Origin of the sequence: Streptomyces sp. NPDC047886, from assembly GCF_043204435.1 — a bacterium.
Classification (GTDB): domain Bacteria; phylum Actinomycetota; class Actinomycetes; order Streptomycetales; family Streptomycetaceae; genus Streptomyces.
The window spans coordinates 56,543-111,577 of record NZ_JBIDCF010000011.1; the positions used below are offsets into that span (position 1 = coordinate 56,543).

Below are 55,035 nucleotides of genomic sequence, written 5' to 3' on the forward strand. Positions count from 1 at the left end.
GGGAACCGTTGAGGACGGCGGGCTGCCGGGCGTGCTGGGCGACCCAGTCGAGACCGGCGATGATGCCCGCGTTGCTGCCCTTGCCCTCGCAGTTCAGGACACGGACGCTGACGAGGGCGGCGGCCCGGGCGACGCCGTAGTTCGCACCGCCGACCGTTCCCGCGACATGGGTGCCGTGACCGTTGCAGTCCTGGCCGTTGCGGCCGTCTCCGATGGCGTCGAAGCCGAACACGGCACGGCCGCCGAATTCCGGATGGCGGTAGTCGATGCCCGAGTCGAGGATGAACGCGGCCACCCCGGCACCGTTGCCGTTGACGTGGAACTGTACGTTGAGGGGGAGGTAGGGCTGGTCGATCCGGTCCAGTCCCCAGCTCAACGCCTGGGCACGGGTGGAGCGCGTGTCGACCGGGGTCGCGGTGACGGCGGCGTCCTGTTCGACGGCCTCCACGTCCGGGAGTGAGCGGACGGTTGCGAGCTGGGCCGCCGTCAGCTTGGCCGCGAAACCGTGCAGCGCGCTGCTGTAGGAGTGGAGCGGCGTGATGCCGAGTTCGCGGCTGACCTGCGCGGCGGCCGTCCGGGGCGCGAGCGTGACGATGTACTGGCCGGGGATGGGTTCCGCCGTGGTGCGCAGCGGCGCCGGGGTGGACCGGCGGGGCTCGGGCCCGGGTTCGGGGCCGGGTACGGCCGCCGCGGCGGGGGCGGCGAGGGGAAGCAGCAGGAACAGCGCGGCGGTCAGGCAGCGCGCGGGCAGCCTCATGGGGCACTCCGTTCACGAGAGGGTGGAGGTGTGGGGTGGGCCGGTTCGGGGGCAGGTCGTGGGGGCGCGGGCACGTCGGACGCGTGGCCCTGAGGGTGTCTTCGGGACGCATGGACCGGCTCGTGGACCTGGAGACGACGCGGAACCGCGACGGGTTGGCGAAGCTCGCGTCCAACCGCCGGTGGAACGCCTGGGACATGGAGCAGGCGTACTGCGCGACGTGGGTCGCGATGCCGTCGTAGGGGCTGCCCGCCGTGACGCGCTTGCCGGGGACGGTGTTCCGGATGAGGCAGCCTTCGCGGCGGGGCACCCGTCGGACACGTCACCCGTCCGACACCGCTCGGATTCATGTCATGTACATGACCTACCGAGGTTCCACGCATGCGCCCGATGGGATGAACTCACACAAGTAGGTGAATACTCATATGAATTACTGCCGTCGAGGTCGACGACGCCGATGGTGGCACCACGACCGGCACCACCACGTCGCGGACACCCTCCCCCTGAATTGCCGCCCACCACCGGCCGGAACCGCCGTCCACCGGCCTTGGCGACCAGTCGCCACTCCGTCGGCGCCTCCACGGCGGGAGGTCCCCGCGCCAGCACCGGGTGGCACCGGTCCGTTCGCATGAAAGGCGGCTCTCCGGGAGTGTCACAGGGCCGTCCCGGGATGCCCCCGGCCAAGGTGGGCCGGGCCGTATGTCCGGCGTCCGGACCACTGTACGAGGGAGTTCCACCATGGAGACTGGCAGACGAGAGCTGTTGCGCACCGGAGCAGGGGTGGCGGCCGCGGGGGTGGCGGCCGCGGGGGTCGCCGTCGCCCTGGGCGGCGGAGGCGGCTCGGCCGTGGCCGCCGGCCGCCGCGCCTACGCGGGCGACGGCATCGAGAGCGCCGCCTGGCGCGAACTCGCCCGCGGCCTGAGCACGGGTGCGCGGCTGTACCGTCCCGGCCACAGCGCCTACGCGACCCACGCGACGGCCGACAACCAGCGGTACGCCTCCGTACGCCCGGCCGGTGTCCTGGCCTGCGCGACCGAGAACGACGTGCGCGCGGCGGTCCGGTGGTGTGCGAAGCACGGGGTGCCGCTGGCCCCACGCTCCGGCGGGCACAGCTACGCCGGCTACTCCACCACCCCCGGCCTGGTGATCAGTGTCCGCGCGCTGAAGGAGGTCGCACCCTCGGGGAACCGGCTGCGTGTGGGCGGCGGGGCCACCAACTCGGACGTCTACACGGCCCGTGACGCGGGCCTGTACTTCCCCGGCGGGCGCTGCCCGGGCGTGGGGGTGGCGGGCCTGACCCTCGGCGGAGGACTCGGCTTCAACGACCGCAAGTGGGGCCTCACCTGCGACCGGCTGGTGGAGACCCGGGTCGTCCTGGCCGACGGCACCCTCGTCCGCGCGGCCGACGACGAGAACGCCGACCTGTTCTGGGCGTGCCGGGGCGGTGCCGGCGGCAACTTCGGCATCAACACCGGATTCGTCTTCGACTCCGTTCCGGTGAGCCGGCTCCGGGCCACCGTGTTCGACCTCACCTTCGCCCTGGAGGCGGGGGTCCGGGTGATGGACGAGCTGCGGCAGATCCTCGACGGCGACCACGCCGGGGACTTCGACGTACGGATCGGGTTCAAGCACACGGGCGATGGCACCACCGCCCTCACGGTGCTCGGGCAGCGGCTCGGCGACGAGGACGCGCTGCGCCGCCGGATCGCGGCCCTCCTGGGGCTGCGCCCCGTCAAGTCCTTCGTCGAGGAACGCGGGTTCTGGGCCGCGCAGGACTACCTGATGGATACGCCGGGGCCGAAGGACGCCTACGCCTCCAAGTCCCTCGTCCCCGACCGGTGGCCGAGCCCGGACACCGTGGCCGCCGTCGCCGACTGGGCACGCGGCTGGCGCCCGGGACCGGGCGCGGGAACGGGCTATGTGACCCTGTTCGCCATGGGCGGCGAGAGCGGCGGGCCCCGGCCGGACGAGACCGCCTACCCGCACCGCCGGGCCACGTTCGTCATCGACGTCGGTACGCACTGGAAGCCCGGCGCCCCGGCCGCCGAGGTCCGGGGCCTGCTGGAGCAGACCCGTACGGTCCACCACACGCTGCGCCGCCACCTGGGCACCGAAGCGGCCTACGTGAACTTCCCCGACCCGGATCTACGCGACTGGCGGCGCGCGTACTACGGCGCCAACTACGACCGGCTGACCGATGTCAAGCGCCGGTACGACCCCACCGGACTGTTCCGTTACGAGCAGGCGGTGGGCGGCCCGGCGGACTGAGCCACGCCACGCCACGCCCGCGCGTGCGGCGGCGGCCCTGCCCGGACATCGGCCGGGCGGCGTTGTCAGTGGTGGCGGGCACGATGGCAGGCATGACGACGACGAATCCCGATGTGCTGCTGGACGCCCCCTCCTATGCCCGAGCCGTGGACGAGGTGCGGCGTGCGGCCGCCGCCTACTACGGGGACGGCACGTCGCCGCTGGACGACGACGCCTACGACCGGCTCGTACGGGCCGTCGGCGCGTACGAGGACGAGCATCCCGACGAGGTGCTGCCCCACTCCCCGAGCGGAAAGGTGGCGGCCGGTGCCGTCGAGGGCGACGTCCCGCACAGCCGGCCCATGCTGAGCCTGGACAACGTCTTCTCGGCCGAGGAGTTCACAGCCTGGACGGCCTCCGTCGCCCGCCGTACGGGCCACGAGGTGACGCGGTGGAACGTCCAGCCGAAGCTGGACGGGCTGGCGGTCGCGGCCCGTTACTCCGACGGCCGCCTGGTCCGGCTCATCACGCGCGGAGACGGTACGGCCGGGGAGGACGTGACGCACGCCGCCGCCACGATAGAAGGGCTGCCGCGCGAGCTGGCGGAGCCGGTCACCTTGGAGGTACGCGGCGAAGTCCTGATGACGACGGCCCAGTTCCAGCGCGCCAACGAGGTGCGCACCGCGCACGGCGGGGCGCCGTTCGCCAATCCGCGGAACGCCGCGGCGGGCACGCTGCGCGCGAAGGACCGGGCCTACTCGCTGCCCATGACCTTCTTCGCGTACGGGTTGCTGCCGCTGCCGGCCGGTGGCGACGACCTGAGCGAACGGCTCACGGAAGCCGCGCACGGCCGGCTGATCGAGTACGCGGCCGAGCTGGGCGTCAACACGCCCGCGTCCACCCGGGTGCCCGGCCTGACCGTCGGCACGGTGGACGAGGTGCTGGAGCGGGTGCGGGCGATCGCGGCGCTGCGGGCGGAGTTGCCGTTCGGGATCGACGGGATCGTGGTCAAGGCGGATCTGGCCGCCGACCAGCGCGCCGCGGGCACGGGATCGCGGGCGCCGCGCTGGGCGGTCGCGTTCAAGCTGCCGGCCGTGGAGAAGATCACGAGGCTGCTGGAGGTGGAGTGGAACGTCGGCCGTACGGGCGTCATCGCGCCGCGCGCCGTCCTCGAACCCGTCGACATCGACGGCTCCACCGTCACCTACGCCACCCTGCACAACCCCGCCGACATCACTCGGCGGGACCTGCGCCTGGGCGATCACGTGATGGTCCACAAGGCCGGGGACATCATCCCCCGTGTCGAGGCCCCCGTGGTCCATCTGCGCACCGGGCGGGAGCAGGTGATCGCGTTCCCCGATGCCTGCCCCCAGTGCGGTTCCGGGATCGACACCGGCGATCAGCGGTGGCGTTGTGAGCGCGGCCGGGACTGCCATCTGGTCGCCGCCCTCGCCTACGCGGTGGGGCGTGATCAGCTCGATGTCGAGGGGCTCGGTCACAGCCGGATCGTCCAGCTGGTGGAAGCGGGCCTCGTCCAGGACCTGGCGGACCTGTTCCTCCTGACCCGCGAACAGGTACTGGCCCTGGACCGGATGGGTCCGGCGAGCACCGACGGCCTGCTGTCCGCGATCGCCGGCGCCAAGGGGCGGCCGCTGTCACGGGTCCTGTGCGCGCTCGGCGTGCGCGGCACGGGACGGTCCATGTCCCGCCGTATCGCGCGGCACTTCGCCACGATGGAGGCGATCCGCGCGGCGGACGCGGAGGCGATGCGGCAGGTGGAGGGCATCGGCACCGAGAAGGCGCCCGTCATCGTCGCCGAACTCACCGCGCTGGGCCCGCTCATCGACAAACTGGTGGAGGTGGGGGTGAACATGACCGAACCCGGCGTCAGTGCGCGGAGCGACACCGACGGGGCCGACGGAGCTGATGGGAACGACGGGGCGGACGGGACATACGCGGCCGACGCGGCCGTGGCGGGGGCGGAGGCGGCAGGCCCCCTTCAGGGTCTGACGGTCGTCGTCACGGGCGCGATGACGGGCCCGCTGGAGAGCCTCAGCCGCAACCAGATGAACGAGCTCATCGAACGGGCGGGCGGCACGTCGTCCGGCAGCGTCTCGCGGCGCACCAGCCTCGTGGTCGCGGGTGCGGGCGCGGGCTCCAAGCGCGCCAAGGCCGAGGGGCTCGGCATACGGCTGGTCGCTCCGGACGAGTTCGCCCTCCTGGTCGCCGACCTGCTGCCCTGAACCGTTGAGCGGTACGCCGTGGTCGGGGGCGCCGGCCGGCGCCCCGGGCGGGCGGGGGGTCAGCGGGAGCAGATCACGCTGACGAGGGTGAAGGAGGCGAAGAACTGGCCCTCGCGGAGGGACGCGAACCAGCGACGGCCGCGTCCTTCCTCCACGCGCCCGTCCTTGATGGCCTTACGCATGTTGCGGCCGAGTCCCAGCGTGTGGTCGGCGTCCTCGAAGTCACGGAACACCGGAGTCGTGGCCAGCACGGTCTCGACGACGAAACCCGCCTGTTCGGCACGGCGGGCCAGGCTGCGGCCGATGGTCGCGTGACGGACCACCTCCGATGTGGTGTAGCGCGTGAACGCGCGGCTGGTGTCGAGGTCCTCCGCGTCGACGACCAGCGTGTCCCAGTCGGGTTCGACCAGGCCGATCAGGGCGCCGGGCCGGGTGGCCAGGTGCAGTTGGGCGAGTACGTCATCGGGTTCCTCGACGTGCATGAGCACACGGTCGATCTTGGCCCGGTCCGCCGTTCCCGGCTGGACGGGGAGGGCATGGGCGTCGCCTTCGCGGAGCTCCACGCCGGCCAGCCCGTCCGTACGGTGGCGGGCCTCGGCGAGCATGGCCGGATCACGGTCGACACCGATCACCGTGCCGCGTTCGCCGACGCGTTCCGCCAGAGCGGGCAAGTCGGCGCCCGGGCCGCACCCCACGTCCAGCACCGTGTGACCCCGCTGGACGTCCAGCAGGTCGATCAACCGCTGCTTGTACGCGCGGCCGGCGCCTCCGGCGGCGGCTCGCAGCAGGTAGGCAGCCTGGTCGGGTCGGGGCGCACCAAGGGTCTGTGACATGCCGGGCAGTCAAACACCCGGGACGGCGACGGCGCCAGCGGCCCGGTGCCCGCTGTGAGGTACGACCACCGGGCCGGCCCGCCTCAGGAGAGGGAGGTGAGATACATCTGCGAGGAGTCGGTGCCAGGGGTGTTCCGGCAGCTGTAGTCGCCCGTCGGCCTGGCGTGGACGAGCGCGAGGCAGCGGCCCTGGCCGAGCTGGCCGTAGTGGTTCGGGTGCATGGACTCCTGTACGGGTCCCTGGGTGGAGTCGCTGTCGATCCAGCGGGCCCACTCGCTGGTCGTCGGCGACGGCGGCTGTGTGGGGCTCACCAGGCGGCTCGCCTTGGCGCAGACCTCCCGGCCCTGCAGCATGTCGCGCAGATCGAGGAACTGGACGCCCTTCGCGGCCGCCACGCCCTTGAGCCGGTTCGCGATCTGCGGGACGAGGGAGTCGCGGGCCCAGTCGGAGTCCTTGTTCCAGAAGGGGCAGCCGCCGGTGCTGACGCGCGACCAGCCGCTCTCGGAGTACCGGTTCTCGGTGCTGCGCGGGATCGGGGACGGGTAGGACTGCAGGACGATGCGGTAGGCGGACGCCGTGTAGCCGGCGCCGGACATGACCGCGCGGATCTCGTCGATGGACTTGGCGACATCGGCCATGGCCTTGTCGATCTTCGAGTCGACGGCCACCTGCTGGTCGTCGTGGCAGTACGAGTACCAGACGATGTAGTCGGTCGCGCACTTGGTGATGATGTCGGCGAAGCCGAGGTCGTTGCCGCCGATCGACAGGGCGATCAGTCTGACGTTGTGGGTGGCGGCGATGGTGGCGAGCTGATCGGCCTGCGGGGCCTCGCCCTTGTAGCTCAGGCCGCCTCTGGAGGCACGGAAGACGTTCGCCGTGGTGGCGCCCGAGCAGGCGATGTTGATCCGTGCCTCGGTGAGCCCGGTCGTACCGTGCACCTCGGCTGAGTCGGAGCGGTGGCAGCCGTTCGCGGAGGTGGGGCCGTACACGAGAGACGGGTGGTAACCGCTGCCGGTCCACGCGCGGTCCGTGCCGTCGCGACTGCCGCTGTTGGTGAGGCTGTTGCCCTTCCATCGTCCGGCCTCGCCGGAGATGTAGCTGTCGCCCATGGAGACGATCGCGGTGGGCCCAGACGTCGGGCTCGCGGCCGCCGGGCCGGCACCGGTGCCCAGCAGGCCGGTGAGGGCCAGGGGCAGCGCGAGGGCCGAGGTGGCGAGCCGTCGGAACGGGGACGACGGTCTCGCGGGACGGGGGGAGGTCGTGCTGAACGTACGGAATTCGGTCACGGCGGGGAACTCCTGCGGTCAGCCACGCCTGGGGGCAGCACACAGTCCAGGCGGTGTGGCATGAGGGTGAGGGGGATCGCGCCGCCGGCCGGTGGCACGCGGAATCTCGCACGCCTCAGCCTGTTACCGCCAGGTAGCCGGAGGTTTCGGTTTCATCACGCCGTCGCGAGGCGACGCCGCCGGTGCGTGCCGGGGCGGCGTCGGGATCCGGCCACAGGGGCATGATCAGGCAGCCGGAGCCGTCCGGGACGACCGAGTCGTCCCGGTTCGGATGGGGGCATGACCGTCACGCGGGTTCGGATGGGGGCATGACCGTCACGCGGGTTCGGATGGGGGCATGACCGTCACGCGGGTTCGGATGGGGGCATGACCGTCACGCCTCCGGACGTGGTCATGCCTCCGGTGCGTCCGTGTCGGCCGTCGCGACGAAGTCGCCGATGCACGCCTCGACCGCGTGGTGATCCGAGAGCGCCGGAGCGGCGGCGTCCAGAGCGCCCACCGCGCCGGTGGCGGTCAGGGCCCGGTTGGTGGCCCACATGCGCACCTCGAGCGCCGTCAGCGGGTCGAGTCGGTGGTGCCGCCGCCACCGCAGCCTCGCGGGGTCGGCCGCCTCGGTGCGGGCGCCCGTGCCGTTGTCGTGGCCGGTGCCGTTGTCGTGGCCCGTGCCGTTGTCGTGGCCCGTGCCGTCGTCGTGGCCCGTGCCGTCGTCGTGGCCGGGGCCGTTCTCGTGGCCGGGGCCGTGGTCTGCGCCTGTGACCGTGTCGCGGAGCCGTTCGGCTTCGGCGGCCGCCGCGAAGTAGTCGTCGATGATCCGCCGTGTCCGCTCCCGATCGTCCATGGGGAGCCTCCTCCTGCCTCCCCACCAGCGTGGAACCCCGGCCCCGGGAGCCCCAAGGACCGACCGGCCCTCATCCCCGTCCGATCGGCCACCCGCCTCGGCACCCGGGCCACGTACGGAGTACACCGGTGTCCCCCGTACGGGTGCGGTCCCCGCTCCTGGGGCCGGGTGGCGTGGCGCGGGGCCCGCACCGGGGTGGAGCGTGGGCCCGTCATCGGGGTTCCAGTCCCGGGAGCCGCCGGACCGGGCAGGTCCGGCGGGGAGCACCAGCAGAGAAGGGCAGGGAGAGAGCCATGCCGGATACCTCCGCCTCGCGGTTGTCGGCGAACCGGTCGAGGCTGGGGCACAAGGTGCGGTACGCGCTGCGCCACCCGGAGCGGGTGGCGCCCTATGTGCGGCGCGCGGCGCGCGACGCCTGGCTGCGCGTCAAGCACCGGGACAGCCACGTGGCGTACTACCGGGCGGTGATGGCCCGCGACACCGCGCGGAGCCCGGAGGCGGCCGTGGGCGGCGGTCCGTCGCGGGAGCGATGGCTGACCATCGGCCGTATGCAGTACGACTACCTCATCGGGCACGGGCTGAAGCCGCAGGACCGGATGCTGGAGATCGGCTGCGGGAACCTGCGCGCGGGATGGCGGTTCATCCAGCATCTCGAACCCGGTCACTACTACGGGGTCGACATCTCGCCCGACATCCTCGTCGAGGCCAAGAAGACGCTCGTCCGCTACGGCCTCCAGGACAAGGTGCCGTATCTGACCCCGGTGGACGACCTGACCCTGGACTTCCTGCCCGACGGCTGGTTCTCGGTGGTGCACGCCCACAGCGTGTTCTCGCACTCGCCGCTGGAGGTCATCGACGAGTGCCTGGCCCACGTGGGCCGGGTGCTGGCCCCCGACGGCTTCTTCGACTTCACCTTCGACCGTACCGAGGGGCGGGAGCACCAGGTCCTGCGCGAGGACTTCTACTACCGCACCGAGACCCTGGTCGCGCTGGCGCGGAAGCACGGTCTCGCCGCCCGTTTCATGGACGACTGGGAGCGTCTGCCGCACGGTCAGTCGAAGCTGCGTGTCGGCCACGCCGGGGCACCGCACCTCGCGCCGTAACGCGCCGAACCCGTGCGACAGGGGGCGTTCAGCGGCCGTACGTGCGGTGGCACAGCGCCGTGATCGAGGGGTCGGTGACGCCCTGCGACGCACGGCACAGGCCGCGCATGCCGTCGTACGTCCGCCCGGGGCGCGGGGCGCGTACGGCGGGCGCCGTGGCGCGGGGAGGGCGGGCCTTCGCCGGCGCGCTGTGGGGAGGCCGCTCGGGCACGGACGTCCGCCGGTCGCGCGGGGGCCGGGTGCCGTGGGGGGCGGAGCGCGCGTTCCGCTCGTTCCGGGTGTCCTGCCGCGCGGGCTCCACGGGCCGCGTCACCGGCGGCGGTGCGGGCGGGATGGTCGCGAGTTCCTCGCGCGGCGACGGCGGGGCGGGCTCCGGCCGGTCGACCGGGACGGGAGCGCGGTCCCCCGCCGGCGTCGGCCCCGGATGCGGACCGGGCATCGCGGGCACGGACACGCAGGCCGCGGCTCCCAGGAGGACGACGAGGGCGAGGGGCACGATCCGGCGCATCCGCATGCGGCCACTCTGGCGTACCGGGGGCGGGAACCGGACCTTCGTACGGCGCAACTCCCCGACACGAGTGACGGCCCCCGGCACGGCGACGGGCGCCCACGGCGACGGGCACGCGCGGCGGCCCGCACCCACGCGGAACGTGGACCCCGCGCCCACGCGGAGCCGTGTACGCCCGTGGACCCCGCGGCCAGGCGAACCCGACCGATTCGAGCCGCCCGCGCCCCGGATGCGGGCGGAAGATCCCCGTCCGGCCTGCGTCATCGTCTACGTTCACCGGCGTCCGCACGGTCCACGGCACCGCACGAAGGGAGCGTCACCCATGCGCAAGCGCACTCTCGGGATCATCGCCGCAGCCGGTTCCCTGATCTTCGCGACCGCGACCCCCGCCTCGGCCGAGGCGAACCCGCCCGGCTGTCCCAAGGGCTACTTCTGCGCGTACTCCGGCTGGAACCAGACCGGCACGCTCAAACTCAAGACCGCTGGGAACTGGTCCGGCAGCGTCTCGGGCATCGGGTCCATCTTCAACAACGGCCACGTCTATCCCGGGTACGACCATGTGCAGGTCTCGTTCGGTTCGTGGAGCGAGTGCTACCACTACAACCCCGGACCCGGGGACTACAAGGCGAACTTCCTTGCGCCCTACCCCACCATCACCAAGGTCGTCTGGCGCGGTGAGTGCTGACCGGACCGGTCCGCCTAGCATGGCCCCATGACCTGTGCGGTGGTGACTCCATGGTGGCGTCGGCGTTCCGGCGCGCCCTCGGGGCGAGAAGAGTACGGCTCCGTCGCGGCGACACCGATCCTCGACCGGGGCCACCCCCGGGTCGCCGCGCTGGTCGCCGACGCACGGAACGCGGCGGGGCCGGAAGCCGGTGCCCGTGACCTGGTGGCGGCCGCTCACGGGCTGATCCAGGAGCGGGTGCGGCCCGTGTACGCCATGGACGACACCCAGCCCGTGTCGCGCACGCTGGCCCGGGGCCGCGGCTCCTGCAGTCAGCGGCTGGCCGTGCTGGAGGCGGTGGCTCGCGCCTTCGGTGTGCGTACGCGGGTGCGCGGCCTGGTCGTGGACGGCTCCTTCTGGTATCCGAGGTTCCCGCGCACCCGGTACCTCGTTCCGTCGGAAGTCGTTCTGGCCTGGCCCGAGTTCCGGTTCGAGGACGAGGGCGAGGACGACGGCGGGTACGCGGCCGGGGGCAGGAGCGGGAACGGGAACGGGAACGCGGCCGGGGGCAGGAGCGGGAACGGCGACGGGAACGAGTGCGCGGCGGCGTGGGTGCCGGTGTCCGAACTGTTCGGCAGCCTCGGCGCGCTCGCCGCGGGCAACCCGCGCGGCTTCACGAACACGGGGACGCAGACGCTGTTCGAGGCGCTGGCCAGGACCGCCGTCGACTGGGACGGTTCCACCTGCGGCGGCGGCAGCTGCTCCGCGTACGACCTGTCGGCGTCGGTGCTGCGCGACCTGGGGCGTTTCCCGTCGCGTGACGCGCTGTTCGCCGCGCACGGCCAGACGCTCTGTCCGCTGGCCAGGGTCGTCGGCGACGCCGTTCTGGGGCGCCGCGCGGCGGCGTGAGGCGGTACGCGACCGGCCCCGGCCCCCTCCGCGTCGGCGGAAGGAGCCGGGGCCGGTCCGCTGCCGGACGGGAACGCGCTGACGGTCAGCTGACCGCCGGCTGACGGTCGGCTCTCGGTCGGCTGTCGGTCGTCCGGGATGTCGGGGCGGGGGCCTGCCGGAGGGCCATGAGGGACGCGACCAGGCGGTCCACGTCCTCGGTCGTGTTGTAGAGGGCGAGCGAGGCTCGCGCAGCGGTTTCCAGGCCGTAGTGGGCGAGTGCGGGTTGCGCGCAGTGGTGGCCCGCCCGGACGGCGATGCCGTCCTGGTCGAGCCAGGCGGCGATCTCCGCCGGGTCGTGCCCGGCGAGGGTGAAGGTGAGGACGGCGACCCGTTCGGGTGCCGCGCCGACGACGTCGAGCCCGGGGATCGTGGCCAGGGCCTGCTGGGCGTAGGCGAGCAGGGAGTTCTCGTAGGCGGCGACGGCGTTCCGGTCGAAGGACGTCAGCCAGTTGAGCGCGGCCAGCAGTCCGACGACGCCCGAGATGTGGCCCGTACCGGCTTCGAGGCGGTGCGGCACGGAGGCGTAGGTGGTGCGGGTGAAGTCGACGGACTCGATCATGTTTCCGCCGCCCTGCCACGGTGCCATGCCGGCGAGGATCTCCGGTTTGGCGTAGAGGGCGCCGATGCCCGTGGGGCCGAACAGCTTGTGGCCGGAGAAGGCGTAGAAGTCGGCGTCGAGGGCCTGGACGTCGACCGGGAAGTGGGCCACCGCCTGGGCGCCGTCGACCAGTACCTTGGCGCCGTAGCGGTGGGCGAGGGCGGTCATCTCGGCGACCGGCGGGATGGTGCCCAGCACGTTCGACGCCTGGCTGACGACGACGAGGCGGGTGCGCATGGAGAGCAGGTCGGCGTAGGCGTCCTGGTCGATCCGCCCGTCCGGTGTGAGGGGTACGGGGACCACCCGGGCGCGGGTCTCCTTCGCGATGAGCTGCCAGGGCACGATGTTCGAGTGGTGTTCCAGCACGGGTACGAGGATGTCGTCGCCCGGACCGAGGTTGCCCCGGCCCCAGCTGTGGGCGACGAGGTTGACGGCCTCCGTGGTGCCGCGTACGAAGACGATGCCGTCGGCGGACGGGGCGTTCAGGAACCGGGCGACGGCCTCACGGCCGCCTTCGTACGTTTCGGTGGCCTCCCGCGCCATGGTGTGGGCGCCGCGGTGGATGTTGGAGTTGGCCGAGCCGTAGAAGGCCGCGAGCGCTTCGATGACCTGCCGGGGTTTCTGGGTGGTGGCGCCGTTGTCGAGCCAGACCAGCGGCCTGCCGTTCACGGTGCGGTGCAGGACGGGGACGTCCGCGCGCGCCGCCTCCGGTGAGAAGGCGCCCTGCCGCACGGTGGACCCGGACGGTGGGGCGACGGCTGCCGGGGCGTGGGACGGAGCCGTCGCCGTGGCCGGGGGCGTGGCCCGGGTGAGGTCAGGAATAGTCATGGTAGTTGTGCACCCCGACGTTCTGGAGCACGGCCGTGGCGTCCTCCACCAGCACCGCGGCATTGAAGTAGGCGGTCATCAGGTAGGAGGTGATGCCCTTCTGGTCGACTCCCATGTTCCGCATCGACAGGCCCGGTTCGATCTCGTCGGCGACGGCCGCCGGGCGCAGGCCCACGACGCCCTGTTCGGCCTCGCCCATCCGCATGAGCAGGATCTCGGTCGTTCCGGCGCCGCCGCCGGAGAAGCGGACCTTGTCGGAGGGCAGGAGGGGGACACCGCGCCAGGTGAGCAGGGGGCTGCCGAACCGGCTGTCGGTCACCGGCGGCACGCCCCTGCGGGTGCACTCACGGGCGAACGCGGCGATGGCCTTGGGGTGCGCGAGGAAGTAGCTCGGCTGCTTCCACACCCGCGACAGCAGTTCGTCCAGGTCGTCGGGGGTCGGCGCGCCGGTGCGCGACTGGACGCGCTGGCCGGGTGCGACATTGTGGAACAGCCCGAAGCGGGGGTGGTTGAGGAGGGACGCCTCCTGCCGCTCGCGCAGGGCGTGGGCGGTGAGGTTGGCCTGGGCGCGGGTCTGGTCGATGGGCCCGTTGTAGAGGTCGGCGACCCTGGTGTGGACGCGCAGCACGGTCTGGGCGAGCGTCATGTGGTACTCGCGGGGCGTGTCCTCGTAGTCGACGAACGTGCCCGGCAGGTCCGGTTCACCGGCGTGCCCGGCGCTGAGGTCGACGGGTACTTCGGCGCCCGCCATGGCGGTGCCGTCGGTGAGGTAGGTGTCGACGGCAGCCGCCAGGGGTGCGTGGCGGTCGCTGAGCGCGGCGAGCGCGGTGCGGTCGAGGCAGACGGCCACGCCGGCGGTGAGGGCCTGGACGCGGTAGGGCATGGGTTCGGCGCGGGTCCATGCCTCGAGGTCGAAGAACTGGCCGTCGCCGATGACCTCCAGCAGGGCGTCCTCGCCGTAGAGGCCGGTCGCGCGCTTCTCGGCGCGGCCGCGTACGAGCACCCAGAGCCGGTCGGCGGTGTCGCCGTCCTGGGCGAGTAACTCGCCCGGTTCGAAGGTGACTTCGGTGAAGGCGCCGGCGAGTTCGGTGAGGAGCGCGTCGTCGGCGTCCCGGAGGTAGGGCAGTTCCCGCAGGTCCCCGGGGATGACGCGGGCCGGACCGCCCGCGCCCTCGTCGGAGTGGGTGCTGATGCGGTCGTCGCCCAGGACGTAGGTCCGGCGGCGGTTGACGCGGTAGACGCCGGATTCGACGTCGACCCACGGGAGGGCGCGCAGGAGGTAGCGCGGGGTGATGCCGCGCATCTGGGGGCTGGTCTTGGTGGTGTTCGCGAGTTGCCGTGCCGCTTCGGGGCTGAGACTGAGCCGATCGTTCACAGGGTCCTCCTCGCAGAAGGGCGCACCGGCGGACGGGCGTCGGGCCCGGCCGGGACGGATGACATGCGGGAACGAGGAGCGATCCTCCGTGGGACGACCAGTGATCACAAGAGCATATTTAATAGATCTTATGACGATATGGCTTGATGCTGGATGCGAACGGCTGCGGACGCATGAGCGACCGCGGCGCACCTCATATGGTCACGGCATGTGCGTTTATCGAACACTTCCTTCCCCGCCGTACTCCCGCACAGCCTCGCCGGACCGAATACGGCCCGATTTGACGCCTTACAAGCACTTTGGGGTTCTTCAAGCAGGGCTTATGGGTGGCCACTTCGGCCTGGGGAATGGCCGCCTCAGCCCTTGAGCTCCGCCTCCACGAGCGCCTTGTACGCGTCGGGGGTGATGGAGTCGATGCCCTTCCCCGACAGCACGTCGAGCTCCTTGCCGTCCAGCTTGACGACCGGTGTGCCGGTCACGCCGCTCTCGTAGAAGGCGGCGGACACCTTGTCCACCCACGGCATGTACGTGAGTTCCTTGACGGCCTTGTTGAAGGCGGGCGAGCGCAGCCCGGGCACCTGGTCGGCGAGCTTCAGCAGGGTGGAGGTCGAGCCGAACTTGTCGTCCGACTCCTTCTCGGGGTGGTTCGAGTAGAGCACTCCGAGATAGGCGTGGAACTTCTCGGGGCTTTCGTTCACCGCGGCGCCGAGCGCGTTCACCGTACGCTTCGAGCCCTTTCCACCGAGCGTTCCGTCGAGGAAGGTGGCGAAGTGGTACTCGATCTTGTACAGACCTTGGTCGGCCTGCTCCTTCATGACCTTTCCGAGGCCCATTTCGAGACCGGCGCAGTAGGGGCAGCGCGGGTCCAGCCAGACGGAGAGCGTGTGCTTGGCGTCGGCCTTGCCGTAGGTGACGACGGTGCCGTCCTGACCTGTGGTGTTGGCGGGCTTGACGAACGGCTTGGCAACGTCGGCGCCGGCGTTCTCGCTTGCGGCCACACTCGTCGGGTCGTCCGTGGAACGCGCGGCGTACCAGCCCACCCCTCCCCCGACGGCGAGGGCGAGCGCCGCCGTGGTGAGCACCGCCGTGCGCAGGGTTCTCCTGGCCGTCGCACCGGGGTCGCCACCCGCTTTGCCGCCTGAATTTCCGCCGGTATTCCGGTCGGCGTTCGCCTGGGCTCTGCCGTTGTTCGGCGCCATTTCCCACTTCCCTTTCTGCGGGCCCTCCCATGGGGCCACATTCAGACTAGAAAGCGGAAAGCGCCCGCCGATCCGTCGTTGGACCTCGGCTCAGGGTCGTTGGTCCCGCCGACATCGCCGACATCGCGGCATCGGCGGCGTCGGTGGCATCGACAGGCGGGCGGCACGGGTCAACCTGAGCGGCCCGTATACCAGTACGAGCCCGCCACAAGCAGTCCTCCACCGACCACGTTGCCCGGGACGGTGACGAGCAGGTTCCGCAACAGGTCTCCGAAGTCCGCCGTGCCGTCCAGGATCGCGAGGCCGAACAGCGACATGTTGGCCACGCAGTGCTCGAAGCCGACCGCCACGAAGACCAGTACGGGAAGCCACAGCACGAAGACCTTCGCCGCGTCGCCCCGCACCCGGTAGAACATCCAGACCGCCAGGCAGACCAGCATGTTGCAGAGCACGGCACGCCAGAACAGCTGACTTGACGTCAGCTCCTGCTTGGCGACGACGAGTTCGGCGAGCATCGCGCGGGCCGACGGTGTGTCGAGCACCCCTCCGGCGTGCGCCATCGCCCCGAAGGCGAAGGCGCCCACGAAGTTGCCGATCAGCGACAGCAGCCAGCTCCCGACGAGCGCGCGCAGCCCGGTGCGCCCGGACAGGGCGCCGATCAGCATCACCATGACGTTGCTCGTGAACAACTGCCCACCGGCGAACATCACCAGGGTCAGCGCCACGGGGAAGACCGCCCCCTCCAGCAGCCGGACTCCCGCCGAGTGCTGGGCGACGAAGGGCGAGACGGCCACGAGCATCAGCACCTCGCCGACGCCTATGTAGGCCCCCGCGAGCACGGCGGAGACCGTGTACCGGCCGGGTTTCGCGAGGTCATGTGCCTTGTGGGCAGCCTGGCCCACCGTCTCTTCGAGGTTCTCCGCGACACTGATCACACATCGACGCTACGCCCGCCGCATCGCCTGATTCGTCCGCATGAGTCCTCCCGGGCATGGGCCCTGTGGCCCTTGTTGCCGTGACGGGCGAGGGCCGGTCCGCTTGTTCGGGCGGTTCGCTCCAGGCGGCGCGCCGGACCGTCTCCGCGAGCTGTTCCCGGTCCGGCGCGGCCTCCCCGGGGGTCTCGGGCCACTCCTCGACCAGCGCGGCGGCCCACTCGGCCCACTCGGCGGTCATCCGGTAGAAGTCGGTGAGGAAGCGGCCGACCAGCATGGTCTGCGCGGTGCGTTCGGGGAACGGCCCGTCCCCGGAGAGGTAGCCGCGCGCGGTGGCGAGGTTGTCGCGGTTGCGCTCGGCCGCCCAGGCCCGGACGGCGCGGAGCGTGGCCAGGGCGTCCTCGGTGGTGCCGAACTCGGCGAAGAACACCTTGAGCAGCTGCTCGCTCTCCAGGACCGGGCCCTCGCCCGGTTCGCCGAGCCACTCGGCGAGCGCCCGGCGTCCCGCCGGGGTGATGGCGTAGACAGTACGGGGACGTCTGCCCACGGACTCGCGGGTGGCCACCGCCAGGCCGTGGCGGGCGAGCTTCTTGGGCTCCTCGTAGATCTTGCTGCGGGCCCTCGGCCAGACACGGTCCATGCTGCGGGTCATCTGGCGGGCCAGCTCGTACGTACTCCACGGCCGCACCGCCAGCAGGCCGAGCACCGCGTAGGAGGTGGTGCTGAGCTCAGGATGTCTTGACATGGGGACCCCCGAGGCGTAGACCGGAATGGATAGTCCCTTTGGGAGTATAGGCAGGTGGTCGGCATGACCGGCAAGACTCTCCAGGTCGATCCGTCGAACGCCGAGCAGGCCAGGGCCTGGGACGGCGACGAGGGGGCCTACTGGGCGGCACACGCGGATCAGTTCGACCGTGCGCTCCGCGCCTATCAGGGACGTTTCCTCCACGCGGCCGCGATCCGTCCCGGCGAGCGGGTGCTCGACATCGGCTGCGGTACGGGAGAGACGGCGCGCGCCGCAGGACGGGAGGCGGCCGGAGGGGCGACCGCGGGCGGGCGGGGCGTGGACGGGGAGGCGGCCGGAGGGTCGGTGCTCGGCGTCGATCTGTCGGGCGAGATGCTGCGCGTGGCGCGGGAGCGGGCCGCGCGGCAGGGACTGGCGCACGTCGTCTTCGAACAGGGCGACGCCCAGGCGTATCCGTTCGGCGACGGGGTGTTCGACGTGGCGCTCAGCCGCACCGGAACCATGTTCTTCGCCGAACCGGTGACCGCGTTCCGCAACATCGCGCGGGCTCTGCGCCCGGGCGGCCGGCTCGTCCAGCTTGTCTGGCGGGAACCGCGCCGCAACCCGTGGTTCCTCGCCTTCGGCGAGGCCATGACGGCGGGCCGTGACCTGCCGGGGCCGCCCCCGCCGGGGGCGCCCGGCCCGTTCGCCATGGCCGACCCGGACGTGGTCCGCACCCGGCTGCGGGCGGCCGGTTTCGCGGAGCCGGTCTTCGAGGGCCTGTCCGCTCCGATGTACTTCGGCCCCGACGCGGAGCAGGCGTACGCCTTCGTCTCGGGCATGCTCGCGTGGATGCTCGAAGGGCTGGACGAAGCGGGCAGGCGGCGTGCGCTGGAGGGCCTGCGTGCCACGATCGACGCCCACCGGACGCAGGGCGGCGTGCTGTACGAGTCGGCGATGTGGCTGATCACCGCCGACCGCCCGTGACCGCTCGCGGGCGACCGGGAGAGCGGCGAACGAGTGAACGGCACCTCGCCGGTCCGACGGGCCGTTACACGTCCCGGGGTCCTCCGTTGGGCAGGAGGGCCCGGGCGCCCGGGCCCGTCGACGAGAGGGTTGGACCATGATCAAGAAGGTTCTCGCCACCGTGGGTGTGGCCGCGGCCGTTCTCGGTGCCGCCGCTCCGGTGGCCAACGCCGTGGGTGACGACAAGGTGGAGACGCGGAACGGCAACCACTCCCACCAGTCGTACGGCAACACCGGCCCCGGCTCCCCGCAGGCCGCCGGCTCGGGCTCCGGCTCCGGCTCCGGCTCCCGCCAGGCGACCGGCCCCGCCGAGGACACCGCCTCGGGCGAGAAGGCCTCCCCCGGGCTGGGACTGGGCGGCCTGCTCTAGCACACGCGGAGGGGCGACGGCCGGGGCGTGCGTGCGGCGCGGGCCGCCCCGTGGCCGGGCGGAAGCGCGGTCAGCGAGCGGCGAACACGATCCACACCTGTCCCGGCGCGAAGTTCAGGGGCGCGCCCGCCGGAGTCGTGAAGGACGTCCCGCCCTCGGCCGCGGGGCGCGACCACCTGGCGTCGTGGACCCGGCCGTCACGCAGCACCGACGCCGTACCGGAGCCCACCGTCCGCGTGTACGGGGTGACGTTGCCCCCTCGGTCCTTGAACGCCGACGGCGTGACGTCCACGTTCTGCACGACCACGGTCCGCGCGCCCAGCCGCTGGCCGTCCGACGTCCGCGCCGCCGTGCCGTCCATGCCCACCAGCCACCGCTTCTCGGTGTCCGACCAGGTGAAGCTGAACCGCGCCGCCGGGTAGCGCACCGTACGCTCGTTGACCTCCCTGCCGCCGGGCGGTGCGGCACCGAACCGGAACCCGATGTCGGCGGCCTTGTCCGCCTTCGGGGCGGCGGCCAGGGCCCGTTCGGGGCGCAGGTAGAGGTTGTGCGGGGCCGGGCGGTCACGGTCGCGTACGTACGCCCCGGGCGCCTTCCCGGGCGGCACCGGGTACAGGGGGGCGGCGTCGATCAGGGGCCGCAGCGCCGACTGCACGCCCGAGTAGGCGAGCGCCGGCCGGCCGAACTGCCGCAGCAGCTCCAGGTCCGACTCGCGTGCGCTGCGGACCGGTCCCACGGTGGGAGGCTGCCGGGACGAGTAGATCGCGAGGATGCGGCTCAGACCCGCCTCGACCTGTTCGACATAGACGATGTCGGCCGCTTCGAGGCCCGTGGGCGGACGGGCCGGGCGGACGTTGTCGATCTTGACGGCGAGTACCGGGGCCGTACGGGCCGGCAGTCCGGTGAAGGGGGAAATCCCCTGCCGTGAAGGGGTGGTGGGGGTGGCGGGGCTGGGCGGCGCGGTGGCCGAGGGGCTCTGCGGGGTGGGTTCGGGCTCCGACGCCGAGCAACCGTAGAAGCCGGCGGCCACCGCTGCGCCGGTCACGACAGCGGCTGCTGCGCCGGCCAGCGCGGGCGTCCGTCTGATAGCCACTGGCCTGCTCCTGCAACAAGTGAACCACGCGGGTTCCGGGTCGGCATCGCGGCGGACGAGCAAGGATCCCGGTCCCTGTCAAGGATCTCCAGGACGGCTTCCGGCACGGCCCTCTCGTCCCGGGGGTGGAGCGCGCGTCATCCCGTACGCGTCCCCGCGTCTACCTCTGCGGGCGGATCTTTCGTCCGCCACGCAACGCGTGCGGCCCTGGCGCCATCAGTCATCGAGGAGCACCTGATGCTGCGCAACCACCGAGAAGGGCCTCATGATGCGCGTGAAATCCCCCGGGCTGACCACCGTCGCCATCGCCGTGGCGGCGGCGAGCCTGGCGGCCCCCATGACCCCCGCGTTCGCCGCACCCGCGACCGCACCCGTCACGGCGGACCTGCGGGCCGACGTGAACCGGGACGGCAGGGTGGACGTCACCGGTTCCACCGACCAGAGCGGTGAGGACACCTGGACGACCAAGCGGGGAGCGGTCTTCCTGCCCAACATCGATGACGACGCCAAGCGGTGCCGCACCACGGGTCCGGGCGGCAAGCCGCTCACGGACGCCGCCCTCGCCCGCTGCAACGACGGCGCCGACACCACCGTGAACGGCGCCGCCGACGTCGCCGACCTGGCCCGGCTGCGCACCGTGCCGGTGGCGAAGCTCGCCGGTTCCGCGTCCGGCACCGTGCGGATCGTCGGCAAGGGCGCCGCGTACACGCGGCTGTTCGTCAAACGACCCGCCGGCTGGACCCTGTTGACGCCCACCACCAAGCTGACGGCAGCCGAGCTGCGCACCGGTGTCGAGCTGGGCATGGAGGGCACCGACGTCGTCCGCGACCCGGCCGTCTGGGACGGCCGCGCGGTGGTCGAGCTGCGGATCAGCCCCGGTGGTGGCGCGCCGGTGAGCACCGACCGGGTCACGCTGCGTGTCGCGCCGCTGCTCACGCACCACCACCTCCAGCAGACCCAGCGGTTGCTGGTGACGCAGGTGCGGGGCGACGACGCGTACGCCAGGACGCAGAGGACGTTCGTCCGGGCGCTGGACTCGGAGGCCAAGCGCGCGGGCATCAAGGGCGGCACGCTCAAGTTCACCGAGGACGACGACCCGTGGACGCAGGACTTCGTGGAGCCCGCCTACGTCAGCATGGCCGGGCCCGGCGGTACGCCGCGGTCGATGCGCGTCATGCTGCGCTCGGCGCAGCCCGACCGTACGGCGGGCCGGCAGCTGTTCGGCCTGCGCGGCCGTGACGTGGGCGTGGTGCAGGTCTCCCGGGTCCTCGGCTCGGAGGAGTGGACGCTGAACTCCATGGGCAACCTGGAGACGATTCCGCCCTATGAGCACGGCGGCCGGTCGTTCCCCGCCGGGCGGATCATCATGGGCGAGCGCAAGGACACCGGCGCCAAGCCCGCGAAGGCCATGCGCACGCTGCTCGCCGCGCAGGGCATGCAGGACCCGCTGCTGCTCGACACGTCCTGGCTGCACGTCGGGCACGTGGACGAGTTCGTGCAGTTCCTGCCCGCGAACACGCCGCGCGGCTGGCGGGTCGCGATCGCCGACCCCGAGGCGGGGCTGCGGCTGCTGCGTGACGCGAAGGCCCAGGGGCACGGCGGGACCCGGATGTTCTCGGTGAAGGGGGCGCTCGGCATACCCGCGCCGAAGGAGACCATCGACCAGGTGCTCGCCTCGCGGAAGCTGCGCGACGACAACGCCATGGCGGCGCGGCGCATCGAGGCCAACCTGGCGATCCTCCAGCGCGAGACCGGCGTCACGGACGCCGAAGTGGTGCGTGTGCCCGCCCTGTTCACGCGTGGCGTCGAGGAGGGCGAGGAGGGCGACCGGATGCCGCTGCTGCGCCGGCTCGGCGGCTCGGCCGACACCCCGGACGCGGTGCGCAAGTACGGCCAGCAGCGCCGTCTGGAGTCGGCCGACGACCGGCCGGGGAACGCCGTGATGACCAGCGCGTACGTGCCGGGTGCCGTCAACGGCGTGGTACTCGGCCGGGACCGCTACCTCGCGCCCCGGCAGTGGGGGCCCGTGATCGGCGGCCGTGACATCTTCACGGACGCGGTCAGCACGGCGTACCGGAAGGCCGGGATGCGGGTCTCGTACATCGACGACTACTACACGTACCACCTGGGGATGGGTGAGGTGCACTGCGGGACGAACTCGCTGCGGGACACCTCCCAGCGCTGGTGGAAGTAGCGCCGGACGAGGTGCCGCCACGGGGTCCGGCCCGGCCCGCCACGGGTCCGGGCCGGGCCGGACCCGGCAGGACCCGTCGGGCGGGACGGCCAGCGGGCGGGCGGGGACGCGGGCGGGCGGATGGCCGGTCGCCCGATCGGCCGAAGCCTTGGCGGTCGGGCGGGGCCATGGACGCGCCGAGGCGTCTGGCACACTGTCAGGTGATCACTTCGGGCGGCGCGGACCAGGAAACCGGTGCGAATCCGGTACGGTCCCGCCACTGTGACCGGGTCCGCGCGTGTCCGCGCGCGCCCCCGGGAGTCAGACACTGACGCGCCGCCCTTCCATTCCGACCAGGGGACGAGGATCCCCCGGAGAGGTACGGCCATGGCCCGTCTTCGCGCCTCCCTGCGCGCCTTGCTGTCCACCGCCCTGCTCCTTCCGCTGGCCGCCTGCGGTGCCACGGACACGGGCGGCGGCCGAGCGCCCGGCTCCGCCGCCGCACCGGACGGGGCGGGTTTTCCGTACACCGTCACCAACTGCGGTGTGACGACGACCTTCACGGCACCGCCGGAGCGTGCCGTCACCATGAACCAGCACGCCACCGAGCTGATGCTGGCCCTCGGGCTCGAGGACCGGATGGCCGGCACGTCCTACCTGGACGACGCGGTGCTGCCCGCCTACCGGGACGCCTACGACGAGGTGAGGGTCCTCGCGGAGGAGTACCCGTCGAAGGAGGTACTCCTCGGCGCCGGGCCCGACTTCGTGTACGGCGGGTACGCCAGCGCCTTCGACAAGGGCGCCGGCCGGGACCGGGCCGGCCTGGAGAAGAGCGGCGTCAAGACCCGGCTGAACGTCGAGTACTGCGCGAAGGGGCCGGTGGGCCTGGACCTGCTGCGCACGGAGATCACCGAGCTGGCGCGGACCTTCGGCGTGCCGGAGCGGGGCGAGCGGCTGATCCGGGAGGAGGAGCGGCGGATCGACGCGGTCCGGGCGCGGCTGAAGGGCACGGCACGGCCCTCGGTCTTCGTGTACGACTCGGGTGACACCGCCGCGTTCACGGCCGGCGGCGCCGGTATCGGCCACCACATCATCTCCCTCGCGGGCGGTGAGAACGTCTTCGGTGATCTCGACAAGACCTTCGGTGACGTGTCGTGGGAGCAGGTCATCGCGCGGCGGCCCGAGGTCATCGTGATCTACGACTACGGCGGTACGAGCGTCGAGGCGAAGAAGCGGCGCCTCCTGGACGACCCCGCGCTGGCCGGTGTACCGGCCGTGCGGAACAAGCGGTTCGCCGTGCTGCCGCTGTCGTCGGTCGTGCTGGGCGTCCGCGTCGGTGACGCCGTGGCGGACCTGGCCCGCCAGCTGCACCCCGACGCCGCGTGAGGCGCGGCGTCGAGCGCCGCGACGGAGGCGGACGTCGGGGGAACGGCCGCGTCGTGACCCGTGCGGTCGCGGTGGCGGGGCTGGCCGCCGCCCTCGTCGTGGTGGCGGTCGCCGGCCTGGCCCTGGGTCAGGTACGCATTCCGCCGGGCGAGGTGGTGCGCCTCGTCCTGGACGGGTTCGCCGGCGAGCGGACCGGGGCGTTCGCCACGATCGTGTGGGACGTGCGGCTGCCGCGTGTGGTGCTGGGCGCGGTCGTCGGCGCCGGGCTCGCCGTCTCGGGGGTCGTCCTCCAGGCGCTGGTGCGCAATCCGCTCGCGGATCCGTTTCTGCTCGGGGCGTCGTCCGGGGCGTCGGCGGGCGCCGTCGTGGTCGTCGTCCTCGGGGTCGGGGCAGGTGTCGCGACCACGGTCGCGCTGCCGGTCGCCGCGTTCGCCGGGTCGATGGGCGCCCTCGTCGCCGTGTACGCGATGGCGCGGCGGGGCGGCACGATGACGACGGGCCGGCTGGTGCTGGCCGGCGTGGCGGTGCAGTACGTGCTGTCGGCGTTCACGAGCCTGGTCCTGGTGGTGTCCGCGCGGGCCGAGGAAGTCCGGTCGATCATGTTCTGGACCCTCGGGGGGCTCGGCGCGGCGCGCTGGGAGGAGCTCGCGCCGCCGTCGGTGGCGCTGGCCGTGGGGACCGGGCTGCTGCTTCTGCTGGCCCGGCCGCTCGATCTGCTGCTCGCCGGCGAGGAGGGTGCGCGGACCCTGGGTCTGGACACGGGCCGGTTCCGGGCGGGGGTGTTCGTGTTGGTGTCGCTGGTGATCGGGGTGCTGGTCGCGTTCAGCGGGGCGATCGGCTTCGTGGGGCTCATGGTGCCGCACGCGGCCCGGATGGTGGTGGGCGCGGGGCACCGCGCGCTGCTGCCGGTGGCGGCCCTGGGCGGGGCGGTGTTCCTGTCGGCGGCGGATCTGGTGGCGCGTACGGCCGCCGCGCCGGAGGAGATACCGGTGGGGGTCGTCACCGCGCTGGTGGGCGGCCCGTTCTTCCTGTGGCTGCTGCGGCGGTCCACCCGGACGGAGGGGATCGCGGAATGACCGGCGGAACGGCGCGGGTGCGGGACCCGGAGCCCGGGGGGCCGGTCGGCGCGCGGGAGAGCGCGGGGCCGGTCGGGGCGCGGGTGGCGCTGGCCGTGGAGGGCGTGCGGTACGCGGTCGGGGGCCGGGTGCTGCTGGACGGTGTCGGTCTGACCGCGTCGCCCGGCGAGACGGTGGGGCTGGTAGGCCCCAACGGCAGCGGCAAGACCACGTTGCTGCGCTGTGTGTACGGCGCGTTGCGGCCGACGGCGGGGCGGGTGCTGCTGGACGGTACGGACGCCGCCACGCGTTCGGTGAGGGAGCGTGCCCGGCGGGTGGCCGTGGTTCCCCAGGACGCGGCCGGCGTCTTCGGGCTCACCGTCCGGGAGGTGGTGGCGATGGGCCGCGCGCCGCACAAGCGGTTCTGGGAGCAGGACGGTCCCGACGACGCGCGGCGGGTCGCCGGGGCCCTGCGGCGGGTCGGGGTGGCAGCGCTCGCCGACCGGCGGTTCGACGAACTGTCCGGTGGTGAACGCCAACGGGCGCTGGTCGCCCGCGCCCTGGTCCAGGAGCCGGGGCTGCTCGCCCTTGACGAGCCCACCAACCACCTGGACGTCCGCCATCGGCTGGAGGTCCTCGGACTGCTGCGGGACCTGGGCACCACGAACCTGGTGGTGCTCCACGACCTCAATCTGGCGGCGGCGTACTGCGACCGCCTCCACGTGCTCTCCGAGGGGCGGGTGGTGGCCTCCGGCACGCCCGGCGACGTGCTCACCGAGAAACTGCTGGCGGACGTCTACCGCGTGCCCGCGCGCGTGGCGGCCCACCCGGTGACGGGCGTGCCCCATGTGTTCTACCTGCCGTTGCGGGACTGACGGCCTCCCGGGTTGAGCGAACGCTCAAGTGGCGCTACCGTCACACCCAAGGAATTGAGCGGTCGCTCAAGAGGGCGGCCGCGGGGACGCACAGCGACGGCGGACAGGGGCGGGCAGGGGTGGGGATCTATGTCGAGACATGCGTACGGAGCGACCTCGAGACGCTCTGGGCGCGTACCCAGGATCCCGCCGAGCACCAGCGGTGGGACCTGCGCTTCACGACCATCACGTACCTCCCGCGCGGGGCGGACGAGCCCGATGGACCCCAGCGGTTCCGGTACGCGACCCGGGTGCTGCCGTTCCTGACCGTCGCGGGTACGGGGGTGTCCGCCGGTGAGCGCCGGCGGGACGGCGAGCGGGTGTCGGCGCTGCGCTTCTTCTCGCCGCATCCGCTGTCGCTGCTCGCTGAGGGCAGCGGCTACTGGCGTTACGTGCCGGGTCCGGACGGGATCCGGTTCCTCACCGGCTACGACTACCGGCCGCGCTGGGGGCGGTTCGGGCGGCTGGCGGACCGTCTCGTCTTCCGGCCGCTGATGGGCTGGGCGACCGCCTGGTCGTTCGACCGGCTGCGTCTGTGGTGCGAGCGCGGCGTCACACCGCGGCGCTCGCTCGGGTACGCGGTCGGCGAGTCCGCCGTCCGGCTGCTCGCTGTCCTCGCGACGGCGCTGTACGCGGGGCCGGCCGTCGCCCTGCCGGTCGCCGCGGCCGCGCTGTTCGCCCCCGTGCTGCCCGTCACCCCGGCGGCGCGGCGCTGTCTGCGCACCCCTCCCGGCCGGGCCGCCACCCCGGCCCTCCTCACCTCGCTGGAGCGCCCATGACCTCGATCTTCCGCCAAGCCCTGGGTGACGACTTCGACCGGCTCCACCCCCGGCTGCGGCGGCGCTTCTCGGTCGGTCTTGACAGCGGGGAGGCGTGCGTGGGCCGGGGCGTGATGGACCGGATCTGGCACGGGCGCCCTTTCGTGAAGCCGTTCCTGGCGCTGGGCGGCACCCGGAACATCCTGCTCCCGCGCACCGGCCGTCAGGTGCCCTTCACCATCGAGAACGTCCCGTACACCGATGCGTACGGCCGTGAGACCGTGACGTTCGTACGGACCTTCGCGCTGCCCGGTGGGCCGCGCCGCTTCGACGCCACGATGGTCTACAGCCCCGAGCGCGGCTGCGTCCTGGACTACCTGGGCACGCACCAGCACCTCGCCAGCGATCTGCACCCGAGTGTGGAACCGGACGGCTCGCTGCTGATCCGCTCGGGGGAACACCGGTTCCGTGAAGGGCCGGTGGACGTGCGGGTCCCACACCTCATCGGCGGTGACGCGGAGGTGCGCGAGTCCTACGACGAAGCCGAGGACCGCTTCCGTATCCGGGTACGGGTCACCAACCGGTACTTCGGCCCGCTGTTCGGCTACGAAGGGTCGTTCACCGCCGAGTACGCCGACGTACGCTCCCACGGGGTGCGCGCCGGGCTGCGCCCGGTACGCGAGGAGGCACGGACGTGACAGCGGAGACCGGCAGCCGGGACGGCGGGAGCCGGACCGGTACGAGCGGGCAGCGACGCACGAGCCGCGACGGCGCGGGGAAGAACGGTCCGGTGCAGAACGGCACGGGGCGCGAGGGCACCGGGCGGAGCGTCGTGGGCCAGGACGCCAGGAGCCGGGACACGAGGGTGAAGCTGCTGGACGGCGCCCTGCGCACGCTCACCGAGCAGGGCATCGCCAAGACGTCCGCGCGGTCCGTCGCGACGGCCGCGGGCGTGAACCAGGCGCTGGTCTTCTACCACTTCGGGTCCATGGACGAGCTGCTGGCCGCCGCCTGCCGGCACGGCGCCGAACAGCGCGTCGCCCGCTACCGCGACCGGTTCGCCGCCGTCACCACGCTCGGTGAACTGCTGGAGCTCGGACGGCGGCTGCACGCCGAGGAGCGGGCGGGCGGCCATGTCGCCGTCCTTGGCCAGCTGCTGGCCGGCGCGCAGACCCATCCACGGCTGGCGCCGGCGACGGCCGCCGGGCTCGACCTGTGGGTCGAGGAGCTGGAGCGGGTGCTCGCCCGGGTCATCGGCTCCACCCCGCTCGGCGAGTTCACCGATCCGGCGGGGCTCGCCCGCGCCCTGGCCGCCTCCTTCGTCGGCCTGGAGCTGTACGAGGGCGTGGACCCGCTCGGCGCCGAACGGGCCCTCGACGCGCTGGAACGGCTCGTGGAGCTCGTCGGCGTCCTGGAGGAACTCGGTCCCGTGGCCCAGCGGGCGGTACGGCACCGGCTCCGCCGCCGTACATCCCCGCGCCGGTGACAGGCCGGGCGGCGGGCGCGGCGGCGGACGGCCCTGGGGCACGGGTCAGCGGGTCCCTACGAAAAGCGTCGCCCAGCAGTTCGCCGACCGCGCCCTCGGCCATCCGGTGCGCTGCGCGACCTCCAGCATCCCGCCGATGCCGAGGATGACGCGACGCCTGTTCCCGCGGGGCTCCTTGCGCTGGTCCGCCGGGCACTCCCTAGGTGCCCGGGCCGCCGGGTGTCTCGGCGTGCGGCGCGGGTCCGGCGGCGTCGGCGAGGTCGGTGACCAGCCGTGCGGCGTCGTCCCGGAACACCGCCGCGCCGAGTGCCGTCCGCCGGTCGCGGTCGGGACCCGGGGGTGCCAGCCGGTGGGCGGCCGACAGCAGGCCGGGGAGGTCGGCTGCGTAGGCGGTGAGGTCCGCCCGGGCCATCGCCCGGACGCCGGCGGCGCCGTGCCCGGCGATGGGCCGGTAGCCGATGACGGGGAGGCGGGCGGCGAGGGCCTGGGCCGCGGTCTGGCCGGCTGCGTTGTCGACCAGGAGCCGCGCCGACGCCATCAGGCGCGGCATGTCGTCGACCCAGCCGAGTGCGAGGACGCCCGGCAGGCGGGCGCCGGTGCGGCGGAGCCTCTCGTCGCGGCCGCACAGCAGGACGGGGAGGAAGCCGTGCGCGGCGAGGGCGCGTGCGGTACGCGGGAGTTCGGTGGCGACGCCCCAGGCGCCCGCCGACAGCAGGACGGCGGGGCGGTCGTCGCCCGGCGGGAGGACCGGGGTGGGCGTGGGCCGGTCCGGAGGGGCGTCCGGCGGGTGGTGGAACGCCGGGGGGACGACCGGACCCGGTGCGCGGGCCGTACGTCCGGTGGCGGCGCGCGCGGTGAGCGCGGCCGTCTCCGTGACACAGAGGTAGAGGTCGTTGCCGGGGTGGAGCCAGCCCCGGTGGACGGCGAAGTCGGTGACGAACACCGCGCAGGGGACCGCGAGCGCACCCCGGGCGCGCAGGCGGCCGGTGATCTGTCCGGCGAGGTGGAAGGTGGAGACGATGACGTCCGGGCGCGTTCTCGCCACGAGGTCGCGGAGGGCGCCTTCGGCGAGCACGGCGAGGGGCGACACGTCCGGGCGGCGCGTACGGGCCGTGGCGGCAGCCGACGCGGTAGACGCGGCCGACGCGGTGGATGTGGCGGATGTGGCGGGCGCGGTGGATGTGGCGGGCGCGGTGGGCGGTGACTTCAGGAACAGCGCGTAGATCGCCTCGTACAGCGCGGGCACGCGGCGTACGGTCACGCGGTAGAACCCGCGCAGTGCCGCTCCGCTGCCGAGAGGCAGGAGGGTCAGCACGTCCCGTACGAGGACGTCGTGGCCGTTCTCGCGCAGGCGGCGGGCCAGTTCGCCCGCCACGGCGTCGTGCCCGGCGCCCATGCTCGCGGTCAGCACCAGGCAGCGCCGGGCGCCGAGGCCGCCCGTGGCCGTCGTGCCGTTCCCCCGCATGCGCGCCCTTCCCTGTGCGTCTCCCTGCGTGCGCTTCCGTTCGCGCCCCCTCCATGGTGGTCCGGAGTGTCCGTGAGGACCGCGCGCCACGGTCTGTTCGGGTGGTTCGGGGGCAGGTCGACGGCTGCCGGGAGGCGAACCGGCGAGAAACCAGCAGGCTGGGAAGACACGGTTCCGCGACTCCCGGAGGATCTGCCATGGCGTCGGTATCAGCGCGTCCGGTGGTGCTCGTCACGGGCGCGTCGTCCGGTATCGGCGAGGCGGTGGCCGAGCGGTTCGCCGCGGACGGCCGCTGGCGGCTGGTGCTGGGAGGCCGGGACGAGGAGCGGCTCGCCTCGGTGGCGCTGCGGACCGGTGGGACCCCGGTCGTGGCGGACCTCGGTGAACCGTCGGGGCGGCGGCGGCTGGCCGGGACGGTGCTGGAACGGGAGGGCAGGGTCGATGTGCTGGTCGCGGCGGCGGGCATCGGATGGGCCGGGCCGTTCACCCGGATGCCGGAGGGAATGCTGGACCGGCTGGTGAGCGTCAACCTGACGGCGGTGATGCATCTGGTCCGGCTGCTGCTGCCCGGGATGGTGGCGCGGGACCTGGGACGCGTCGTGCTGATCGGCTCCATGGCCGGGAAGGTGGGCGTGGCCGACGAGGCGGTGTACGCGGCGACGAAGGGCGGGCTGTTCGCGTTCGCCGACAGTCTGCGCTACGAACTGGCCGGCACCCGGGTACGGGTGTCGGCGGTGGTCCCCGGCGCCGTCGACACGCCCTTCTTTCAGCACCGGGGTTCCCCCTACCACCGTGAACGTCCGCGTCCCGTGCCACCCGAACGGCTGGCCGACGTCGTGTGGACCCTCGCTGTCCGGGGCCGCGACGAGGCGTTCGCACCCCGCTGGCTGGACCTGCCGGCGCGGATCCACGGAGCGGTGCCGGGCTTCTTCCGCGCGCTGGCCAAACGATTCGGCTGAGGGTCCGCCGATGCTGGCGCTCTCGGTGTGTCTGGCGCTGCTCGCCGCGCTCGGCAACGCGGCGGCGTCCGTGCTCCAGCGGCACGGCGCGGCCGGCGCGGCCCTTCCGGCCGCGTCCGTACGGGGGTGGTGGCCCCGGCTCGTCCGGCGGCGGGACTGGGTGTGGGGCGCGGCGTTCCTCGGCGTGTCGGGCGTCTTCCAGGCGCTGGCGCTGGCGACCGGGCCGCTGGCCGTGGTGCAGCCGGTGATGAGCACGGAGCTGCTGTTCACGCTGGTGCTGGGCGGTGTGGTGTTCCGGCGCCGCCCGGACACGCGGACGTGGTGGGCGTTCGGGGCGATGGCGGTGGGCCTCGGCGCGTTCCTGGCGCTCGCCGAGCCGTCGGGCGGGCGGGCCTCGGTGCCGGCGTCCGACTGGGTGTGGACGGGGGCCGCTGTGGGGTCCGTGGCGGTGGTACTGGTCGTGCTGTCGCTGCGGCTGCGGGCCGCGCCGCGCGCCGCGCTACTCGGCACGGCGACCGCGCTGGGGTTCTCCTGTACGGCGGCGCTGCTCAAGGACGCGCTGGGGCGGCTGCCGGAGGGTGTCGGGGCGCTGTTGACGGCCTGGCCGCTGTACGCGGCGATCCTCGTCGGCCTCGCCAGCTTCGCGCTGCTTCAGGTGACGTTCCGGGCGGGCTCGCTGGTCGCGTCGCAGCCCGCCCTCACCCTGGGCGACGCGCTGCTGAGCGTGGTGCTGGGCGTGGTGCTGTTCCACGAGCACGTGGAGCTGGGCGGGCGCGTGCCGTTCGAGGCGCTGGCCCTGGCGGTACTGGTGGCGGGATGCGCGCGGCTGGCCCGGTCGCCGCTGGTCGTGGGCGAGGAGGGTGAGCAGTCATGGTGAGCGGGGACGGGCGGGCAGGGGTGCCGGAGGGGACGTGGCCGACACGGGCGCCGCAGGCGGACGCGCGTACAGCGGGGGCGATGGGGCCGATGAGCGCGGCAGGATCGATGGGGCAGGCGGGATGGATGAGGCCTTCAGCGGCGATGGGGCCGGTTGGGCGGGTGGGGTCTACAGGGTCGATGGGGTCGTCGGGGCCGGCGCGGCCGGCGGGGCGGGCGTCCCGGGTGGCCGCCGGAGTGTCGGCGGCGGCGGTGCTCGCGGGCGGTGCCTGGCACATCGGCCCGGCCGTGACCTGGCTGCCGGGCTTCCGGGGCGCGCTGTGCCCGCGCCTCGACGGGCGCGGCGATCCGGGGCATGTGGCGCTCACCTTCGACGACGGACCCGACCCGGCCAGTACGCCGCACTTCCTGCGGGCGCTGGACCGGCTGTCGGTGCGGGCCACGTTCTTCGTGCTCGGGGAGCGCCTGGAGCGGTGCCCCGGTCTCGGGCGGCTGATGGTCGCCGAGGGGCACGAGCTGGCCGTGCACGGCTGGCGCCACGACCGGCCGTGGTGGCCCCGGCCGGCGCGGGACCGGCTGGAGCTGGCGCGCGCCGCCGACGCGGTCGCCGAACTCGCCGGGCAGCGGCCGCTGTGGTACCGCCCCCCGTACGGCGTCCTGACGGGCGGTCGGTGGGCGGCGGCCAGGGCGGCCGGGCTGCGGCCCGTCCTGTGGTCGGCGTGGGGCCGGGACTGGACCGGCGACGCGTTCCCCGCCGGTGTGCTCGCCGAGGTGCTGCGGACCCTGCGCGGCGGGAGCACGGTGGTGCTGCACGACTCGGACGTGGTGGCCGCTCCGGGCGCGTGGCGGTCGGCGCTCGGCACTCTTCCCGGGCTGGTCGCGGAGTGCGGGGCGCGCGGGCTGGCGGTGGGGCCGCTGGCCGAGCACGGGCTGGCCCCCTGACTGACGGAACCTCAGAAGCTGGTGTAATCAGGCCTGTTCACGCCGCAGCCACGGTTCACCCGTGCACGCGACGCCCCTCCTTCTTCCGTTCGTCACCCGGCGGCTCCAGGCTCACGGGCGGCGATCGCTCCCTCGCGGCGATCGCTCCCCCGATGTGAAGGAGCTGCTTCGTGATCAGACACCGTCCGATCCGCCCGGTCACCGGAAACCGTCCCGCGCGCCCCGCCCGGCTGGCCGCCCTCGCCGCCGGTACCGCCCTCGTGGCGCTCGCGACGGCCGCCGTGCCCGCCCAGGCCGGTCCGGTCGGTGCGGTGGCGGACGCCCGTACGACGTACCGGCTTCCCGCCGTCGCCCCCCGGGCGGAGACGCCGACCCTGTACGACGACGAGGCGGGCGGCAACGCCGACGCGGACGATCCCGCGATCTGGCGGAACGCCGCCGACCCGGACCGCAGCCTGGTCATCGCCACCGCCAAGGAGGGCGGCCTCCGGGTGTACGACCTCGACGCCCGCGAGGTCCAGTCGATCGCGGCGCCGCCCCCGCCAGGCCCGGATCACGCGCCCGGCCGGTTCAACAACGTCGATCTGGTGCACGGCATGCGCCTGGGCTCCGGCCGCGCCGATGTGGCCGTGACCAGCGACCGGGGCCACGACCGGCTGCGGGTGCACCGCATCGACCCGGCCGCGCCCGGCGGCCCGCTCGTGGACGTCACGGATCCCGCCGCGCCGCCGGTGTTCTCGGCGGACCAGGAGGAGATCGACGACCAGCGGACCGCCTACGGCCTGGCCACCTGGCGGGACCGGGCGACGGGCCGTTCGTACGCCCTGGTCAGCCGGCGTGAGCGCACCCGGATAGCGCTGCTGGAGCTGCTGCCGACCCGGACCGGCACGGTCACCTACCGGATGGTCCGCACCCTCGACCTGCCGTCCGTCTTCCGGCTGCCCGACGGCTCGTCGTGGTCGCCGTGCGCCGAGCCCGACGAGCTGCCGCAGGTCGAGGGCATGGTCGTGGACCCGGCCAACGGCATGCTCTACGCGGGCCAGGAGGACATCGGCGTCTGGCGCCTGCGCGCCGACCTCACCGGCACGCCGAAACTGATCGACAAGGTCCGCGAGTACGGCGTGCCCGGCGTGTACGACGAGGAGACCGAGGAGTGTGTCTCGGGCGCCGACCCGGGCTTCGGCGGCTCGCGGCTGACGGCCGACGTCGAGGGGCTCGCCCTGCTGACCGAGCCGGACGGCGACGGCTACGTCCTGGCCTCCAGCCAGGGCGACGACACGTTCGCGCTCTACGACCGGGAGCTTGAGGACCACAACGAGTACGAGGGCGGCTTCCGTGTCACGGCCGCTTCGGCGGTGCTCGACGGGTCGGAGGAGTGCGACGGCGCGGCGGTGCTGAACGCGCCGCTCGGCCGGAGGTATCCGCGCGGCCTGCTGGTCGTCCAGGACGGCCACGACACGCCCGAGGACGGTGAGCGCGACGCGACCGGCTTCACGTTCGTGGACCTCGGTGACGTGCTGGACCGCGTCGACGACTGACCGGACACCCCGGGGCCGGGCCGGCGGGGCGCCGTCAGTGGTGGTGGAAGGGCCCGCAGCCGACGCGGGCCCGCCAGGACCCGGACGGCGGGTGGGGCCGCCAGGCCCGGTCCCAGTTCGCCCGCCGGCCCGTGCCGCCGCCGGCTCCGTCTCCCGTACTCCCGCCCGTGCCGATGCCGGCGTCCGCCGCCGCGCAGCGGCAGACGAGCGCGGTCAGCACGGCGGTGAGCGCGGCGAGTTCGGCCGCGGTCGGGGATCCGTGGACGATCCGCAGATGGTGGTGGCGCATTCTCCGATCGTCCGGCACGCCGCCGGTGGGGGCGCGGTCTGCTCGCCCACCCGGGTGAGGAGAGCGGGTACCTCGCCGGCGCTGTTGTTGCGCGTGGCGTGGTGGCGGCTCACCGGGATGGCGGTCGCAGGCCGGACCGCACGCATGCTGGGCAGGCTCGTCGGGCGGGGGACGCGCGGAGCCCGGCCGGAGTCACCGCTCCGGCGCCTGTCGCGGAGGCGCCGCGTCACCGTTTTGCCGTAACGGTGCGGGGTTCCCTTCGACGCGCGCCGCGCCCAGGGGTCGCACATTCTTTGGGATGAACGCGAGCAACACGCGACGAAAGGGCTCGACTTCATGGCCACGTTGTGCAGACCCGCGGTGTCCGTCCCCGAGCATGTGATCACCATGGAGCAGACGCTCGACCTGGCTCGGACCATCCACGCGGATCATCCCCAGCTTCCGCTCGCCCTGCGCCTGATGGAGAACACCGGCGTACAGAAGCGGCATCTGCTCCGGCCGATCGAGGAGACACTCAAGCATCCCGGCTTCGAGGAACGCAACGCCGTCTACGAGGCCGAGGCCAAGGCGCGGGTGCCCGCCGTCATCCGGCGGGCGCTGGAGGACGCCGAGCTGCGCGCCGAGGACATCGATGTGATCATCTACGTCTCGTGCACGGGCTTCATGATGCCGTCGCTCACGGCGTGGCTGATCAACACGATGGGCTTCCGCAGTGACACCCGCCAGGTGCCTATCGCCCAGCTCGGCTGCGCGGCGGGCGGTGCCGCCATCAACCGGGCGCACGACTTCTGCACGGCGTACCCGGAGGCGAACGCGCTGATCGTGGCCTGCGAGTTCTGCTCGCTGTGCTACCAGCCCGCGGACCTGGGGGTCGGCAATCTGCTGTCCAACGGTCTGTTCGGCGACGGCCTCGCCGCCGCCGTGATGCGCGGCCGGGGCGGCACGGGCGTGGCGCTCGAACGCAACGGCTCGTACCTGGTGCCGGAGACCGTCGACTGGATCGCCTACGACGTCCGCGCCACGGGATTCCACTTCAAGCTCGACAAGCGGGTGCCCGGCACCATGGAGCCGCTCGCGCCGGCCCTCAAGGAACTGGCAGGTCAGCACGGCTGGGACGCCTCCGACCTGGACTTCTACATCATCCACGCCGGTGGGCCGAGGATCCTTGACGACCTCAGCAAGTTCCTCGGAGTGGCTCCCGAGGCGTTCCGGTTCAGCCGGGCCACGCTCACCGAGTACGGCAACATCGCCAGCGCCGTCGTCCTGGACGCGCTGCGCCGGCTCTTCGACGAGGGCGGTACGCCGGACAGCGCACGCGGTCTGCTGGCCGGGTTCGGCCCCGGCATCACGGCGGAGATGTCGCTCGGCCGCTGGACGATCGCACCCGCCTCGACCGCCCCGCCCACCGTTCTCGCGGAGGAACCCAGCTGTGTTGGATGAGACGAGCACGACGGAGACGACGGAGACGACGACCGCGGCGGAGACGACGACCGCGGCGGGGACGACGACCGCGGCGGGCGCCGCGACCACAAAGGACGCGGCGCCCAGGGCGGCGACGGACGGGGACCGGGACACGGGAGCGGCGGGGGCGCAGGCCGCCGCCCCTCCCCCGGTGCGGCAGTGGCCCGCGCTCGACCTGTTCGGCGTGGACTTCGACCCGGTGCTGGCCCGGCTCATGGACGAGGGGCCGATCACCCGGATCCAGTTGCCGAACGGTTCGGGCTGGGCGTGGCTGGTGACCCGCTACGACGACGTCAAGACGGTGACGAACGATCCCCGGTTCAGCCGGAAGCTGGTCGCCGAGCACGATGTCACCCGGCTGGCCCCGCACTTCATCCCGGTGGACGGGGCGGTCGGGTTCGAGGACCCGCCGGACCACACCAGGCTGAGGCGTGCCGTGGCGCCCGCGTTCACGACGAAGGGTGTGGAGCGGCTGCGCGAGAGCGCGCGGCGGATGCTGGACGAACTGGTCGAGGGGGTGCTGCGGGACGGTCCCCCGATGGACTTCACGGAGCGCCTGCTCGGGCCGTTCCCGCTCGCCGTGGTCTGCGAGCTGATGGGGGTGCCCGCCGCCGACCGGCCGCTGATGCACGAGTGGACCGGGCTGATCCTGTCGTCCGCGCAGGGGGTGGCGCGCAGCGAGCAGGCCAAGGAGTCGATGTGCGGCTACTTCGCCCGGATCGTGCGCGAGCGGCGCGGCACGGGCGGCGACGACGTCATCGGTCTGCTGTCGTCCGCCGTGGCGGCCGGGGAGATCACCGAGTCGGAGGCGGTGGGCCTGGCGCTGCTGATCCAGATCGGCGGCGAGGCGGTCACCAACAACACCGGCAACATGCTGTTCATCCTGCTCTCGCGGCCCGATCTGATGGAGCGGCTGCGCGCCGAGCCGGCCGTTCGTCCCCGTGCGATCGAGGAGCTGCTGCGCTACATCCCGCACCGCAGCGCGGTCGGACTGTCCCGTATCGCGCTGGAGGACATGACGGTCGCCGGGGTACGGATCAGGGCCGGCGAACCGGTGTACGTGTCCTATCTGGCGGCGAACCGGGACCCGGACGTCTTCCCGGATCCGGAGCGGCTGGACTTCGACCGGAGTCCCAACCCGCATGTGGCGTTCGGGCACGGGCCGCACTTCTGCGTGGGCGCGATGCTGGCCCGGCTGGAGTCGGAGCTGCTCGTCTCGGCGCTGGTGGACCGCTTCCCGGGGCTGCGGCTGGCGGTTCCCGCCGCCGAGGTCCCGTTCCGGCGCGGCGCGCTCATCCGCGGGCCCGAGTCCCTGCCGGTGACCTGGTGACCGCGCACCAGTCGGCCCCCGCGTCCCTGCTGGCCGAGGCGCCGGACGGTCTGCTGGTGCCGTCCGGCCACGGCCGGACGCTGAGCGCCCCGGCTCAGCAGGTGACGTTCAAGGTGACCGGGGAGCACTCGCGGGCCGCGTCGAGTTTCGAGGTCGTGGTGCCTCCTGGCTTCGACGTGGGCGCGCATGTGCACACCCGCAGCGAGGAGCTGTTCTACATCCTCGAAGGGGAGCTTGACGTGCTGGCCTTCGAGCCGCGCGTCCGTACCGGCGACGACTGGCGGGGCTGGGAGTCGCCGACGGGCCGGCGCAGTGTCCGGGCGACGCCCGGCACGGTGATCGTGGTACCGCCGGGCTGTCCCCACGCGTTCGCCAATCCGACCGACCGCCCGGCGAGGATGTTCTTCCAGGCGTCCCCTCCGCCGGACCACGAGCGGTACTTCGAGGAGTTGCTCGCGCTGCTGAAGGCCGGGGGCTCGCCCGATCACGCGGCCATCGCGGAACTCCGCTCGCGCTACGACATCGAGCAGCTGACGCCGATGCGACACGACGTACCGACCGGGTCGTGAGCGCCGGAGGCGGCGGTCCCGTCCGGATACGGACGGGGTCGCCGCCGCTCGACGCGTACGAAGCCCCGGCCGGGGCTACCGGTCGGGGTCTTCGTGTTTCGAGCGTCGGATCACAGCGTCGGATGACAGCGTCCGATCACACGGCTGCTCCTCGGCTCACGGGGTCGGCATGCCCCTGCGGCCACGGACGGCTCCGGCGCGGCGTTCCCTTGTGGCGGCCATGGCGGCGCCGAGCAGCAGGGCGACGGCACCGACGATGATGTTGTTGACCACGCTGCGGGTCGTGTCGACGTTCCCTGCCACGACCCAGGGGGAGATGATCGTCCATGCTCCGATGACCGTCGCGCACCAGGCCATGGCGTGTGTCCGTTCGTACGCGGAGCCGAACCCGCCCATGCACAGGACGTACGCGGCACCGACGATGAGGTTGCACACGGCGAGAGCCGTGAGACCGCTGAAGCCGGCGATCCACGGCGAAGCGGCCAGATAGAGACCCGTGAGCAGGCCGAGGGTCTCGATCGCCTGCGCGCGGGGTGTGCTCGTCGCCCGTTCGAACCGAGACCGCATCTCGGCAAGATCGGGGTGTTGCTCGATGCTCGTGTGGGTGGTCATTGCGGGCCCGCCTCCTGTAGAAGCCTTTATCCGCCCTTTATCCCCCATATAACGCCTACCGGCCCATTTTGGTCAACAGTGAATTTTTCAGCCTTGGACTGCCTCATCCGGGCGGCCCTGACCGCGGGCTCGACACCTCTCCGGCCTCCGGTCGTTGATCATCGGCACGGCCGACGGGCCGACGGCCGTGCCGATGATCGACGAATCGCCCACCCATCGAGCCGAGAGGGAACCATGCACCTCCGTACCGTCGCCATGGCAGCCGCCGCCGGGGCGCTGCTGACGGCCGCCGCGTCGAGCGCGCACGCCGCCACCCCCACCGCACGGCCCGACGACGACACCCGGACGGACGACCGGGTGGCGCTGATCCAGGGCAATACCCCGACCCCCTGGTCGGTGGTCGACTTCGCACTGACGGCCACACAGGAGTGACACCGGTGCGAACCCGGCATGAACCACAAGGTCGACACAGTGCGTGTTACCGCTGCGTTTCGGACGTGTTGCGCACCGCCGACCCGCACTGTTCTACGCATAGTGGACAGATGAACCACATGCGACTCACCGCCAAGGCCGCCCGGGGAACGGGGAATTGACCGACGGCACCGATAAGGAAGAGGCATTTCACGTCACTGCTTGAATAACAGACCAAACTGAAAAGCGACGCTGAATGTGCGTCAACAAGGGCTGCCAGGCAGGCTGTTCCGCACCGAACCGGAAAACGAGTGAGAGGTTCATACCCATGCGGACCCTGCTGAAGCGAAGCGCCGTGTACGGACTTGCCGCCACCGCCGCGATGACCGCCCTCGCACCGGGCGCCGCGGCCGCGACGCCGTCGCGGCTCTACGCGCCCTCCGCGCTCGTGCTCACCGTGAGCAAGGGCGAGACCGCCGCCACCGCGACGCCCCTGCGAGCGGTGACCCTCACCTGCGCCCCGGCGCCCGGCGGAACCCACCCCGCCCCTCAGGAGGCCTGTGACCGGCTGCGCGGGGTCGACGGCAACTTCGCGCAACTGCGCGACGACCAGCAGCGTATGTGCGTGAAGATCTACGACCCGGTCGTCGTCACCGCGCAGGGAGTGTGGGAGGGCCGGTGGGTCGACTTCCAGCGGACGTACGGAAACTCCTGCGTGATGCGGGCCGAGGCGACGAAGGTCTTCGCCTTCTGACCCTCGCACGCTCCGCGAAGGCCCCACGGCCCGCGCGGCTCCCGGGTGGACGCCTCCCCCCGCCCGGGGCCGCGCGGGCCGTTTCCGTTCCACCGCGCCCCCGCCGCCCCGTTCCGTCGTTCCCGCACGGTCCCCGACGGGTGTTCCGCCGGGCCGTCAAGGCTCATGACGTCGCAGAATGGGCACTGTTCGATGGAGCGGAATTCCGCGCCCGCCCATGACACCGCAGGGGGATCCGTGGACCTGGAAAGCGTGGCCGGGGAACTGTACGCGCTGCGGCCCGACGCTTTCACCGGCGCCCGGAATCAGCGTGCCGCCGAGGCCCGCGAGGCCGGCGACCGGGCGCTCGCCGACGCCGTTCAGGGGCTGCGCCGCCCCACGCTGGCGGCGTGGGCGAGCAATCTGCTCGTACGCGATCGGCCGGACGAGGCCCGGTCCCTGGTCGCCCTCGGCGAGAGCCTGCGCCGCGCCCATCGGGACCTCGACGGCGAACGGCTGCGCGAACTGGCCCGTCGGCAGCACGCCGTGGTCACCGCTCTGGCGCGGCAGGCACGGGAACTGGCGGCCGACGCCGGGCAGCCCGTGGGCGAGGGCGTCCAGCACGAGGTCGAGGCGACCCTGCACGCCGTCATCGCCGATCCGCGGGCGGCGGAGGAGTGGACGGCCGGCCGGCTGGCGAAACCCCTGACACCGCCCGTGGGCTTCGACGCGGCCGGCATCGACGCGTCGGCACTCGCCGCCCGGCCCCGGAGACGCCCGGCGGAGTCGGACGGAGCGGCGGAACCGGCGGCTGAACCGGCACGGCGGAAGAAGGCCGGGCGGGGCAAGGAGGTGAAGAAGGCCGAGGAGGCGCAGAAGGCCGAGGAGGCTGACGAGGCGGACCGGGCGGCACGGCGGGCGGTCGGCGCCGACCGGGCGCGGGAGGCGGCCCGCGAGGAGGCCGCGAACGCCGAGAGGGAGGCCGAGGCCCGCGAGGAGGACCTCCGCAGGGCGGATTCCGACCGGGAGCGCGCCGAGGGGGAGCTGCGCGAGGCCGAGCGGCGGGCGTCGGAGCTGGCAGAGCGGCTGGAGCGCGCCGAGGAGGTGCGGCGGGACCGCGCGGAGGCCGCCCGTGCGGCACGCGAACGGGCCCAGGATGCCGCGCGGGCGGCGCACCGGGCCCGTCGGCGGGCGCAGGACGCGGCGGCGCGTACCGGCTCGGCGCGGCCGGGCAGCTCGTCGACGCGCTGAGCGCCGACCGGGACCTGGCCGCCCGGACAGGGCACGTACGTCGAGCGGCGCGCGGGCGCACGCGGCAGGCGCGGCCCGTCAGCGCGGATCGTGACGGGCTTCGCCGCAGGGTCAGGCGGGAGCCGCCGGGGCCGCGGGCGCGGCCCGGAACTGCTGACGGTACGCCTCGTGCAGGTATCGGATCTTGATGCGCAGCGACCACGGGTCGATGGGTTTGGCCACGAGGTCGGCGGCACCCAGCTCCATCGCGTCGCGCGACAGCTGGGCGTCGATCCCCATGCCGGTCACCAGAATGACCGGAATCCGCCGGGTCTGTTCGAGTCCCTGCATGTAGTGCAGGACGTCGAGTCCGCTCACATCGGGCATGACGACGTCCAGGACGGTGACCGCGACGCCACCGCGCAGGACGGCTTTCAACGCCTCGTCTCCGCTTGTGGCCACCTCCAGCGGGTAGCCGAGAGGCGAGATGGCACTCTGCAGGGCGAAGAGGTTGTCCTCGTGGTCGTCGACCAGCAGAACCTTCTCACCAGCGGGCATGGTGTCTCACCTCCGCTCGGGGAGCCGGGGCCCGGCCGATGCCCGGCCCCACGTGTCCAGCATGCACTTCCCACGGCGCGAGCGGCAGATGCGGGCGAATACCGGCGGCCGGGTCCGGGCGCACGGTTTCGGCCGAGGGCCGTACGCCCGATCCGGAACCCGCCCCGGAACCCGGCTGGGACCCCGGGCGGTGCCCGGAGGGGGGCCGGTGCGGGGCCGGGACGGGGCCGGGTCCGGGTGGGGCTCAGCCGAGGACCCGGTCCAGCTCGGCGATCTCCTCGTCGTCGAACGGCGGCACGTCGAGCACACCCAGGTTCTGGTCGAGCTGGGCGACGCTGCTCGCGCCGATCAGCACCGAGGTGACCCGCGGGTCCCGCAGCACCCAGGCCAGTGCCAGCTGCGCGAGCGTCCGGCCCCCGTCGCTCGCGATCTTGTTCAGCCGGTGCAGCAGCGCGAGCTTCTCCTCGGTGAGGGCGTCCCGCTTGAGGAAGTGACCGACGGCCATCCGGGAGTCGGCGGGCACCCCGTTCAGATAGCGGTCGGTCAGCTGCCCCTGGGCCAGCGGCGAGAACGCGATGACGCCCGCTCCGGCCTTCGCGGACGCGGCGATCAGACCACTGCGCTCGATGCCCCGGTCGAGCATGCTGTACGGGTGCTGGTTGATCAGCAGCGGCGTGCCCAGGTCCTTGAGGACCTCCGCCGCCCGCACCATCTGCTCGGGGCTGTAGTTGGACAGGCCCGCGTAGAGGGCCTTGCCCTGGCGCACCGCGGTGTCCAGCGCGCCCATGGTCTCCTCGACGGGCGTGTCCGGGTCCGGCCGGTGGGAGTAGAAGACGTCGACGTAGTCGAGGCCCATGCGGGTCAGCGACTGGTCCAGGCTCGCCAGCAGGTACTTGCGCGAGCCGTACTCGCCGTACGGGCCCGGCCACATGTCGTAGCCCGCCTTGGTGGCGATGAACAGTTCGTCGCGGTACGGGCGGAAGTCCTGGGCGAAGAGCCTGCCGAAGTTCGCCTCGGCGCTGCCGTAGGGCGGTCCGTAGTTGTTGGCGAGGTCGAAGTGGGTCACGCCGCGGTCGAAGGCGCGCCGCAGCACGGCTCGCTGGGTCTCCAGCGGCGCGGTGTCACCGAAGTTGTGCCACAGGCCGAGCGACACCTGGGGCAGCAGTACGCCGCTGCGGCCGCAGCGCTCGTACCGCATGGTCGCGTAGCGGTCGTCGGCGGCGAGGTAGGGGGCCGGTCTCAAAGGATCTCCTGCGTGAGGGGGATGCGCGGGGGGACGCGCACCGGGCGATCAATCTAGGAAGCGGTACCCGGCCGGTCAATCGAATTGCCGCCGCTCAAGGACGGTATACGGTGCCGGGCTCGGGCTTCGCCGGAGCGAGCAGCTGCGGCACGGTCACGAAGGTGAAGCCGCGCTTCTTCAGCTCTTCGATGATGCCCGGCACGGCCGGCACCGTGCCGTCGTAGATGTCGTGCAGGAGGATGATGCCGTCCTTGTCGGCGCCGTCGAGCGTCCGCTGTCGTATCAGGTCGGAGTCGGTGGTCGCGTAGTCCTTGGCCGTGACGCTCCACAGGACCTGCGCCAGCCCGAGTTCACGGCTGACCTCGGAGACGGTGTCGTCGGTGCGGCCCTGCGGAGGGCGCATGAGGGTGGGTTTGCGGCCCGTCAGCCGCTCGATGGCGTCCTGCGTTCGGGACAGCTCCTCGCGTATCTCAGCGGGTTCGAGGTCCGTCAGGATGCGGTGCGTCCAGGTGTGGTTGGCCACCTCGTGACCTTCGGCGGCGATGCGGCGTACGACGTCGGGGTAGCGGTCGACGTGCTTTCTTCCGAGGAGGAAGAAGGTGGCCGGGACCTTCTCCGCCTTGAGGATGTCGAGGAGCTTCGGCGTGTCCTCGCCCGGGCCGGCGTCGAAGGTCAGGGCTATGCACTTCACCGTGCGGCAGTCGACAGCGCCCGTCTCACCCTTGGCGTCCTCCCTGGCGCTCCCGGGGTCGACCGTGTCGACGGAGCAGCCGCCGAGCGTGAGGACGAGCGAGACCATCGCCGTCAGACAGACGGCGGCCCTGCCCGTGCGGGCTCGGCGTTCGGTGGACTTCTTCCCCAACGGCATGGTGCGGCTCGCTTTCGCGGTGGAGCGGTGAACACGTCGGTCGAACGTGCGAGCAGCACTCTACACAGGGTGTATACACATGGTGAATACTGGGCTGGACCGCCGCCCTGGACCCACACTGACCCCCACTGACCCACACTGGGGGCCTACCCGTGGACGTTTTTCACCGCATCATCAGGGAAACCGGGTGCATATGGTGCAAATCGGATACACGATGATGACCGAGCAAGCGGGACCCCGCGCCCTGGTCGACCATGTCGTCCAGGCCGAGGAGGCCGGGTTCGACTTCTCCGTCACGTCCGACCACTACTTCCCGTGGCTCCGTTCGCAGGGACACTCCCCCTACGCGTGGGCCGTGCTCGGCGCTGCCGCCCAGGCCACCTCCCGCATCCCCCTGATGACCTACGTCACCTGCCCGACGATGCGGTACCACCCGGCCGTCGTCGCCCAGAAGGCCGCCACGCTCCAGTTGCTGTCGGAGGGGCGGTTCCGGCTGGGGCTGGGCTCGGGCGAGAACCTCAACGAGCATGTGACGGGCGGCGGCTGGCCCGGCGTCGACGTGCGCCACGAGATGCTGGAGGAGGCGGTCGAGATCATTCGCGCGCTCTTCGGCGGGCGTCACGTCAACCACCGCGGCACGCACTTCGACGTCGAGTCGGCGCGGCTGTGGGACGTGCCGGAGCAGCCCGTGCCGATCGGCATCGCCGTGTCCGGCGAACGGTCGTGCGCGCTCGCCGGCCGTCTCGCCGACCTGGTCATCGCGACCGATCCGGAGGCGGAGCTGCTCGCCTCGTTCGACCGCCACGGCGGGCAGGGCAAGCCGCGGGTGGGTCAGCTCCCCGTCTGCTACGACCCGGACAAGGACGCGGCGATACGGCGGGCCCACGACCAGTTCCGGTGGTTCGGGCTCGGCTGGAAGGTCAACGCGGAGCTGCCGCACCCCGACTCGTTCGACCGGGCATCGGCGTCCGTCCGGACCGAGGACGTCGCCGGCTCCATCCCGTGCGGCGACGACCCGGACGACTTCGTGGCCGCGGTGAAGCCGTACGCCGACGCCGGATTCACCGAGATCGCCCTCGTCCAGATCGGCGGCGATACGCAACCCGCGTTCCTGGACTGGTCGGCGAAGGCCCTGCTGCCCGCCCTCCGTGACGCGCTGGACTGAACGGACGGGGACCGGACCGGCGAGGACCGAACGGACGAGGGCCTGACGGACGAGGACCGAACGGACCGGGCGGGCTGGACCGAGCCGGGTCCGCGTGGTCCCCCCGGGCCCCGTGCCCCAGGAGGACCACACGGACCGACGCGGACGCCCGGAACCGGGCCGGCCGTCCGCTCACCGGGCGGCCGTCCGCTCACCGGGCCGCCGTCCGCTGACGCGGCACGCGCACCGTCCGTGAACCGTCAGCGCGATGCGAGCAGCAGTCGTGACTCCTTCTCGTGCTCTCCCGACACGGACTGCGTCGAGCGCACATCGAAGATCCGGGCGAGCGCCTTCTCCACCTCGTCCACCGCGTGCTGGCCGCCCGTCAGCAGGGCGGTGACCGGTGTGGTGAGCCGGTGAGCCCGCCCGGCGGCAGGCTCCTCACCCGACCGGGCGGACCCGGTGGAACTGTCGAACGTCGCCACCCACACCGTCGGCTCACGCCCGCCCGACGCCCCGGCGGTCGCCGCCGCGGCCGGGCCGGGCGCGGCCTCGTCGCACGCGGCGAATACATGGTCGAGTGCGTCGAACACCGTATGGGCGTCCTCTCGTCCGCACTCGCTGAGCTGGACGCTCACATCGCAGTCGGAGGGGTGGTTGGTCGTCCCTGTGCTTCCCACGTCGCTCCACTCCTTGTTTCCCTGGGCCTTCGTTCCCTCGGGCCGTCCGTACCGCCACGCGGACGGATACCGCGCTTCGGCTCCCTCAATCAGGATCGGCCCTCCGGCCGGGATCGCCACCGACGCGTTTGCGGAGGAGTCCACCTGGTACGAGGGTGAGGATGACACCAGGGGGGACCGTGAGGAGAGACCATGCCCGCAGGATCCAGCCCCAAGCGTGAACGGCAGTACGAACACATCAAGGAGAGCTCGAAGAAGCGCGGTGCGAGCGACAAGCGGTCCGAGGAGATCGCCGCGCGGACGGTGAACAAGGAGCGGGCGCGCTCCGGTGAGTCCAAGTCCGCGAGCAAGAGCTCGACGCAGGGCTCGTCCCCGTCGAAGCGCGGCGGACAGCGCTCGTCCGGAGGCTCGAAGGGCACCACGTACGACGAGTTGTACGCCGAGGCGAAGCGGCGCGACATCCCCGGGCGCTCATCCATGAACAAGGCGGAGCTGCAGCGCAAGCTCGGCAAGTGACCCGGCCGGGGGACGGGCGTCGCCTCGACCGTCGTGCCCTCCCCGGCGACCGGCCTTCGGCCGTCGGCCTTCCGACGGTCGCTAGCCGTTGGTGCGGCCGAACGGGCTGCGGTCGAGGTGTGCCAGGAGGTCGGCGGGGTCATCGAAGATCGCGGCGGCTCCCGCCTCCGTCAGGTCCGCCCGGGGGATGCCGCCGCACAGCAGGCCCACACAGGTGACGCCCGCACGGGTACCGGCCCGCATGTCCCACACCGTGTCGCCGACGAACACGGCGTTCCCGGCTGTCGCCCCGGCCAGCTCCAGCGCCCGTCGCACCGGCTCGGGCGCGGGCTTGCCGGCCGCAACGTCGTCGGCGCTCGCGGTGGCGGTGATCGCGTCGTCCGCGTCGATGGCCCGGCGCAGGGCGGACAGCTCGGCACCTCCGGCGGAGGTCGCGAGCACGATCGTCCAGCCCTGCCCGGCCAGCGTCCTCAGTAGCCGGCCCGCGTCGCGGAAGGCGGGCAGCCGCTCGAACCAGGTGCCGTAGAGCGTCTTGTGCGCGGCGCTCAGCGCGTCGTCGCCGCTCCGGTCCCGGCCGCCACCGTCACCACCACCGCCACCGCTGCCGTCCCCGTCGCCGTCGAGCAGGTGCTCGATCAGGTCGTGCGCGCCGAGGCCGACGGCACGGTGGACGGCGTGCATGGGCACGTCGTGGCCCGCCTGGCGCAGGGCCTCCCACCAGGTGACGACGTGGAGGTGGTTGGTGTCCACCAGGGTGCCGTCCACATCGAAGACCGCAGCGCGCTTCATGGTCGTCGTCTCCTTCACGATGCTCGGCGGTTCAGCCTTCGACACCGGTCGATGCGTGTGCGGCACCGACCGGCTTCGACTCGGGTGACCCGCGCTGACGGAGGTACACCGAGAGGATCGCCATGGAGCCGACGGCGAGCAGCTCGGACTGCCAGTTCTGCAGGGTCCGGCTCCAGAAGTCGGCCGTACCGAGGTACTCCGACCAGCTGACGGGCGCCTGGAGATTGCCCAGCCGCTCCTCGCTGTACGCGGCGGCGCCGGTGACGGACTGCGCGAACCAGGAGCCGATGAAGATGAGGAACATGACCGTGCCGAGCGACCGTGAGTACAGACCCAGGCGGAGCCCCCTCGCGGCCGCCCAGCGCGGTGAGTCGGCGCGCGCGTGCTCGGCCACGCGCTGGTCCTCGTCGGACTCCAGGCCCACCTTGTGCATCTCCTTCGACTCGGGTGAGCCGCGCTGGAGCAGCCAGACGGTGCAGAAGAGATAGAGGAAGAACTGGAGGTACTCCGACTGCCAGTTCTCGGTGACGTCGACGGCGAAGTGGGACGTCGTCATGTAGCGGAGCAGATCGACCGGCTCGGCTCCCACGGCGAGGCCCGTCGCACAGACCGGCCCGTCGGTCTCGACCAGTTCCTCGCGGGTCGCGGGGGCGAGGAGGCGGCAGGCGGCGGCGAAGTCTCCGGCCTGTGTCCGCGCGGCGAACCGGGCGGCGGCCGAGGACACGGCGCGGGTCTCGCTCTGCGGTACGGAACAGCCGGCCAAGGCCACCCGCGGCCGGGAGCAGGACCGTGACGAGGGGGGTGGCACGCACGCGGCACGGCTCCTTTCCGCACGCGCGACGCGGGCGTGGGCTTTCCGGTGTCACCTGGTGTCACGGGCATGCCCGGAGGTGCGCGTACGAGCATGGGCGCCGCGGCCGGGCCGGTCACGTTCCGGGGGCGCGACACCCGGAGAAATCCTTCGGGTGACGTAGCGGCCGATGGAGTCGTTCGGCGGGGGTACTGGGAAGGGGACGCGGACACGGGCCGCGGAGAGGTGTCGCGGGAGGCCGGGATGCGGAACGGTGAGGACGGCGGGTCCAGTGCCGAGGGCGGTCTGCGCCGGGGCCGGCACGAAACGCCCGAGGAACGCGCGGACCGGCAGTGGGGCGAGCTGGTCCAGGAGATCCGGGTCGCCCAGACGGGTGTGCAGATCCTGTTCGGTTTCCTGCTGACGGTGGTGTTCGCTCCCCGGTTCGCCGAGCTGCCGGACACGGACCGGGCGATCTACATCACGACGGTGGTACTCGGTGCCGCGGCGACGGGTGCGCTGATCGGGCCGGTGTCCTTCCACCGGATCGTGTCGGGGCGGCGGATCAAGCCGCAGACGGTGGTGTGGGCGTCCCGGCTGACGTTCACCGGGCTGGTGCTGCTGCTGGCCACCATGATCTCGGCGCTGTTCCTGGTGCTGCGCGTGGCGACCCACGACGGGTTCGTGCCGTGGCTCATCGCGGGCGTGGCGCTGTGGTACCTGCTGTGCTGGTTCGTCCTGCCGCTGTGGGCCCGCCACCGCTACACGACCCGGGACTGATCGCCCGGTGCGCCGAGCGCCAGGACCCGCTCGACGGTGTCGGCCTCCTCGGCGCGCTTGTCGGGGCGGTGCCGCAGCACGCGGGCGAAGCGCAGCGTGACCCCGGCGGGGTAGCGCGGCGAGCGCTGGATCCCGTCGAAGGCGATCTCGACGACGAGTTCCGGCCGCACTCGTACGGTGAATCCGTCGTCGTCCACGGCGAGCTCCCGCAGCCGGTCCGTCTGCCAGCCGAGCATGGCGTCCGTGAGCCCCTTGAACGTCTTGCCGAGCATGACGTACGTGCCGTCGGCCGCCCTGGCCCCGAGGTGGAGGTTGGAGAGCAGGCCGGTACGGCGGCCATGGCCCCATTCGGCGGCGAGGACGACGAGGTCCAGTGTGTGGACCGGTTTCACCTTGAGCCAGGAGCGGCCCCGCCGGCCGGCGCTGTACGTCGCGTCGAGGCCCTTCACCATGACGCCCTCGTGGCCCCGGCTCAGGGTCTCGGCGAAGAACGCCTCGGCCGCCCTCACCTGTCCCGGCTCGGCGGGGTCGGCGACCACGGTTCGGCGCACCCGCTGCGGTTCCGGCACGAGCCGCGCGAGGGCCTCGTACCGCTCGTGGCCGGGCAGATCGAGCAGTACGGCGCCTTCGGCGGCCAGTACGTCGAAGAACACCGGCGACACCGGCAGCGCGGCCGCCGCGGTCGCCACGTCGACCCGGGACCCCACGCGTGAGGCGACGTCCTGGAACGCCACCGGGCGGCCTTCCGCGTCCAGCGCGATGACTTCCCCGTCCAGGACGAACGGGTCGCCGGGCAGCCGGAGTGCGGCGGCGCCGATCTCGGGCAGCCGGTCGGTGATGTCGTCCAGCGAGCGGGTGTAGACACGGACCTCGTCGCCCGAGCGATGCACCTGGACGCGGATGCCGTCCAGTTTCTCCTCCACGGCGCACGGGCCGAGCGCGGCGATCGCGTCCCGCACGCTCCTGGCCGTGTGGGCGAGCATGGGCTGCACCGGGCTGCCCACCCGCAGCCGGAACCGTTCCAGCGCGGCCGGCCCCTCGGCCAGCAGTGCTCGCGCGACCCGGGGAAGTGACCCTTCGAGCATCACGGCGCGCCGTACGTCCCCGGCGGGCGCCGACGCCGCCTTGGCGACGCCCTCCAGAGCGATCGCGTCCAGCGCTCCCTGCCGGACGTCGCCGGCCAGCAGCGGCAGCAGGAACCGTTGCTCCGGCGCGGTGGCGGCGGCCATCAGGTCCCGCACCAGCCGCCGGCGCGCCGCCTGGGATCCGGGGCCGGAGACCCCGGCGAGAGCCGTCAGGGCCGCGTCCGTGTCGGCGACGGTCAGCGTGGCGTGCTCGGCCGGCGGCACCGGCTCCTTGAGCGTGCTCCACCCGATCCCGATCCGCCCCTGCGGGAGCCGCCCCGCGAGATAGGCGATGACCAGCGGCGCTTCCTCGGGCGAGGCCGCTCCGAAGAGATCGGCGAGCGCGGCGATCTTCCGTGAGCGCGCCGATGTGGCGGCGACCTGGGCGGACACGTCCGCGAGGCGGGCCAGCAGCATGCCGCCATGGTGCACGCCTCCCGGCCGGCCCGCACCTGGACCCGTCCCCGTGACTCACGCCAGCTCGCGTACCTCCAGATAGATCTCCTGTTCCGTTCGCAGTCCCACGGAGAACCCGGGCCGGCCGCCGGGCGGTGCGGTGGCCGGGAAGTGTCCTTCGACGGTCTCCGTGCCGGACAGCCGGTCCTCCGGCGTGTCGCGCCGCCCCCGGAAGACCACCGGCGCCGCGGTGGCGAACTCCTCCCGGAAGAACTTCCCCAGCGTGGCCGCGTCGTCCGGCAGGGGCTGGCCCTGGTCGTCCTTGCCGGTCCCGGGCACCACTGTGGCGACCAGGACATGATCGAAGCTCGGGCGGGTGGTGATGGCGTGCGCCAGGTACAGGCGGCCGCCCCGCCCGAAGCAGAGGTACGTCAGCACACCGGGCTCGGCGGCGTACGCGTTCACGTCGAGCACCGAGTGGTACACCACGTGCCGCACATCGGCCACGGCTCTCGGGGCCAGGGGCGGTCTCGTGCCGCCCTTGCGCTCGAAGTGGCCGCAGAAGACCTTGCCCTTCAGGGTGGTCCCCACGGGGTCGCCTCCCGCCGGATCGAGGTCGGCGAGCGGGAACACCACGGGGTCGAAGGTGTCGTACCCCTCCCCGGGGACGCCGTGCCGGTGGGCGGCCAGCGCGGTGCGCGTGGCGTCGTCGAACCGCACGTCGACGACGGCCTGGACGTTGTGGGGCTTGTCGAACATCGCCAGGTGCGACAGGTAGGACGCCTCCTCGTCCCCGAAGAGCAGCATCCCGTGCCTGCCGGTGGTGTCACCATGGCCGTGGCCGTGGCCGTGGCCGTTTCCGTGGCCGTGGCCGTGGCCGTTTCCGTGAGTGTCGTGCCCTGGCTGATCCGTCATGGCCGTCTCCCTTCCTCGTCCTCGCCGGTCCTTCCTCGTCTTCACGGTGGATCTCTGGTCAGGGGCGGCGCACCGGGGGCATGCCGCCATGGTGCGCGCTCCCGGCCCGCCGCGCACCCGGAGCCGGGCCCGGGACGGCGCGCGGGTCCGCCGGCTGCCGCCACGCCGGGAGACGTCCAGTCACAGGTCTCCCTTCATTCACTCAACTGCCCTACCGTTCAGTCGACTTGACAGACCCGTCGACGAAGGGCCAGGGCTCATGGGGAAGTTGTCGCGTACCGTACTGACGGCCGTCACGGCCGGGGCGCTGGCCCTCGGGCTCGCTCCCGCCGAGGCCGTGTCCGCCGATGCGGCGTCCCTCGATCCCGGGCAGCTCGCGTACTCGGACTCGACGTGGGTGGGCGTCCACAACGCGTACGAGAAGGCGAAGTACCCCTACTTCGCCGACGCGCTGGACTCGGGCGCCGGCATGCTGGAGATCGACGTCTGGACGAATGCGTTCGGCAGGTCCTGGCGGGTCTCGCACAGCAACCCGTTCGGCAACGACAACAACTGCGAGAACGCGGCCACCGCCGCCGAGTTGCGCACCAGGTCCAGGAACCAGGATCTCGGCGGCTGTCTCGCCGACATCAAGGCATGGCACGACGCGCATCCCGGTCATCGGCCGATCCTCCTCAAGATCGAGCTCAAGGACGGTTTCCAGGGCCGCAACGGCCGTGGTCCCGCCGAGCTCGACGCGTTGCTCTCCGCGCGGCTCGGCGACGCGCTGTTCCGCCCGGCCGATCTGGTCCGGGGTCGGGCGGACCTGGACACGGCCGTACGCGCCGACGGCTGGCCGGCCCGCTCCGCGATGGCCGGGAAGTTCGTGGTCGAGCTGATCCCGGGCACCGTCGAGGAGGACAACCCGGCGGACTCGCTGTGGACCGACCGCGAGTACGCGACGCATCTGCGGGACCTGGCCGCCGCCGGGCGGCTGCGGGAGGCCGCCGCGTTCCCGGCCGTGCATCACGCGCAGGCGGGCGATCCGCGAGTGCGGTACGCGGACGCCGGTATACGACCCTGGTTCGTCGTCTTCGACGGTGACGCCTCCGCCTACGCGGGGGGCTCCATCGACACCGCCTGGTACGACCAGCGGCACTACCTGGTCGTCATGACGGACGCCCACAAGGTGGCGCCCGCCATCGACGGGACCCGGCCGACCGAGCAGCAGGCGCGCGATCGCGTCGGTCTGCTGGCGGGGCGGCACGCGAGCGTGGTGTCGGCGGACTGGTATCCGCTGCCGAACGTCCTGGCGTCGGTCGTGGCCCGGGGCGGCGCATAGCAGCCGGGTCATGGCTTCGCGCGGGGCGCCCCGGCCCGCCGCAGACGTAGCCGTGTGAGCAGGCCCCGCGGGGCGGTATCGGGCATCCGGCCGGGCAGGGGTGGGCGTCGCGCGGGCCGAGGCCCCGGCCGGGGTGCGGGGCGAGCTGTGGGACGGGGTGCGGGTGCGGTGGCCCGCGCTGCCGCCAGGGCGGTGGCAAGGCCCAGCCGGTGCCAGAGGATCTCGTCCGGGTCGTCCGCCAGCAGGAGCCGGTCCACGGCGTCCCGGGCGGCCGGCGACTCTGGGCGCCCGTACGGTGGCCGGGGCCTGAGCCGGTCGAGGTGGGCGCGCTCGTACGGGTCGGTGACGGCCTCGGCCAGCGCCACCGGGTCGAGCAGGGAGGCGATGGCGGCCGCCCGCGCCCATGGGTCCTCCGCCCCCCGCAACAGCAGGGCGAGCCTGCGCGAGCGCCAGTTGCGCGGGCGGACGTCCTCGCCGCCGTCCAGCCTGGCGCGTACCTCTCGCGGCAGCCGCCCGGTGAGCAGGTCCGGGTGCCGCTCCGCGAACTCCCGTACCTCTCCCGCCAGGTACAGCCAGACGATCGCCCGGTAACGGTTGAGGTAGAACCTCACCGGGGTGATGTGACCGGTCCTGGCCAGCCTGGTGAAGCGGTCGCCGGTGATGTCGGCGAGCTCCGCGGCCTCCGCCGTACCGACCGTACGGACGCGCTCGCGCACACCGTCCGGGAAGTCCGGCGAGGCCCGCAGCCGGTCGATCTCCTCCTGGGCCACTCGGCGCCGGGCACCGGCCACGCCGTCCGCGTCGTCCACGGTGCGGATGTGGCCCAGCTGCACAGCCAGCTCGAACTCGCTGCGCTTGAGCTCCAGTTCGCGCGCCGCCCGGCCGAACGGCACGGTGGGCACGGCTTCCTCGACCGTCATGTTGTCTCTCCCCCGTCCGAGTTGAATACTCTCTGTGACGAAGGTAGTACGGAATCTACCCCTCCGGTTCGCCCTGTGGATAACCTCCCGTGGGCGAGGTCGCGACGTGGGCGACGTGGGCGACGTGGGCGAGGTGGCTAGGTGGCTAGGTGGGTACGCAGGGAAGACGGTGGGCGACGCGGCTACGTAGGCGACATGGCTGCGCAGAGGACGGTGGGCGACGCCGAAGACACGGGTGATCGACTGCTGGTGACGGCCCGTGGGCGACCGTCAGAGACGGTCGCCCAGCGACACCCCGCCGCCCGGCTGCCGGGCGGCGACGGCGAGATGCTCACCGACCCGGTTGACGAGCAGGGTCATCTCGTACGCCACATGCCCCACATCCGCCTCGGCGGCGGTCAGCACGCACAGACAGCTCCCTTCGCCGGCGGCGGTGACGAAGAGCAGCGCGTCGTCGAACTCGACCATCGTCTGACGTGCCCTGCCCGCCCGGAAGTGGCGCCCGGAGCCACGGGCGAGGCTGTGCAGCCCCGAAGAGACGGCGGCGAGGTGTTCCGCGTCCTCGCGCGGCAGCCCGGTGCTCGTGCCGGTCACCAGACCGTCGTTCGACAGCACCAGCGCGTGGCGTATGTGCTCGACGCGCCGCGTCAGGTCGTCCAGGAGCCAGTCGAGTCCTTTGTCCAGCGCCATGTCCGGTCCTCCCCCTGTTCGTGGAGCGTTCCCCGTTGCCCCGTGTCCGGTAAGCCTTCCGCACCGACGTGGGCAGATCAAGCACCCGACCGGCGTCAACCGGCCCTTTCGGCGGGCGTCATGGGATGGTCGGACTACGACACCGTGTCGAGCATGCGGGCGGTGTGCATACGGCCGGCGTACTCCACGAGCCGGATGAGTACCTCCTTCCCGGAGTCGCGATCGCGGGCGTCGCACAGGACCACGGGGGTCCCGCGATCGAGGTCCAGGGCGCGGGATACGTCGTGAGCGCCCCAGGCCCGCGCCCCCGGGAAGCAGTTGACGGCGACGACGAACGGGATGCGGCGGTGCTCGAAGTAGTCGACCGCGGGGAAGGAGTCCTCCAGGCGCCGTGTGTCGGCCAGGACGACGGCGCCGAGCGCTCCCTGGGCCAGTTCGTCCCACAGGAACCAGAAGCGGTCCTGGCCGGGCGTGCCGAACAGGTAGAGGGACAGTCCCGAACGGATGGTGATGCGGCCGAAGTCCATCGCCACGGTCGTGGTCGTCTTCTGGTCGACTCCCCCGGTGTCGTCGACCGTCTGACCGGCTTCGCTCAGCTGCTCCTCGGTGCGCAGCGGCCGGATCTCGCTGACCGCGCCGACAAGCGTCGTCTTGCCGACACCGAAACCGCCGGCGATGAGGATCTTCAGGGCCAGGGCGGCGGAGGTGTCGGTGCTCCCGTCCTCCGTCGCTACGCCGGTGCTTTCAGAGCGCTCGGAGGCCATCGATCACTTCTCTCAGGATGCGTTCGTCGGGTAGCTGTGCGGGCGGTACGGGCCGGCTGACCCGCACGTAGCCGGCTTCCAGGAGATCTCCCAGGAGGACGCGGACGACACCGACGGGCAGGTCGGCGTCACCGGCCAGTTCCGCCACGGACTGGGTCTCCGCGCGGCACAGGGAGAGCAGCGCGCGATGCTCGGGGCCGAGGAGCGCTTCCTCGGCGGTCCCGGGCGGGTCGTCGTCCACGACGACGAGGGCGATGAGGTCGAACCGGACGTTGCCGGGGCCCGGTCTGGTCCGTCCGCCGGTCATCGCGTACGGGCGGACGAGGGGCCCCGCCTCGGCGTCGTACCACTGGCTTCCGGGTTTCGTCGCCCCGGCGGCGCCGCGGTCCTCGGTCATGGTGGTACCTCGGTCATGCTCGTGTTCCGGTCATGCTCGTGCTCCGGTCAGCCGGCGGCGGGCGGGGTGGCGGTGACGCGGGGCGGGGTCCGCAGATGCTCGCCGACCCGTTTGACGAGCCGGGCCATCTCGTACGCGATGAGACCGATGTCGGCGGTGACCGAGGCCAGCACCGCCAGGCAGGACCCGTCTCCCGCGGCGACGACGAACAGGTAGCCGTCGTCCATCTCCACCATCGTCTGGCGGACCCCTCCGGCGTGGAAGTGACGGCCCGCGCCCTTGGCGAGGCTGTGGAACCCGGACGCGACAGCCGCCAGGTGGTCGGCGTCCTCCCGGATCAGGCCGCTGGAGGCGCCGACGGCCAGGCCGTCGTTGGAGAGCACCACGGCGTGGCGTACGTCGTGAACACGTGCGGAGAGATCGTCCAGCAGCCAGTCCAGTTCACCGGAGGCGTGGTGCGGGGTGATCCTCTCGTGCTCGATCATCCTTGGTCTCCTTCGGTGCCGGGGATGGTGGTGCCGGAGGGCGTTCCGGGGGTGGCGTGGTGGCTGCCGGAGGGCGTGGCACCCGGACCGCCGGCCCCCGGCGCTCGGCCGCCGCCGCGCCTCCAGCCGTCGCGGTAGGCGGTCATGCGGGCCCTGACCTGTTCGGGTGTACGTCCGGCGGGTTCCTCGTCGGCCGGTGCGAGGAAGGGCGGGGGTTCGGGGGCCTGACGCAACTGGGGGACGAGGCTCGCCTGGCGTACGCGGCGCGGGAGTTCCGCCGTGCCGTCCCCGGAGTCGCCGGTGTACGCCTGCGGGTGCGGAGGGGAGTCGGGGGTCCGGCCGCGTCGGCGCAGTTCCGTCACTCCGGCGGGCTGGCGGTCGTCCGGCCGGGTCGCGGTCCTGTCCGCCGTCCGGGTCACCGTCCGCTCCGACGGCCGTTCCACCGGCCGGGCCGAGGGCTGTGCGGTGCCTCGCGGGGTCTGGAAGCGGTCGGCCGACGTCTGCGGACGTGCCGGGGCATCGGGCGCCCGGCCGTCCGGAGCCGAGTCGTGGGGCGCGTGAGTGGCGTGAGGCAGGGGTGCTCGGTTGGCGTGGGCGGCCGCTGGGGCGGCCGGCCGGTGTTCCCGCCCGTGTGCCGGCTCAGCTCGGGTGGTGAGGCCGGGTGCCGACGCGGCCGCGCGGGTGGCGACGGCGGGCGCGGCACCGGCCGGGAGGGCGTTCTGCAGCAGGGCCGTCGGCAGCAGGACGACGGCTGTCGTGCCGCCGTACGGCGAGGTGCGCAGCAGCACCTTGATGTCATGACGCGCGGAGAGCCGGCTGACGACGAACAGGCCGAGGCGGTCGCTGTCGAACAGGTCCAGTGCCTCGGACTGCTCGATGCGCCGGTTGGCGTC

General features: G+C 72.8%; 57 protein-coding genes and 1 riboswitch (2 of these 58 only partly in view). Of the genes, 29 read left to right on the top strand and 28 right to left on the bottom strand.

Annotation, left to right across the window (positions count from 1 at the left end; genetic code table 11):
* On the bottom strand, positions 1–757 hold the 5' portion of the coding sequence (locus ACGF5U_RS27995; protein WP_392716410.1) for a S8 family peptidase. 440 nt of this gene lie to the left of the window's left edge; only the first 757 of its 1,197 coding nucleotides appear in the window; the start codon lies at positions 755–757; the stop codon falls past the left edge of the window.
* A 110-nt stretch (positions 758–867) separates the two neighbouring features.
* Between ACGF5U_RS27995 and ACGF5U_RS28000 the strand changes: the two genes are divergently transcribed.
* From ACGF5U_RS28000 to ligA, 3 genes are all read left to right on the top strand, one after another.
* Positions 868–999: a hypothetical protein gene (locus tag ACGF5U_RS28000; RefSeq protein WP_392716412.1), complete on the top strand. Its 132-nt coding sequence runs from the start codon at positions 868–870 to the stop codon at positions 997–999.
* A 496-nt stretch (positions 1,000–1,495) separates the two neighbouring features.
* Entirely contained in the window at positions 1,496–3,025 is a 1,530-nt protein-coding gene (locus tag ACGF5U_RS28005; RefSeq protein WP_392716414.1) for an FAD-binding oxidoreductase, read from the top strand.
* Positions 3,026–3,108: 83 nt separating this feature from the next.
* Positions 3,109–5,247, top strand: a complete 2,139-nt coding sequence (ligA, locus tag ACGF5U_RS28010) for an NAD-dependent DNA ligase LigA (protein WP_392716416.1) — start codon at positions 3,109–3,111, stop codon at positions 5,245–5,247.
* Between the two features lie 59 nt (positions 5,248–5,306).
* Here the strand turns inward: ligA and ACGF5U_RS28015 are convergent, their stop codons facing one another.
* From ACGF5U_RS28015 to ACGF5U_RS28025, 3 genes are all read right to left on the bottom strand, one after another.
* Entirely contained in the window at positions 5,307–6,080 is a 774-nt protein-coding gene (locus tag ACGF5U_RS28015; RefSeq protein ID WP_392716418.1) for a methyltransferase domain-containing protein, read from the bottom strand.
* Between the two features lie 83 nt (positions 6,081–6,163).
* On the bottom strand, positions 6,164–7,366 hold the full coding sequence (locus ACGF5U_RS28020; protein WP_392716420.1) for a GDSL-type esterase/lipase family protein: 1,203 nt from the start codon (positions 7,364–7,366) through the stop codon (positions 6,164–6,166).
* A gap of 391 nt (positions 7,367–7,757) precedes the next feature.
* On the bottom strand, positions 7,758–8,204 hold the full coding sequence (locus ACGF5U_RS28025; protein WP_392716422.1) for a hypothetical protein: 447 nt from the start codon (positions 8,202–8,204) through the stop codon (positions 7,758–7,760).
* Between the two features lie 293 nt (positions 8,205–8,497).
* Here ACGF5U_RS28025 and ACGF5U_RS28030 point away from each other — a divergent pair, with 293 nt between their 5' ends.
* Complete coding sequence (locus tag ACGF5U_RS28030) at positions 8,498–9,307, top strand: class I SAM-dependent methyltransferase (RefSeq protein ID WP_392716424.1); 810 nt, start codon at positions 8,498–8,500, stop codon at positions 9,305–9,307.
* 28 nt (positions 9,308–9,335) lie between these two features.
* Here ACGF5U_RS28030 and ACGF5U_RS28035 read toward each other — a convergent pair whose 3' ends face one another.
* Positions 9,336–9,821 carry a hypothetical protein gene (locus tag ACGF5U_RS28035; protein ID WP_392716426.1) on the bottom strand — a complete coding sequence of 162 codons (486 nt, stop codon included), beginning with the start codon at positions 9,819–9,821 and terminating at the stop codon, positions 9,336–9,338.
* Positions 9,822–10,137: 316 nt separating this feature from the next.
* Here ACGF5U_RS28035 and ACGF5U_RS28040 point away from each other — a divergent pair, with 316 nt between their 5' ends.
* Positions 10,138–10,500, top strand: a complete 363-nt coding sequence (locus tag ACGF5U_RS28040) for a peptidase inhibitor family I36 protein (protein ID WP_392716428.1) — start codon at positions 10,138–10,140, stop codon at positions 10,498–10,500.
* 27 nt (positions 10,501–10,527) lie between these two features.
* On the top strand, positions 10,528–11,388 hold the full coding sequence (locus tag ACGF5U_RS28045) for a transglutaminase domain-containing protein (RefSeq protein ID WP_392716430.1): 861 nt from the start codon (positions 10,528–10,530) through the stop codon (positions 11,386–11,388).
* An 85-nt stretch (positions 11,389–11,473) separates the two neighbouring features.
* On the opposite strand, the gene ACGF5U_RS28050 is transcribed toward ACGF5U_RS28045, so the two are convergent.
* The 5 genes from ACGF5U_RS28050 to ACGF5U_RS28070 form a co-directional block, all read right to left on the bottom strand.
* Positions 11,474–12,856: a SufS family cysteine desulfurase gene (locus ACGF5U_RS28050; RefSeq protein ID WP_392716432.1), complete on the bottom strand. Its 1,383-nt coding sequence runs from the start codon at positions 12,854–12,856 to the stop codon at positions 11,474–11,476.
* The gene (locus ACGF5U_RS28055) at positions 12,843–14,231 is read right to left on the bottom strand and encodes a family 2B encapsulin nanocompartment shell protein (RefSeq protein ID WP_392716434.1); all 1,389 of its coding nucleotides are present in this window, start codon (positions 14,229–14,231) and stop codon (positions 12,843–12,845) included. The genes ACGF5U_RS28050 and ACGF5U_RS28055 overlap by 14 nt, the downstream gene beginning before the upstream one ends.
* 356 nt (positions 14,232–14,587) lie before the next feature.
* On the bottom strand, positions 14,588–15,430 hold the full coding sequence (locus ACGF5U_RS28060; RefSeq protein ID WP_392716436.1) for a thioredoxin domain-containing protein: 843 nt from the start codon (positions 15,428–15,430) through the stop codon (positions 14,588–14,590).
* Positions 15,431–15,600: 170 nt separating this feature from the next.
* Positions 15,601–16,365 carry a formate/nitrite transporter family protein gene (locus ACGF5U_RS28065; RefSeq protein ID WP_392716438.1) on the bottom strand — a complete coding sequence of 255 codons (765 nt, stop codon included), beginning with the start codon at positions 16,363–16,365 and terminating at the stop codon, positions 15,601–15,603.
* Entirely contained in the window at positions 16,304–17,107 is an 804-nt protein-coding gene (locus ACGF5U_RS28070; RefSeq protein ID WP_392716440.1) for a PadR family transcriptional regulator, read from the bottom strand. Before ACGF5U_RS28070 ends, ACGF5U_RS28065 begins: the two co-directional genes overlap by 62 nt.
* A 63-nt stretch (positions 17,108–17,170) precedes the next feature.
* Here ACGF5U_RS28070 and ACGF5U_RS28075 point away from each other — a divergent pair, with 63 nt between their 5' ends.
* Together ACGF5U_RS28075 and ACGF5U_RS28080 are read left to right on the top strand one after the other, a co-directional pair.
* Positions 17,171–18,073: a class I SAM-dependent methyltransferase gene (locus ACGF5U_RS28075; protein ID WP_392716442.1), complete on the top strand. Its 903-nt coding sequence runs from the start codon at positions 17,171–17,173 to the stop codon at positions 18,071–18,073.
* Positions 18,074–18,209: 136 nt separating this feature from the next.
* On the top strand, positions 18,210–18,482 hold the full coding sequence (locus ACGF5U_RS28080) for a hypothetical protein (RefSeq protein WP_392716444.1): 273 nt from the start codon (positions 18,210–18,212) through the stop codon (positions 18,480–18,482).
* A 70-nt stretch (positions 18,483–18,552) separates the two neighbouring features.
* On the opposite strand, the gene ACGF5U_RS28085 is transcribed toward ACGF5U_RS28080, so the two are convergent.
* Positions 18,553–19,575, bottom strand: coding sequence for a DUF3048 domain-containing protein (locus ACGF5U_RS28085; RefSeq protein WP_392716446.1), 1,023 nt, complete (start codon positions 19,573–19,575; stop codon positions 18,553–18,555).
* 268 nt (positions 19,576–19,843) lie between these two features.
* On the opposite strand from ACGF5U_RS28085, the gene ACGF5U_RS28090 reads away from it, so the two are divergent.
* The 7 genes from ACGF5U_RS28090 to ACGF5U_RS28120 all read left to right on the top strand — a co-directional run bounded on the left by ACGF5U_RS28090 (position 19,844) and on the right by ACGF5U_RS28120 (position 27,347).
* Positions 19,844–21,769, top strand: a complete 1,926-nt coding sequence (locus ACGF5U_RS28090; RefSeq protein ID WP_392716627.1) for a protein-arginine deiminase domain-containing protein — start codon at positions 19,844–19,846, stop codon at positions 21,767–21,769.
* A gap of 222 nt (positions 21,770–21,991) precedes the next feature.
* A riboswitch (cobalamin riboswitch) is annotated at positions 21,992–22,079 on the top strand.
* A 56-nt stretch (positions 22,080–22,135) separates the two neighbouring features.
* A complete protein-coding gene (locus ACGF5U_RS28095; RefSeq protein ID WP_392716448.1) occupies positions 22,136–23,134 on the top strand; it encodes an ABC transporter substrate-binding protein in 999 nt (332 codons plus the stop codon).
* A 53-nt stretch (positions 23,135–23,187) separates the two neighbouring features.
* Entirely contained in the window at positions 23,188–24,210 is a 1,023-nt protein-coding gene (locus tag ACGF5U_RS28100) for a FecCD family ABC transporter permease (RefSeq protein ID WP_392716450.1), read from the top strand.
* Positions 24,207–25,064: an ABC transporter ATP-binding protein gene (locus ACGF5U_RS28105; protein WP_392716452.1), complete on the top strand. Its 858-nt coding sequence runs from the start codon at positions 24,207–24,209 to the stop codon at positions 25,062–25,064. The genes ACGF5U_RS28100 and ACGF5U_RS28105 overlap by 4 nt, the downstream gene beginning before the upstream one ends.
* A 119-nt stretch (positions 25,065–25,183) precedes the next feature.
* Positions 25,184–25,882 carry a hypothetical protein gene (locus tag ACGF5U_RS28110; protein WP_392716454.1) on the top strand — a complete coding sequence of 233 codons (699 nt, stop codon included), beginning with the start codon at positions 25,184–25,186 and terminating at the stop codon, positions 25,880–25,882.
* Complete coding sequence (locus ACGF5U_RS28115) at positions 25,879–26,559, top strand: DUF4166 domain-containing protein (RefSeq protein WP_392716456.1); 681 nt, start codon at positions 25,879–25,881, stop codon at positions 26,557–26,559. Before ACGF5U_RS28110 ends, ACGF5U_RS28115 begins: the two co-directional genes overlap by 4 nt.
* Before the next feature lie 134 nt (positions 26,560–26,693).
* Positions 26,694–27,347, top strand: coding sequence for a TetR/AcrR family transcriptional regulator (locus tag ACGF5U_RS28120; protein ID WP_392716629.1), 654 nt, complete (start codon positions 26,694–26,696; stop codon positions 27,345–27,347).
* A gap of 199 nt (positions 27,348–27,546) precedes the next feature.
* Here ACGF5U_RS28120 and ACGF5U_RS28125 read toward each other — a convergent pair whose 3' ends face one another.
* Positions 27,547–28,812, bottom strand: coding sequence for a galactosyldiacylglycerol synthase (locus tag ACGF5U_RS28125; protein WP_392716458.1), 1,266 nt, complete (start codon positions 28,810–28,812; stop codon positions 27,547–27,549).
* A 197-nt stretch (positions 28,813–29,009) separates the two neighbouring features.
* Between ACGF5U_RS28125 and ACGF5U_RS28130 the strand changes: the two genes are divergently transcribed.
* From ACGF5U_RS28130 to ACGF5U_RS28145, 4 genes are all read left to right on the top strand, one after another.
* Positions 29,010–29,771, top strand: coding sequence for an SDR family NAD(P)-dependent oxidoreductase (locus tag ACGF5U_RS28130; protein ID WP_392716460.1), 762 nt, complete (start codon positions 29,010–29,012; stop codon positions 29,769–29,771).
* Between the two features lie 10 nt (positions 29,772–29,781).
* A complete protein-coding gene (locus ACGF5U_RS28135) occupies positions 29,782–30,648 on the top strand; it encodes a DMT family transporter (RefSeq protein ID WP_392716462.1) in 867 nt (288 codons plus the stop codon).
* A gap of 179 nt (positions 30,649–30,827) precedes the next feature.
* The gene (locus tag ACGF5U_RS28140; RefSeq protein ID WP_392716464.1) at positions 30,828–31,589 is read left to right on the top strand and encodes a polysaccharide deacetylase family protein; all 762 of its coding nucleotides are present in this window, start codon (positions 30,828–30,830) and stop codon (positions 31,587–31,589) included.
* A 170-nt stretch (positions 31,590–31,759) separates the two neighbouring features.
* Positions 31,760–33,127 carry a phytase gene (locus tag ACGF5U_RS28145; RefSeq protein ID WP_392716466.1) on the top strand — a complete coding sequence of 456 codons (1,368 nt, stop codon included), beginning with the start codon at positions 31,760–31,762 and terminating at the stop codon, positions 33,125–33,127.
* Positions 33,128–33,161: 34 nt separating this feature from the next.
* Here ACGF5U_RS28145 and ACGF5U_RS28150 read toward each other — a convergent pair whose 3' ends face one another.
* Positions 33,162–33,416 (bottom strand): acyl-CoA carboxylase epsilon subunit, encoded by a 255-nt coding sequence (locus ACGF5U_RS28150; RefSeq protein ID WP_392716468.1) that lies wholly within the window; start codon positions 33,414–33,416, stop codon positions 33,162–33,164.
* 336 nt (positions 33,417–33,752) lie between these two features.
* Between ACGF5U_RS28150 and ACGF5U_RS28155 the strand changes: the two genes are divergently transcribed.
* From ACGF5U_RS28155 to ACGF5U_RS28165, 3 genes are all read left to right on the top strand, one after another.
* Entirely contained in the window at positions 33,753–34,856 is a 1,104-nt protein-coding gene (locus tag ACGF5U_RS28155; RefSeq protein ID WP_392716470.1) for a type III polyketide synthase, read from the top strand.
* A gap of 172 nt (positions 34,857–35,028) precedes the next feature.
* Complete coding sequence (locus ACGF5U_RS28160) at positions 35,029–36,207, top strand: cytochrome P450 (protein ID WP_392716631.1); 1,179 nt, start codon at positions 35,029–35,031, stop codon at positions 36,205–36,207.
* Complete coding sequence (locus tag ACGF5U_RS28165) at positions 36,204–36,776, top strand: cupin domain-containing protein (protein WP_392716472.1); 573 nt, start codon at positions 36,204–36,206, stop codon at positions 36,774–36,776. Before ACGF5U_RS28160 ends, ACGF5U_RS28165 begins: the two co-directional genes overlap by 4 nt.
* Before the next feature lie 156 nt (positions 36,777–36,932).
* Here the strand turns inward: ACGF5U_RS28165 and ACGF5U_RS28170 are convergent, their stop codons facing one another.
* Entirely contained in the window at positions 36,933–37,388 is a 456-nt protein-coding gene (locus tag ACGF5U_RS28170; RefSeq protein WP_392716474.1) for an SPW repeat protein, read from the bottom strand.
* 234 nt (positions 37,389–37,622) lie between these two features.
* Here ACGF5U_RS28170 and ACGF5U_RS28175 point away from each other — a divergent pair, with 234 nt between their 5' ends.
* The 3 genes from ACGF5U_RS28175 (at position 37,623) to ACGF5U_RS28185 (ending at position 39,783) form a co-directional block, all read left to right on the top strand.
* Complete coding sequence (locus ACGF5U_RS28175; protein WP_392716476.1) at positions 37,623–37,820, top strand: hypothetical protein; 198 nt, start codon at positions 37,623–37,625, stop codon at positions 37,818–37,820.
* 307 nt (positions 37,821–38,127) lie between these two features.
* A complete protein-coding gene (locus tag ACGF5U_RS28180; protein ID WP_392716478.1) occupies positions 38,128–38,553 on the top strand; it encodes a subtilase-type protease inhibitor in 426 nt (141 codons plus the stop codon).
* Positions 38,554–38,790: 237 nt separating this feature from the next.
* Positions 38,791–39,783, top strand: a complete 993-nt coding sequence (locus ACGF5U_RS28185) for a hypothetical protein (protein ID WP_392716480.1) — start codon at positions 38,791–38,793, stop codon at positions 39,781–39,783.
* A 111-nt stretch (positions 39,784–39,894) separates the two neighbouring features.
* On the opposite strand, the gene ACGF5U_RS28190 is transcribed toward ACGF5U_RS28185, so the two are convergent.
* From ACGF5U_RS28190 to ACGF5U_RS28200, 3 genes are all read right to left on the bottom strand, one after another.
* Positions 39,895–40,320, bottom strand: a complete 426-nt coding sequence (locus ACGF5U_RS28190; protein WP_392716482.1) for a two-component system response regulator — start codon at positions 40,318–40,320, stop codon at positions 39,895–39,897.
* A gap of 244 nt (positions 40,321–40,564) precedes the next feature.
* Entirely contained in the window at positions 40,565–41,518 is a 954-nt protein-coding gene (locus ACGF5U_RS28195) for an aldo/keto reductase (protein WP_392716633.1), read from the bottom strand.
* Between the two features lie 139 nt (positions 41,519–41,657).
* Positions 41,658–42,362, bottom strand: coding sequence for a polysaccharide deacetylase family protein (locus ACGF5U_RS28200; RefSeq protein WP_392716635.1), 705 nt, complete (start codon positions 42,360–42,362; stop codon positions 41,658–41,660).
* A 262-nt stretch (positions 42,363–42,624) separates the two neighbouring features.
* Between ACGF5U_RS28200 and ACGF5U_RS28205 the strand changes: the two genes are divergently transcribed.
* Complete coding sequence (locus ACGF5U_RS28205; protein WP_392716484.1) at positions 42,625–43,596, top strand: LLM class F420-dependent oxidoreductase; 972 nt, start codon at positions 42,625–42,627, stop codon at positions 43,594–43,596.
* Positions 43,597–43,835: 239 nt separating this feature from the next.
* Here ACGF5U_RS28205 and ACGF5U_RS28210 read toward each other — a convergent pair whose 3' ends face one another.
* The gene (locus ACGF5U_RS28210) at positions 43,836–44,255 is read right to left on the bottom strand and encodes a hypothetical protein (RefSeq protein ID WP_392716486.1); all 420 of its coding nucleotides are present in this window, start codon (positions 44,253–44,255) and stop codon (positions 43,836–43,838) included.
* A gap of 192 nt (positions 44,256–44,447) precedes the next feature.
* On the opposite strand from ACGF5U_RS28210, the gene ACGF5U_RS28215 reads away from it, so the two are divergent.
* Complete coding sequence (locus ACGF5U_RS28215; protein WP_392716488.1) at positions 44,448–44,771, top strand: plasmid stabilization protein; 324 nt, start codon at positions 44,448–44,450, stop codon at positions 44,769–44,771.
* Between the two features lie 81 nt (positions 44,772–44,852).
* Here ACGF5U_RS28215 and ACGF5U_RS28220 read toward each other — a convergent pair whose 3' ends face one another.
* Entirely contained in the window at positions 44,853–45,560 is a 708-nt protein-coding gene (locus tag ACGF5U_RS28220) for an HAD family hydrolase (RefSeq protein WP_392716490.1), read from the bottom strand.
* A gap of 31 nt (positions 45,561–45,591) precedes the next feature.
* Positions 45,592–46,191, bottom strand: a complete 600-nt coding sequence (locus ACGF5U_RS28225; RefSeq protein WP_392716637.1) for a DUF6766 family protein — start codon at positions 46,189–46,191, stop codon at positions 45,592–45,594.
* A gap of 423 nt (positions 46,192–46,614) precedes the next feature.
* Between ACGF5U_RS28225 and ACGF5U_RS28230 the strand changes: the two genes are divergently transcribed.
* Entirely contained in the window at positions 46,615–47,130 is a 516-nt protein-coding gene (locus tag ACGF5U_RS28230) for a DUF6328 family protein (RefSeq protein WP_392716492.1), read from the top strand.
* Here the strand turns inward: ACGF5U_RS28230 and ACGF5U_RS28235 are convergent.
* Positions 47,112–48,671: an ATP-dependent DNA ligase gene (locus ACGF5U_RS28235; RefSeq protein ID WP_392716494.1), complete on the bottom strand. Its 1,560-nt coding sequence runs from the start codon at positions 48,669–48,671 to the stop codon at positions 47,112–47,114. The two genes, ACGF5U_RS28230 and ACGF5U_RS28235, sit on opposite strands and share 19 nt — an antisense overlap.
* A 54-nt stretch (positions 48,672–48,725) precedes the next feature.
* On the bottom strand, positions 48,726–49,565 hold the full coding sequence (locus ACGF5U_RS28240; protein ID WP_392716496.1) for a hypothetical protein: 840 nt from the start codon (positions 49,563–49,565) through the stop codon (positions 48,726–48,728).
* Between the two features lie 259 nt (positions 49,566–49,824).
* On the opposite strand from ACGF5U_RS28240, the gene ACGF5U_RS28245 reads away from it, so the two are divergent.
* Positions 49,825–50,886, top strand: coding sequence for a phosphatidylinositol-specific phospholipase C domain-containing protein (locus ACGF5U_RS28245; RefSeq protein WP_392716498.1), 1,062 nt, complete (start codon positions 49,825–49,827; stop codon positions 50,884–50,886).
* Positions 50,887–50,894: 8 nt separating this feature from the next.
* Here ACGF5U_RS28245 and ACGF5U_RS28250 read toward each other — a convergent pair whose 3' ends face one another.
* The 6 genes from ACGF5U_RS28250 to ACGF5U_RS28275 all read right to left on the bottom strand — a co-directional run.
* Positions 50,895–51,806 carry a DUF6397 family protein gene (locus ACGF5U_RS28250; protein ID WP_392716500.1) on the bottom strand — a complete coding sequence of 304 codons (912 nt, stop codon included), beginning with the start codon at positions 51,804–51,806 and terminating at the stop codon, positions 50,895–50,897.
* 270 nt (positions 51,807–52,076) lie between these two features.
* A complete protein-coding gene (locus ACGF5U_RS28255) occupies positions 52,077–52,496 on the bottom strand; it encodes a roadblock/LC7 domain-containing protein (RefSeq protein ID WP_392716502.1) in 420 nt (139 codons plus the stop codon).
* Between the two features lie 134 nt (positions 52,497–52,630).
* Positions 52,631–53,260, bottom strand: coding sequence for an ATP/GTP-binding protein (locus tag ACGF5U_RS28260; RefSeq protein WP_392716504.1), 630 nt, complete (start codon positions 53,258–53,260; stop codon positions 52,631–52,633).
* A complete protein-coding gene (locus ACGF5U_RS28265; protein WP_392716506.1) occupies positions 53,241–53,657 on the bottom strand; it encodes a DUF742 domain-containing protein in 417 nt (138 codons plus the stop codon). The genes ACGF5U_RS28260 and ACGF5U_RS28265 overlap by 20 nt, the downstream gene beginning before the upstream one ends.
* Before the next feature lie 47 nt (positions 53,658–53,704).
* A complete protein-coding gene (locus ACGF5U_RS28270) occupies positions 53,705–54,142 on the bottom strand; it encodes a roadblock/LC7 domain-containing protein (RefSeq protein ID WP_392716508.1) in 438 nt (145 codons plus the stop codon).
* Positions 54,139–55,035, bottom strand: the 3' portion of a protein-coding gene (locus ACGF5U_RS28275) for a nitrate- and nitrite sensing domain-containing protein (RefSeq protein ID WP_392716510.1). 2,043 nt of this gene lie beyond the right edge of the window; the window shows 897 of its 2,940 coding nt (coding positions 2,044–2,940); the start codon falls outside the window, past its right edge; its stop codon occupies positions 54,139–54,141. The genes ACGF5U_RS28270 and ACGF5U_RS28275 overlap by 4 nt, the downstream gene beginning before the upstream one ends.

Coding starts and splice junctions, on each gene's coding strand:
- ACGF5U_RS28000 (WP_392716412.1), top strand. CDS start 868: ATGGACCGGCTCGTGGACCTGGAGACGACGCGGAACCGCGACGGGTTG.
- ACGF5U_RS28005 (WP_392716414.1), top strand. CDS start 1,496: ATGGAGACTGGCAGACGAGAGCTGTTGCGCACCGGAGCAGGGGTGGCG.
- ligA (WP_392716416.1), top strand. CDS start 3,109: ATGGCAGGCATGACGACGACGAATCCCGATGTGCTGCTGGACGCCCCC.
- ACGF5U_RS28015 (WP_392716418.1), bottom strand. CDS start 6,080: ATGTCACAGACCCTTGGTGCGCCCCGACCCGACCAGGCTGCCTACCTG.
- ACGF5U_RS28025 (WP_392716422.1), bottom strand. CDS start 8,204: ATGGACGATCGGGAGCGGACACGGCGGATCATCGACGACTACTTCGCG.
- ACGF5U_RS28030 (WP_392716424.1), top strand. CDS start 8,498: ATGCCGGATACCTCCGCCTCGCGGTTGTCGGCGAACCGGTCGAGGCTG.
- ACGF5U_RS28035 (WP_392716426.1), bottom strand. CDS start 9,821: ATGCGGATGCGCCGGATCGTGCCCCTCGCCCTCGTCGTCCTCCTGGGA.
- ACGF5U_RS28040 (WP_392716428.1), top strand. CDS start 10,138: ATGCGCAAGCGCACTCTCGGGATCATCGCCGCAGCCGGTTCCCTGATC.
- ACGF5U_RS28045 (WP_392716430.1), top strand. CDS start 10,528: ATGACCTGTGCGGTGGTGACTCCATGGTGGCGTCGGCGTTCCGGCGCG.
- ACGF5U_RS28050 (WP_392716432.1), bottom strand. CDS start 12,856: ATGACTATTCCTGACCTCACCCGGGCCACGCCCCCGGCCACGGCGACG.
- ACGF5U_RS28060 (WP_392716436.1), bottom strand. CDS start 15,430: ATGGCGCCGAACAACGGCAGAGCCCAGGCGAACGCCGACCGGAATACC.
- ACGF5U_RS28070 (WP_392716440.1), bottom strand. CDS start 17,107: ATGTCAAGACATCCTGAGCTCAGCACCACCTCCTACGCGGTGCTCGGC.
- ACGF5U_RS28075 (WP_392716442.1), top strand. CDS start 17,171: ATGACCGGCAAGACTCTCCAGGTCGATCCGTCGAACGCCGAGCAGGCC.
- ACGF5U_RS28080 (WP_392716444.1), top strand. CDS start 18,210: ATGATCAAGAAGGTTCTCGCCACCGTGGGTGTGGCCGCGGCCGTTCTC.
- ACGF5U_RS28090 (WP_392716627.1), top strand. CDS start 19,844: ATGCGCGTGAAATCCCCCGGGCTGACCACCGTCGCCATCGCCGTGGCG.
- ACGF5U_RS28095 (WP_392716448.1), top strand. CDS start 22,136: ATGGCCCGTCTTCGCGCCTCCCTGCGCGCCTTGCTGTCCACCGCCCTG.
- ACGF5U_RS28105 (WP_392716452.1), top strand. CDS start 24,207: ATGACCGGCGGAACGGCGCGGGTGCGGGACCCGGAGCCCGGGGGGCCG.
- ACGF5U_RS28115 (WP_392716456.1), top strand. CDS start 25,879: ATGACCTCGATCTTCCGCCAAGCCCTGGGTGACGACTTCGACCGGCTC.
- ACGF5U_RS28125 (WP_392716458.1), bottom strand. CDS start 28,812: ATGCGGGGGAACGGCACGACGGCCACGGGCGGCCTCGGCGCCCGGCGC.
- ACGF5U_RS28130 (WP_392716460.1), top strand. CDS start 29,010: ATGGCGTCGGTATCAGCGCGTCCGGTGGTGCTCGTCACGGGCGCGTCG.
- ACGF5U_RS28135 (WP_392716462.1), top strand. CDS start 29,782: ATGCTGGCGCTCTCGGTGTGTCTGGCGCTGCTCGCCGCGCTCGGCAAC.
- ACGF5U_RS28140 (WP_392716464.1), top strand. CDS start 30,828: ATGGGGTCGTCGGGGCCGGCGCGGCCGGCGGGGCGGGCGTCCCGGGTG.
- ACGF5U_RS28150 (WP_392716468.1), bottom strand. CDS start 33,416: ATGCGCCACCACCATCTGCGGATCGTCCACGGATCCCCGACCGCGGCC.
- ACGF5U_RS28155 (WP_392716470.1), top strand. CDS start 33,753: ATGGCCACGTTGTGCAGACCCGCGGTGTCCGTCCCCGAGCATGTGATC.
- ACGF5U_RS28170 (WP_392716474.1), bottom strand. CDS start 37,388: ATGACCACCCACACGAGCATCGAGCAACACCCCGATCTTGCCGAGATG.
- ACGF5U_RS28175 (WP_392716476.1), top strand. CDS start 37,623: ATGCACCTCCGTACCGTCGCCATGGCAGCCGCCGCCGGGGCGCTGCTG.
- ACGF5U_RS28180 (WP_392716478.1), top strand. CDS start 38,128: ATGCGGACCCTGCTGAAGCGAAGCGCCGTGTACGGACTTGCCGCCACC.
- ACGF5U_RS28190 (WP_392716482.1), bottom strand. CDS start 40,320: ATGCCCGCTGGTGAGAAGGTTCTGCTGGTCGACGACCACGAGGACAAC.
- ACGF5U_RS28195 (WP_392716633.1), bottom strand. CDS start 41,518: ATGCGGTACGAGCGCTGCGGCCGCAGCGGCGTACTGCTGCCCCAGGTG.
- ACGF5U_RS28200 (WP_392716635.1), bottom strand. CDS start 42,362: ATGGTCTCGCTCGTCCTCACGCTCGGCGGCTGCTCCGTCGACACGGTC.
- ACGF5U_RS28205 (WP_392716484.1), top strand. CDS start 42,625: ATGGTGCAAATCGGATACACGATGATGACCGAGCAAGCGGGACCCCGC.
- ACGF5U_RS28215 (WP_392716488.1), top strand. CDS start 44,448: ATGCCCGCAGGATCCAGCCCCAAGCGTGAACGGCAGTACGAACACATC.
- ACGF5U_RS28220 (WP_392716490.1), bottom strand. CDS start 45,560: ATGAAGCGCGCTGCGGTCTTCGATGTGGACGGCACCCTGGTGGACACC.
- ACGF5U_RS28230 (WP_392716492.1), top strand. CDS start 46,615: ATGCGGAACGGTGAGGACGGCGGGTCCAGTGCCGAGGGCGGTCTGCGC.
- ACGF5U_RS28235 (WP_392716494.1), bottom strand. CDS start 48,671: ATGCTGCTGGCCCGCCTCGCGGACGTGTCCGCCCAGGTCGCCGCCACA.
- ACGF5U_RS28240 (WP_392716496.1), bottom strand. CDS start 49,565: ATGACGGATCAGCCAGGGCACGACACTCACGGAAACGGCCACGGCCAC.
- ACGF5U_RS28245 (WP_392716498.1), top strand. CDS start 49,825: ATGGGGAAGTTGTCGCGTACCGTACTGACGGCCGTCACGGCCGGGGCG.
- ACGF5U_RS28250 (WP_392716500.1), bottom strand. CDS start 51,806: ATGACGGTCGAGGAAGCCGTGCCCACCGTGCCGTTCGGCCGGGCGGCG.
- ACGF5U_RS28255 (WP_392716502.1), bottom strand. CDS start 52,496: ATGGCGCTGGACAAAGGACTCGACTGGCTCCTGGACGACCTGACGCGG.
- ACGF5U_RS28260 (WP_392716504.1), bottom strand. CDS start 53,260: ATGGCCTCCGAGCGCTCTGAAAGCACCGGCGTAGCGACGGAGGACGGG.
- ACGF5U_RS28265 (WP_392716506.1), bottom strand. CDS start 53,657: ATGACCGAGGACCGCGGCGCCGCCGGGGCGACGAAACCCGGAAGCCAG.
- ACGF5U_RS28270 (WP_392716508.1), bottom strand. CDS start 54,142: ATGATCGAGCACGAGAGGATCACCCCGCACCACGCCTCCGGTGAACTG.